The 57,671-nt window shown below is 70.7% G+C and carries 43 protein-coding genes and 2 pseudogenes (1 of these 45 running past the window's edge); 26 read left to right on the top strand and 19 right to left on the bottom strand.

The genetic code is table 11. The annotated features are described in order from the left end of the window. A protein-coding gene (locus tag K344_RS0110880; RefSeq protein WP_028080689.1) for an acyl-CoA dehydrogenase family protein crosses the window boundary here: on the top strand, positions 1-647 show its 3' portion. It extends 463 nt beyond the left edge of the window; the window shows 647 of its 1,110 coding nt (coding positions 464-1,110); the start codon falls outside the window, past its left edge; its stop codon occupies positions 645-647. 121 nt (positions 648-768) lie between these two features. Here the strand turns inward: K344_RS0110880 and K344_RS0110875 are convergent, their stop codons facing one another. Genes K344_RS0110875 through K344_RS0110865 form a run of 3 tightly spaced genes read right to left on the bottom strand, consistent with a single transcriptional unit; the run spans position 769 to position 6,496 of the window. After that, positions 769-1,992, bottom strand: a complete 1,224-nt coding sequence (locus K344_RS0110875; protein WP_028080688.1) for an acyl-CoA dehydrogenase family protein — start codon at positions 1,990-1,992, stop codon at positions 769-771. Positions 1,993-1,998: 6 nt separating this feature from the next. Further along, a complete protein-coding gene (locus K344_RS21280) occupies positions 1,999-4,347 on the bottom strand; it encodes an enoyl-CoA hydratase-related protein (protein ID WP_211234521.1) in 2,349 nt (782 codons plus the stop codon). Then, positions 4,337-6,496: an acetate--CoA ligase family protein gene (locus tag K344_RS0110865; protein WP_084197275.1), complete on the bottom strand. Its 2,160-nt coding sequence runs from the start codon at positions 6,494-6,496 to the stop codon at positions 4,337-4,339. Before K344_RS0110865 ends, K344_RS21280 begins: the two co-directional genes overlap by 11 nt. 146 nt (positions 6,497-6,642) lie before the next feature. Between K344_RS0110865 and K344_RS0110855 the strand changes: the two genes are divergently transcribed. From K344_RS0110855 to K344_RS0110820, 8 genes are all read left to right on the top strand, one after another. Continuing rightward, positions 6,643-8,091, top strand: a complete 1,449-nt coding sequence (locus tag K344_RS0110855) for an aldehyde dehydrogenase family protein (RefSeq protein ID WP_028080686.1) — start codon at positions 6,643-6,645, stop codon at positions 8,089-8,091. A gap of 86 nt (positions 8,092-8,177) precedes the next feature. Continuing rightward, a complete protein-coding gene (locus tag K344_RS21275) occupies positions 8,178-9,365 on the top strand; it encodes an aromatic ring-hydroxylating oxygenase subunit alpha (protein WP_051362131.1) in 1,188 nt (395 codons plus the stop codon). Positions 9,366-9,419: 54 nt separating this feature from the next. Then, positions 9,420-11,024, top strand: coding sequence for a GMC family oxidoreductase (locus K344_RS0110845; RefSeq protein WP_028080685.1), 1,605 nt, complete (start codon positions 9,420-9,422; stop codon positions 11,022-11,024). A gap of 9 nt (positions 11,025-11,033) precedes the next feature. Continuing rightward, entirely contained in the window at positions 11,034-11,465 is a 432-nt protein-coding gene (locus K344_RS0110840) for a Zn-ribbon domain-containing OB-fold protein (RefSeq protein WP_028080684.1), read from the top strand. Next, entirely contained in the window at positions 11,462-12,625 is a 1,164-nt protein-coding gene (locus tag K344_RS0110835) for a thiolase C-terminal domain-containing protein (protein ID WP_028080683.1), read from the top strand. Before K344_RS0110840 ends, K344_RS0110835 begins: the two co-directional genes overlap by 4 nt. Before the next feature lie 25 nt (positions 12,626-12,650). Then, positions 12,651-13,550, top strand: a complete 900-nt coding sequence (locus tag K344_RS0110830; RefSeq protein WP_028080682.1) for a crotonase/enoyl-CoA hydratase family protein — start codon at positions 12,651-12,653, stop codon at positions 13,548-13,550. 75 nt (positions 13,551-13,625) lie between these two features. Continuing rightward, positions 13,626-15,134, top strand: coding sequence for a class I adenylate-forming enzyme family protein (locus K344_RS0110825; protein ID WP_028080681.1), 1,509 nt, complete (start codon positions 13,626-13,628; stop codon positions 15,132-15,134). A gap of 22 nt (positions 15,135-15,156) precedes the next feature. Further along, positions 15,157-16,317 carry an aromatic ring-hydroxylating oxygenase subunit alpha gene (locus K344_RS0110820; RefSeq protein ID WP_028080680.1) on the top strand — a complete coding sequence of 387 codons (1,161 nt, stop codon included), beginning with the start codon at positions 15,157-15,159 and terminating at the stop codon, positions 16,315-16,317. On the opposite strand, the gene K344_RS21270 is transcribed toward K344_RS0110820, so the two are convergent. From K344_RS21270 to K344_RS0110770, 10 genes are read right to left on the bottom strand one after another with little or no spacing between them, the layout of a single operon-like run. Further along, on the bottom strand, positions 16,314-18,143 hold the full coding sequence (locus tag K344_RS21270; protein ID WP_169729287.1) for a non-ribosomal peptide synthetase: 1,830 nt from the start codon (positions 18,141-18,143) through the stop codon (positions 16,314-16,316). The two genes, K344_RS0110820 and K344_RS21270, sit on opposite strands and share 4 nt — an antisense overlap. Next, complete coding sequence (locus K344_RS21265; protein ID WP_051362129.1) at positions 18,140-19,444, bottom strand: lipopolysaccharide biosynthesis protein; 1,305 nt, start codon at positions 19,442-19,444, stop codon at positions 18,140-18,142. The genes K344_RS21270 and K344_RS21265 overlap by 4 nt, the downstream gene beginning before the upstream one ends. Then, positions 19,441-20,622 (bottom strand): glycosyltransferase family 2 protein, encoded by a 1,182-nt coding sequence (locus tag K344_RS0110805; RefSeq protein ID WP_028080679.1) that lies wholly within the window; start codon positions 20,620-20,622, stop codon positions 19,441-19,443. Before K344_RS0110805 ends, K344_RS21265 begins: the two co-directional genes overlap by 4 nt. After that, on the bottom strand, positions 20,622-21,545 hold the full coding sequence (locus K344_RS0110800; RefSeq protein WP_028080678.1) for a glycosyltransferase family 2 protein: 924 nt from the start codon (positions 21,543-21,545) through the stop codon (positions 20,622-20,624). The genes K344_RS0110805 and K344_RS0110800 overlap by 1 nt, the downstream gene beginning before the upstream one ends. Continuing rightward, on the bottom strand, positions 21,542-22,987 hold the full coding sequence (locus tag K344_RS0110795; protein WP_028080677.1) for a haloacid dehalogenase-like hydrolase: 1,446 nt from the start codon (positions 22,985-22,987) through the stop codon (positions 21,542-21,544). The genes K344_RS0110800 and K344_RS0110795 overlap by 4 nt, the downstream gene beginning before the upstream one ends. Continuing rightward, entirely contained in the window at positions 22,984-24,102 is a 1,119-nt protein-coding gene (locus tag K344_RS21260) for an acyltransferase family protein (RefSeq protein WP_051362128.1), read from the bottom strand. The genes K344_RS0110795 and K344_RS21260 overlap by 4 nt, the downstream gene beginning before the upstream one ends. After that, positions 24,099-25,496, bottom strand: coding sequence for an O-antigen ligase family protein (locus K344_RS0110785; RefSeq protein WP_028080676.1), 1,398 nt, complete (start codon positions 25,494-25,496; stop codon positions 24,099-24,101). Before K344_RS0110785 ends, K344_RS21260 begins: the two co-directional genes overlap by 4 nt. 9 nt (positions 25,497-25,505) lie before the next feature. After that, a complete protein-coding gene (locus K344_RS21255; protein WP_043114305.1) occupies positions 25,506-26,237 on the bottom strand; it encodes a CpsD/CapB family tyrosine-protein kinase in 732 nt (243 codons plus the stop codon). Beyond that, positions 26,234-27,658, bottom strand: a complete 1,425-nt coding sequence (locus K344_RS0110775; RefSeq protein ID WP_028080675.1) for a GumC family protein — start codon at positions 27,656-27,658, stop codon at positions 26,234-26,236. The genes K344_RS21255 and K344_RS0110775 overlap by 4 nt, the downstream gene beginning before the upstream one ends. Continuing rightward, entirely contained in the window at positions 27,658-28,527 is an 870-nt protein-coding gene (locus K344_RS0110770) for an SLBB domain-containing protein (protein WP_211234520.1), read from the bottom strand. Before K344_RS0110770 ends, K344_RS0110775 begins: the two co-directional genes overlap by 1 nt. A 140-nt stretch (positions 28,528-28,667) precedes the next feature. On the opposite strand from K344_RS0110770, the gene K344_RS21250 reads away from it, so the two are divergent. From K344_RS21250 to K344_RS23050, 3 genes are all read left to right on the top strand, one after another. Further along, entirely contained in the window at positions 28,668-32,717 is a 4,050-nt protein-coding gene (locus K344_RS21250) for a non-ribosomal peptide synthetase (protein ID WP_043114304.1), read from the top strand. Positions 32,718-32,752: 35 nt separating this feature from the next. Next, positions 32,753-33,478, top strand: coding sequence for a 4'-phosphopantetheinyl transferase family protein (locus K344_RS21245; RefSeq protein WP_157622869.1), 726 nt, complete (start codon positions 32,753-32,755; stop codon positions 33,476-33,478). Positions 33,479-33,992: 514 nt separating this feature from the next. Then, positions 33,993-36,755, top strand: a complete 2,763-nt coding sequence (locus K344_RS23050; RefSeq protein ID WP_051362125.1) for a Calx-beta domain-containing protein — start codon at positions 33,993-33,995, stop codon at positions 36,753-36,755. A gap of 88 nt (positions 36,756-36,843) precedes the next feature. Here K344_RS23050 and K344_RS23045 read toward each other — a convergent pair whose 3' ends face one another. Next, positions 36,844-38,367, bottom strand: a complete 1,524-nt coding sequence (locus K344_RS23045; RefSeq protein WP_051362124.1) for a WecB/TagA/CpsF family glycosyltransferase — start codon at positions 38,365-38,367, stop codon at positions 36,844-36,846. Positions 38,368-38,562: 195 nt separating this feature from the next. On the opposite strand from K344_RS23045, the gene K344_RS0110745 reads away from it, so the two are divergent. Both K344_RS0110745 and K344_RS21230 read left to right on the top strand, forming a co-directional pair. Then, positions 38,563-40,263: an FAD-dependent oxidoreductase gene (locus K344_RS0110745; RefSeq protein WP_028080673.1), complete on the top strand. Its 1,701-nt coding sequence runs from the start codon at positions 38,563-38,565 to the stop codon at positions 40,261-40,263. Next, on the top strand, positions 40,260-41,228 hold the full coding sequence (locus K344_RS21230; protein ID WP_051362123.1) for an NAD-dependent epimerase/dehydratase family protein: 969 nt from the start codon (positions 40,260-40,262) through the stop codon (positions 41,226-41,228). Before K344_RS0110745 ends, K344_RS21230 begins: the two co-directional genes overlap by 4 nt. On the opposite strand, the gene K344_RS0110735 is transcribed toward K344_RS21230, so the two are convergent. The 4 genes from K344_RS0110735 to K344_RS0110720 form a co-directional block, all read right to left on the bottom strand. After that, positions 41,220-42,404 carry an outer membrane beta-barrel protein gene (locus K344_RS0110735; protein ID WP_028080672.1) on the bottom strand — a complete coding sequence of 395 codons (1,185 nt, stop codon included), beginning with the start codon at positions 42,402-42,404 and terminating at the stop codon, positions 41,220-41,222. The two genes, K344_RS21230 and K344_RS0110735, sit on opposite strands and share 9 nt — an antisense overlap. Then, positions 42,394-43,827 (bottom strand): exopolysaccharide biosynthesis polyprenyl glycosylphosphotransferase, encoded by a 1,434-nt coding sequence (locus K344_RS21225; RefSeq protein WP_051362122.1) that lies wholly within the window; start codon positions 43,825-43,827, stop codon positions 42,394-42,396. The genes K344_RS0110735 and K344_RS21225 overlap by 11 nt, the downstream gene beginning before the upstream one ends. A gap of 109 nt (positions 43,828-43,936) precedes the next feature. Continuing rightward, positions 43,937-44,749 carry a CHAD domain-containing protein gene (locus K344_RS0110725; protein WP_043114302.1) on the bottom strand — a complete coding sequence of 271 codons (813 nt, stop codon included), beginning with the start codon at positions 44,747-44,749 and terminating at the stop codon, positions 43,937-43,939. 2 nt (positions 44,750-44,751) lie between these two features. Beyond that, positions 44,752-45,759 carry a universal stress protein gene (locus tag K344_RS0110720; RefSeq protein WP_169729286.1) on the bottom strand — a complete coding sequence of 336 codons (1,008 nt, stop codon included), beginning with the start codon at positions 45,757-45,759 and terminating at the stop codon, positions 44,752-44,754. A gap of 152 nt (positions 45,760-45,911) precedes the next feature. Between K344_RS0110720 and K344_RS25000 the strand changes: the two are divergent. The 8 genes and pseudogenes from K344_RS25000 to K344_RS0110680 all read left to right on the top strand — a co-directional run. Further along, a pseudogene (locus K344_RS25000) lies at positions 45,912-47,267 on the top strand (MBL fold metallo-hydrolase RNA specificity domain-containing protein); the annotation flags it as partial. Then, entirely contained in the window at positions 47,265-48,806 is a 1,542-nt protein-coding gene (locus K344_RS24995) for a thymidine phosphorylase family protein (RefSeq protein WP_084197283.1), read from the top strand. The pseudogene K344_RS25000 and the gene K344_RS24995, both read left to right, overlap by 3 nt. Next, the gene (locus tag K344_RS0110705; protein WP_028080669.1) at positions 48,803-49,747 is read left to right on the top strand and encodes a ribose-phosphate diphosphokinase; all 945 of its coding nucleotides are present in this window, start codon (positions 48,803-48,805) and stop codon (positions 49,745-49,747) included. The genes K344_RS24995 and K344_RS0110705 overlap by 4 nt, the downstream gene beginning before the upstream one ends. Before the next feature lie 31 nt (positions 49,748-49,778). Then, a complete protein-coding gene (locus K344_RS0110700; RefSeq protein ID WP_028080668.1) occupies positions 49,779-50,762 on the top strand; it encodes a zinc-dependent alcohol dehydrogenase family protein in 984 nt (327 codons plus the stop codon). A 103-nt stretch (positions 50,763-50,865) separates the two neighbouring features. Next, on the top strand, positions 50,866-51,834 hold the full coding sequence (locus K344_RS21215) for a universal stress protein (RefSeq protein ID WP_051362121.1): 969 nt from the start codon (positions 50,866-50,868) through the stop codon (positions 51,832-51,834). After that, a complete protein-coding gene (locus K344_RS21210; RefSeq protein WP_051362120.1) occupies positions 51,831-52,748 on the top strand; it encodes a L,D-transpeptidase family protein in 918 nt (305 codons plus the stop codon). Before K344_RS21215 ends, K344_RS21210 begins: the two co-directional genes overlap by 4 nt. A 101-nt stretch (positions 52,749-52,849) precedes the next feature. Next, positions 52,850-53,161 carry an alanine-zipper protein gene (locus K344_RS0110685; protein ID WP_169729285.1) on the top strand — a complete coding sequence of 104 codons (312 nt, stop codon included), beginning with the start codon at positions 52,850-52,852 and terminating at the stop codon, positions 53,159-53,161. A gap of 137 nt (positions 53,162-53,298) precedes the next feature. Then, positions 53,299-53,913: a BON domain-containing protein gene (locus K344_RS0110680; RefSeq protein WP_028080666.1), complete on the top strand. Its 615-nt coding sequence runs from the start codon at positions 53,299-53,301 to the stop codon at positions 53,911-53,913. Positions 53,914-53,938: 25 nt separating this feature from the next. Here K344_RS0110680 and K344_RS0110675 read toward each other — a convergent pair whose 3' ends face one another. Continuing rightward, complete coding sequence (locus K344_RS0110675; protein WP_169729284.1) at positions 53,939-54,475, bottom strand: ion channel; 537 nt, start codon at positions 54,473-54,475, stop codon at positions 53,939-53,941. Positions 54,476-54,560: 85 nt separating this feature from the next. On the opposite strand from K344_RS0110675, the gene K344_RS0110670 reads away from it, so the two are divergent. The 4 genes and pseudogenes from K344_RS0110670 to K344_RS21200 all read left to right on the top strand — a co-directional run. After that, a complete protein-coding gene (locus tag K344_RS0110670; protein WP_028080664.1) occupies positions 54,561-54,992 on the top strand; it encodes an Hsp20/alpha crystallin family protein in 432 nt (143 codons plus the stop codon). Between the two features lie 479 nt (positions 54,993-55,471). Beyond that, entirely contained in the window at positions 55,472-56,623 is a 1,152-nt protein-coding gene (locus tag K344_RS23515) for a cupin domain-containing protein (protein WP_084197266.1), read from the top strand. A gap of 83 nt (positions 56,624-56,706) precedes the next feature. Continuing rightward, positions 56,707-57,327 carry an energy transducer TonB gene (locus K344_RS24825; RefSeq protein ID WP_028080662.1) on the top strand — a complete coding sequence of 207 codons (621 nt, stop codon included), beginning with the start codon at positions 56,707-56,709 and terminating at the stop codon, positions 57,325-57,327. A gap of 105 nt (positions 57,328-57,432) precedes the next feature. Next, a pseudogene (locus tag K344_RS21200) lies at positions 57,433-57,671 on the top strand (MotA/TolQ/ExbB proton channel family protein); the annotation flags it as partial.

Genomic DNA, 57,671 nt, shown 5'->3' with positions numbered 1-57,671 from the left:
CGTGGGCGACGCATTTCATCGCCAGTGCGGCGGTCGAGGGCGCGAAGATCGCCCTGTTCGTCGTGCCGCGTGACACGCGCGGCTTGCAGCTCGTCGTGTATCCGACCTTCGACGGCCGCCGCGCTGCCGATCTGCACTTCGACGCGGTGACACTCGCGAGCGAAGCCTTGCTCGCCGAAGGCGAAGCCGCGCGCACTTCACTTGAACAGATGCTCGATGAAGGTGCCGCTGCGGTGTGCGCCGAAGCGCTCGGCGTGATGACGCGGCTGCAGGCCGACACGCTGGCGTACGTGCGCGAGCGTCGCCAGTTCGGTCAGGCGCTTGCCGAGTCTCAGGTGATTCAGCATCGTCTCGTGGCCATGCATCTGAAGATCGAGCTGGCGCGCGCGGCGCCGGTGATGGCGACGCTGTCGCTGGGCAAGCCGCCGCGCGAGCGCGCGCTCGCCGTCTCGACCGCGAAGATCAGCGTCGCCGAGGCCTGCCGCTTCGTCGGCCAGAACGCCGTGCAGCTGCACGGCGGCATGGGCATGACCGATGAGCTGCCGCTGGGCAGCTACTTCAAGCGCGCGACGGCGATCGAACGTGAATTCGGCGATGTCGACCATCATCTGCGCCGTCACGCGCGCCTGGAGCGCGCGGCGGCTTAGGTTCCTGCACCTGCTTCGTCATTGTGAGCAATGCCGCGGCGGAGCGACGCAGCGCTGTCCGATCCGCTGACGCTGCCGGACGCCTCGCGACGCCCGCCATGGGGGGCGGCGATGAATTCGTTCAAAGCCCCAGCGCTGCCTTGGCGAGAATGTTGTACTGGATCTCGGTCGAGCCGGCGTAGATCGTGGCGGCGCGGTCGTTGAGATAGCGCAGCGGCGCGGCGGCCGCCGCGAGCGGGCCATTCGTCGCATCGGACGCGTGCGGCAGCATCACATCGCCGCCTGGCCGGAAGGCCTGCGGCTGGTAGGCTCGACCGTAGAAACCGGCGGCATCGAGCGCGAGTTCGGTCAGATGCTGGCTCAGCTCGGTGCCGACGATCTTCATGATCGACGCCGCGAGTCCCGGCGAGCCGCCGCCGGCGATCGCCGACAGCGCCTGCAGTTCATAGTGTTCGAGCGTCGTCGCGCGTACGCGCGCGGCGGCCAGGCGCGACGCGAACAGTGGGTCGTCGAGCATGCTGTCGCCGTCCTCGGTACGGACCGACGCGGCGAAACGGCGCAGCTCGTCGAGGCGCAGCTGCGACTCCGGTGCGGAAGCCAGATTGCTGCGTTCGAATTCGAGCTGGAACTTGGCGACTGTCCAGCCGTCGCCGATCTTGCCGAGCACATTGGCCTTCGGCACGCGCACGGCATCGAAGAACACCTGATTCTGGATGTGCTCGCCGGACGACATGACGATTGGCCGCACGCTGATGCCCGGGCTGTGCATGTCGAGCAGAACGAAGGTGATGCCTTGCTGCGGCCTCGATTCGCGCGCGCTGCGCACCAGCGCGAACATCCAGTTCGAGACGTGCGCGTGCGTGGTCCAGATCTTCGAGCCGGTGCAGACGAGATCGTCGCCGTCGTCGATCGCCTGCATCTGCAGGGATGCGAGATCGGAGCCGGACTGTGGTTCGGAGTAACCCTGGCTCCACAGGATGTCGCCGCTCAGCGTGCCGGGCAGGAAGCGCGCGTGCTGTTCCGGTGTGCCGAAACGGATGATCGCCGGGCCGACCATGTGGATGCCAAGCGGCGGCGGCGGTGCGCCGGCGGCCAAGCGCTCGCGCGCGAACAGATAGCGCTGCACGACGCTCCACGCGCAACCACCGTGTTCGCGTGGCCAGCTCGGTGCGCCCCAGCCGCGCGCGGCGAGTTTCTTCTGGAAGGCGATCGAGGCGTGATGGTCCGGATAGACGCTGGTCATCCGCGTGCCGGCGGCGCGCAGCTCGTCGTCGACCGCCTCGGCGAGGAACGCGCGGACTTCATCGCGAAAGGCGAGGTCGGCGGCACTCCAGTCGAGATCCATGCGCGCTTACTCGGCTTTCCAGCGTGGTGCGCGCTTCTGCGCAAACGCCAGCGGGCCTTCGCGGAAGTCCGACGAGCGGAACAGCGCGCGCGCCGCCGGATAGCGCATCTGGTTCCGGTAGGCGTCGGCGAGCGTCGCTTCGTTGTGGCCCTGGCGGACGATTTCCTTCGAAGCGCGGATCGACATCGGGCTGCAGGCGATGATCGCCGCCGCCCAGCGCCGCGCGGCGGCCAGCAGTTCGCCGGCCGGCACCACTTCGTTGACGAAGCCGAGCGACAGGCCTTCCTGCGCCGGTACGCTGCGGCCGGTGAGAATCATGCCCATGGCCTGCTTCAACGGAATCTGCTGTGGCAGGCGCAAGAGGCCGGCTTCGAAGGCGGCGAGGCCGACCTTGGGTTCCGGCAGTGCGAACACTGCGTTGTCGGCGGCGATCAGCAGATCGCAGGCGAGCGCGATCTCGAAGCCGCCGCCCATCGCTGCGCCGTTGACGGCGGCGATCACCGGCTTGTTCAGATCGAAGCGACCTGTGAGGCCGGCGAAGCCCGTCAACGGCGGTGCGAAGCTTTCGCCGCGCGCCATCGCTCTGGCGGTGAACTTCAGATCGTTCCCGGTGCAGAACGCGCGTTCGCCGGCGCCGGTGAGAATCGCTACCCACTGTTCGGGGTCGCGCGCGAAGTCGTCGAAGACTTCGGCGAGTTCGGCATTGGCGGCAGGATGCAGGGCGTTCATCGCTTCCGGGCGGTTCATCGTCACGATCGTCAGCGCGCCGTCGCGCTCGACGGTGCAGTAACGTTTCGGCAGGCTGCGGCGATCGCGCAGCGCGCCGGCTTCCCAGACCGGCAGGCCGAAGGCATCGACGCGCACATGACCCGCCGCGCCGATTGCATTGCGCTCGGTCGACAGCAGCAGCGCCATCGACGGTTCGTCGTCGGCCAGCACCCTGGCCATCAGGCGGCGCTCGTCCGGCGTGCGCAGCACGACGATGCCATGCAGCGGCTCGCCGTCACGTGCGTACAGCACGGTGTAGGTCTCGATGCGCGCGGGGCCCTGGTAATCGTCGACCAGTGCCGGCACCGGACCGCGCAGACGATCGGCTTTCTCTTGCACGGAATAGTCGAGCGCCAGTGCCTGTGACGGCGGCGTGGCACTGATGATCAGTGTGTGATGCTTGTTGACGTAGCCGCCCTGACCGTAGAGCAGGCCGAGCTCCTGCGGCGCGGCGCGCAGCTGGCGTACCATCGCGCACACGGCGTGCGACATGTAGTTGTTGAGCGGGCCACCGAAAAAGGTGAGGCCGCCGGCGACCGTCGGCGTACGCTGCCGCGCATCGAGACCGAGATGGCGCAGCGCCATCTTCGGCACGACCGGGAAGCAGCTGTACAGCTCGAGACGGTCGAAACGCTTCGCGTCGCCGCCGACCAGCGCGACGCTCTGTTCGAGCACCGCTTGCTGCGCGGTGCTGTGCGTGTAGGCATCGCGCTTGAGGTAGTCCGCGGGTTCCTTAGCCGTCGCGCCGCCCCAGATGTGAATGATCCGGTCCTCCGGTACGCCGGCCGCGCGCGCCAGCGCGAGACTGGTGACGATGACGCCGGCCGCCTGATTGACCGACGGATTGGCAACCATCAGTTTCGGATAGGGCCAGTTGATCAAGCGGTTGTTGCCGTCGACGCCAGCGATCGCTTGCGCATCCGGCGCCGTGCGGATCCACGCGTACTCGTTGCCGGCGGCGACCGCCGCGTACTGCGCCCACAGCGCCGCCGATTCCTGTTGTGCCTCGGCCGGCGTCTGGCCCCAGGCGGCCTGCGTCGCCATCTCGTACAGCGGATAGATCTGCGCCGGATCGGTGACGCCGAGTTTCTGCGCAGCCGGACTCAGCTCGAAGCGGCTCGACGGAAACTGCACGGCGGTTTCTTTCGAGGCCGCCGGTGTCCAGTCGAGCTTGACCTTTTCCTTGGCGGCGCGATTGCGCGCGTTCATCGCCTCGCCGCCGACGATGGCGGCGGCCTGCAGCTCGCCGCGCGCAATGCGCACGGCGGCTTCATGGATCAGGCGGATCGGCGTTTCGCCGCCCATGCTGGCGTTGACCTTGCGTGCCGGCGCGATGCCGAGACGCTCGCACAGCAGTGTCACCGGATCGGCGTAGCGCCAGCTGATCAGGCCGATCAGTTCGATCGATTCGACCTTGTGCAGCAGTGCGGCGCCGGCATCGGCCTCCGCCGCGCGCAGCGCACGCTCCATCAGCGCGAGCGGTTCGAGCGCCGCGCTGCTCTGCGCCGGGCGATCGGTGAACTCACCGACGCCGACGATCACGGCGATGCGGTCGGCGGCCAGCCTCGTGTCGGTTTCAGTGCTCACCGGCGTTCTCCCAGACGGTCAGGCCATCGAGCGCCTCGATGCCGCCGTCGAAGGCGAGCAGCGGATTGATTTCCAGCGAGACGAGGTCGGGGCCGAGCGCGAGCGCGGCCTTGCCAATTGCGACGATGACCTTCGCCAGCGACGCGCGATCAACGGCCGGCGCGCCGCGGAAGCCGTCCAGCAGCTTGCCGCCGCGCAGTTCGCCGAGCATGTCGAGCGCGTCGCTTTCGGTGATCGGCAGCAGGCGCAGGCTGGTGTCCTTCAGCACTTCGACGAACACGCCGCCGAGACCGACGGCGATCGACGGACCCCATTGCGGATCGCGCATGGTGCCGACGAACAGCTCGACACCACCGCGCCGCATCGGCGAAACGATAATGCCGTCGATGCGTGCATCGGGCTTCGCCGCCTGCACGCGCTGCATGATCTGCTCGTAGCCGGCGCGCACGGCGTCGTCGCCGCGCAGGTTCAGCAGCACCCCGCCGACCTCGGTCTTGTGCTGGATGTCGGGCGAGGCGATCTTCAGCACGACGGCGGCATCGAGATCGCGGGCGAAGGCCGCGGCGTCGTCGGCCGAGCGCGCGACATGTGCCGGCACGATCGGCACGCCGTGCCGCGCAAGAAAATCGAGGACGGCGCGCTCGCCGTCTGGCCGCTCGCTGCCGGGCTTCAGCGCCATCGGCGGTGCCGGCAGCCGCTCGCGCCAGGCGCCATGCCGCAGCAGATGGCCGAGTGCATGGAGGCCGTGGCGCACGCCGCCGCCGCTGTAGGTGACGCCGAGTTCTTCGGTCAGTGCGCGCGCTTCACCGCTGACGCCGCTGAAGGTGTGACTGAGCATCACGCAGGGTTTTCCGGCGCCGCGAAAGCCTTCGCCGATCTGTGTGATGAAGCGGCGCGCGAAGCCGCGCGCGTCTTCCTTGGCCGGCGCATCGAAAACGAAGCTCAAGGCGGCAATGTCCGGGTCCTGGGCGAGTGCCTTCAGCGAGCGGGCGATCAGTTCCGGCTCGACCATCGCCGCGCCGGTGACGTCGAGCGGATTGTTCGGCGTAGCCAGCGGCGGCAGCACCTCGCGCAGCGCGGCGGCCGTGGCCGGCGCCAGCTCGGGCAGGGCGATGCCTTCCCGATCGGCCTGATCGGTGACGATCTCGCACATGCCGCCCGACATCGCGACGAAGGCCAGGCCCTTGCCGCGCAGCGCGCCAGTGCGCGCGAACAGATCGGTGGTGACGATCAGCTCTTCGAGCGAATGCACGCGCGACAGACCGAGCTTGCGGCACAGCGCATCGAACACGCGATCATTGCCGACCAGCGAGCCGGTATGCGCCTGTGCGGCCTTGGCCGACGCCTCGCTGGCGCCGACCTTGAGCACGACGACCGGCTTGCCGGCGGCGTGCGCGGTGCTGATCGCGCGCTCGAAACGGAGCGGGTCGCGCACCGATTCGAGGAACAGGGCGATGGCCTTGGCCTCCGGCTGGCGGGCGAGATATTCGATGGCATCGGCGACCTGCACATCGGCCTCGTTGCCGGTCGAGATCATGTGCGTGAGGCCGACGCGCTGCTGGTGCGCGAACTGTTCGAGCTGGCTGGCCAGCGCGCCGCTCTGCGAAACCAGCGCGACCTGCGCCTTGCCGCTCGGCCGGCGCAGCTGCGTGGTCCAGATCGGCGTGCCGGCGACGAAGTTGGCGAAGCCGAGACAGTTGGGGCCGAGCATGCGGATGCCGGCCGACTTCGCCTTGTCGGCGATCTGCTGCTGGCGCTGTTTGCCGTCGTGGCCGGTCTCGGCGAAGCCGCCGGAGAGGATCACCACGCCGCCGACGCCGGCGTTCTGCAGATCGTCGAACACCTCGACCATCTTCGATTCCGGAACCATCAGCAGCGCCGCGTCGATCGGTTCGCCGACGGCGGAGCAGGTCGCCGCCGCCTCGCTGCCGAAGATGGTGCCGCCCTTCGGGTTGATCATGTGCACCTTGCCGGAAAAACCGAATCGGCGAAGGTTATCGACCGCAGCGATCGACCAGACCGAACGCTCGGTCGCGCCGACCAGGGCGATCGAGCGCGGATTGAACAGCGCCTCGAGACCCGAGGGCTCGCCGTCCCGGGCTGGTGCGGACCTAGGGCCGTGAGCGTCTGCAAGCGGCGCGGCGGACATGGCGGACAAGGGACTCTCCTGTATCGGCCTCGCGGTGCCCCGACGCCACTGTGCGCCGGGCCGCTTTCCACGGCCGTTGTTTGTCTATTACCATTAGATAATAGGGCGCGGGACGGACAGCGCACAAGACTGACGAGGAGACAGACATGGGCATCAGCAACGCGGAACTGCCGGTCTACCGCATGACCATCGCCGGACAGGCGGTCGACGCGGCGAAGACCATGCCGGTCGTCAATCCGGCCAACGGCGAAGCCTTTGCGCTGGCGCCCGACGCCGGTACCGAGGAACTCGACGCCGCGGTGGCCGCCGCGCAGGCCGCGTATCCGGCCTGGCGTGCGCTGCCGTCGGCGGAGCGCCGCGCGCTGATCGTCAAGGCCGCCGAACGCATCGAGCAGCACGCCAAGGAACTCGGCGCGCTGTTCACCCGCGAGCAGGGCCGGCCGTTCGCCTACGCCAAGCAGGAAATCTACGGTGCCGCGTACTGGCTGCGCGCGATGGCGGCGATCGAGATTCCGGTCGAGATCGCCGAGGACAGCGAGGCGCGGCGCATCGAGGTGTATCACGAGCCGCTCGGCGTGGTCTGCGCGATCGTGCCGTGGAATTTCCCGGTGATGCTGGCGGCCTGGAAGATCGGCCCGGCCCTGGTCGCCGGCAACACCATGGTGCTGAAGCCGTCGCCGTTCACGCCGCTGTGCATGCTGCGCATCGCCGAGCTGTTGCGCGACGTGCTGCCGCCGGGCGTGCTCAACGTGATCTGCGGCGGCGACGCGCTCGGGCCGCTGATGACCGCGCATGCCGGCTTCGCCAAGATCAGCTTCACCGGCTCGACGGCGACCGGCAAGCGCGTGATGGAAGCGGCGGCGCGCGATCTCAAGCGCCTGACGCTGGAACTCGGCGGCAACGACGCGGCGATCGTGCTGCCGGACGTCGATGTCGACGCCGTCGCCGAGGCGTTGTTCTTCGGTGCGTTCTACAACAGCGCGCAGGTCTGCATCGCCACCAAGCGCCTTTACATTCACGACTCGATCTACGACGCCGTGCGTGATCGCCTGCACGCGATCGCGCAGCGCGCCCGGGTCGGCGACGGCATGGACAAGGAAACGCAGTTTGGTCCGCTGCAGAACGCGCCGCAGTACCGCCGCGTCAAGCAGCTGATCGAGGAAACCAAGGCCGCCGGCCATGTCGTGCTCGAAGGCGCCGCGGTGCCGGAGCAGGGCTATTTCCTGCCGCTGACGTTGGTCGACAACCCGCCGGACGATGCGCGCGTGGTCGTCGAGGAAGCGTTCGGTCCGGTGCTGCCGCTGCTGCGCTATCACAGCATCGACGAGGTCATCGCTCGCGCCAACGCCAGCGAATACGGCCTGGCCGGCGCGGTCTGGTCGGCCGACATCGGCCAGGCGATCGAGGTGGCGAAGCGACTCGAAACCGGCACGGTGTGGATCAACCAGAACCTGCAGACGACGCCGCAGGCACCGCTGGCCGGCCACAAGCATTCCGGCGTCGGCGTCGAGAACGGCCTGCCCGGCCTGCTCGAGTTCACCCAGCCGAAGACGCTCTACATTCCCAAAAAAGCAGGCTACAAGCTCGGCTTCTGAGCGGCGCGCCCACGGCCGGAGCGGTCGTTGACGCGGGCGGCCGCGGCGCATAATCTAATAACGTAAGTTAAAAACAGAGCCTTACGATGGCCGACACTTTCACGATTCCAGCGATCAAGGCTTCGGCCGGTCAGTACGAAGCGGCACTGCGTCTGACGCGGCCGGAGATGGCGCACATCGAGCCGTGCACGACCTACGTCGACGCGCGGACCTATCTCGACGATGCGGTGTTCGATCGCGAGCAGACCTCGCTGTTCGGCAAGCTGCCGGTGCCGGTCGCGATCACGCAGGACCTGCCGGGGCCGGGCACCTACAAGAGCATCGAGGTGGCCGGCGTGCCGGTCATCCTGAGCCGCCCCAGGGACGGCGTGGTCAAGGCCTTCCTCAATGCCTGCACGCATCGCGGCACGCGGCTGATCGAGAAGGGCGAGTGCGGTGCCAGCCAGAAGATCAGCTGCCCCTATCACGCCTGGACCTTCAACCTGCAGGGCAAGCTGATCGGCGTGCCTCGCGAGGAGATCTTCGACAGGCTCGAGCGCGACCGCTACCACCTCGTCGAGCTGCCGTGCGCCGAAGCCGGCGGCCTGATCTGGGTCAATCTCGATCGCGGCGCCCGGGTCGATCGCGACAGCATCGGCGCCGAGCTGGTGCACGACTTCGAGTCGATCCGCCTGCCGCAGATGCGCATCTTCAAGACCCAGGAATACGATCTGCAGGCGAACTGGAAGCTTGTCACCGACGCCTTTCTCGAGGGTTACCACGTCACCCGCCTGCACGCGAAGACGCTGGCGCGCTTCTTCGTCGACGCGCCGCAGATGATCGAGCGCATCGGCCGTCATCTGCGCCAGACCTCGGGCAGCCGCCGCGGCTTCTCGGCGGCGGACGTGAAGCAAGACTGGAACGAGCTACGCAAGGCGGTCGTCTACGCGTACATCGCGTTCCCGAACGTCATCGTCGTCACCAGCCCGGTCTATGTCAGCGTCACCATCCTCACGCCGCTCGCCCGCGACCGCACGCTGGCGCGCTACGTGATGCTCGTCGACGAGAACGATCCTTCAGCCGAACTGCTCGGCGTCTACGAGCGCTCGTTCAAGCTGATGGCCGATGCGTTCGGCAACGAGGACTTCAAGGCGGCGGAGCTGAGCCAGGAAGGCTTGCGAACCGGTGCGGTGAAGGCGCTGACGCTCGGTGGCATGGAGCAGGGCGTGCGATATTTTCACGACCTGATCGAGGAGCACAGCGGTGTCGAAGCACCGCGCGGCGGCTGCCGATAGGCCAGCGATCTGGCGTCAGCAAGCGCGGGCAGAGCACCCGCGCGTGAGGAGAGCATGGAGAGTTTCGACTACGTGATCGTCGGGGCCGGTGCGGCGGGTTGCGTGCTGGCGCACCGCCTGTCCGAGGATCCGGCGGTGCGCGTGGCCTTGCTGGAAGCGGGCCCGAGCCAGAAGCATCCGCTGATCGCGATGCCGAAAGGGCTCGGCATCGTGCTGAAGAACCCGAAGTACGTGTGGTCGTTCGTCACCGAGCCGGAAGCGAGCACCGGGGGCAAGTCGGAGCCCTGGGCGCGCGGCAAAGTGCTCGGCGGTTCGACCTCGGTCAACGGCCTGATGTACGTGCGCGGCCAGCCGGCCGATTTCGACGAGATCGCCGCGCAGACCAGCGATGACTGGTCGTGGCAGCACATCGGCGCCGCGTATCGCGCGCTGGAGAACCATCAGCTTGGCGCCGACGCGACCGGCACGCGCGGCGACGCCGGCCCGCTGCGCATCACCTTGTCCGACGAGAAGAGCGCGCTGACCGAGGCGATGGTCAAGGCCGGCGTGCAGATGGGCCTGCCGCTGCGCCGCGATCCCAATGCGCCGGACGGCGGCGAGGGCATCGGCTACGCGGCGCGCAACATTTACGCGGGGCGCCGTCAGGATGCGGCGACCGCGTTCGTCGATCCGGTGCGCTCGCGTCGGAACCTCACCGTCGTCACCGGCGCGCCGGTGCAGCGCATCCGTTTCGAAGGCCGCCGCGCCGTTGCCGCCGAAGTGAACGGCGACGGCGGCCGGCGTGACTATCGTGCCAGCCGCGAGATCATCGTCGCCGGCGGCGCGCTGTCGTCGCCGGCGCTGCTGCAGCGCTCCGGCATCGGTCCGGCCGCGCTGCTGCAGAAGCTCGGCATTGCGCTCGTGCACGACGCGCCGGAGGTCGGCCAGAACCTGATCGAACATCGCGCGATCCTGATGTCGTGGAAGCTGTCGCAGCCACTGTCGCAGAACCCGGACTTCGCCGGCTGGCGCGCGGGCCTGTCGGCACTGAAGTATTTCGTGACGCGGCGCGGCCCGATGGCGGCGGCGACCTATGAGATCGGCGCCTGGCTGAAATCGAGGCCGGAGCTGGCGCGGCCCGATCTGCAGTTCCTGATCGCGCCGTTCTCGCTCGATTTCGAGTCGGATCGCCAGAAGCCCGATCCGTTCCACGGCTTCCACATGGTCGCGTATCCGCTGCGCCCGACCTCGCGCGGCGAGATCAACATCAAGTCGATGAACGTTGCCGAGTCGTCGCGCCTGCGCCCGAACCATCACGCGACCGAGCACGACCGCGAGCTGATGTGCGCGCTGGTGCGCAGCGCGCGTCGCTACGCGGCGCAGCCGGCGCTGCGCGAGATCATCGAGGTCGAGACCTATCCGGGCCCGGACTGCGAGAGCGATGCCGAGATCATCGACGCCTACGACCGCCAGGGCAGCTGCGGTTATCACGCCGTCGGCAGCTGCCGCATGGGTCGCGACGAGCGCTCGGTCGTCGACCCGCAGCTGCGCGTGCGCGGCGTCGAAGGCCTGCGCGTGATGGACACCTCGGTGATGCCGCAGATTCCGTCCGGCAATACCAACGGCCCGACGATGGCGATGGCCTGGCGCGCCGCCGACATCATCCGCCGCGATCGCTGAGAGGCACAGATGAGTGAACCGATGCTGGCAGTGCGTCATACGACCGGGGCCGACGGCCCGTACTGGCGGGCGCTGGCCGCCGGTCGCGTCGAGCTGCCGCGCTGCGCCGGCTGCGGTCGCTGGCACTGGCCGGCCGTGTTCCGTTGCGGGGAATGTGGATCCTGGGATCAGCAGTGGCACGCCGTCGAACCGGAAGGCACGGTGTTCAGCTGGACGCGTACCTGGCATGCCTTCGACGGCAGCGAAAAGATCGGCCTGCCGTTCGTGTCGCTGGTCGTCGAACTGCCGCAATGCGGCGGCCGCCGCCTGCTCGGCCTGCTCGAAGGCGAGGCGGGCGGCTTGCGCATCGGCGCCGCGGTTCGCGCACGCGTCGCCGAAACCGAGATCTGGGGCGAGCGCATTCCGGCGCTGCGCTGGACCTTGAGCGGAGCGTCATCATGACGCGTTTCAACGCCAGGGTCGCCGTCGCCGGTGTCGGCCTGCGCCAGTACAAGCGTGCGCAGGCACCGTTGCCGGAACGCGGCGTGCTCGTGCGCGCGATCGTCGACGCCTGCGAGGACGCCGGTTTCGATCCGGCCGAGGTCGACGGCTTCGTCGCCTACGGCGATGACAAGAACGAGCCGGTGCGCCTGATGTCGGATCTGGGCACGAAGGAGCTGTGCTGGTCGTCGCAGGTCTGGGGCGGCGGTGGTGGTGGCATCGCGGGGGCTTTCGGCCATGCGGCGGCGGCGATATCCAGCGGCCAGGCGAGCGCGGTGATCGTGTTCCGCACCCTGGTGCAGAGCAACAGCGGCCGCCTGTCCGGGGCGGTGATGGCGCATCACCTCAACGATCATCTGCTCGGTGCCGGCCTGATCTCGCCGGCGCAACCCTGCGCGCTGCGTGCGCAGCGCCTGTTCGAACATCACCAGGTGCCGCGCTCGGTCACCGAGGAACTGGTACGCGCCTCGTACTACCACGGCGCGCGCAATCCGAACGCGGTGAGCTACGGCAAGGAACTCGATCTCGACGCCTACCGCACGGCGCGCTGGATCGCCGAGCCGTTCCGCCTGTTCGACTGCTCGCGCGAGAACGACGGCGCCGGCGCGCTGCTGCTGGTGTCCGCCGAGCGCGCGCGCGATCTGAGGAAGAAGCCGGTGCACCTGGTCGGCGTCGCGCAGGGCGCCGGCAAGGGCTGGGGCGATCTGCTCGAGAACGACGACGACTACGCTTCGGCCGGCTTCGCCTCGGTCGCGCGCCGTCTGTGGGCGCAGACCGGCCTGACGCCGGACGACATCGACTGCGCGCAGCTCTACGAAAACTTCAGCGCGCAGGGCATCGCCTCGCTGATCGACCACGGCTTCTGCAACTACGAGAACGTCGCCGAGTTCGTGCGCTTCGAGAACCTGATCGCGCCGGGCGGCACGCTGCCGGTCAATACCGCCGGCGGCAATTTCGCGGAAGGTTTCATCCATGGCATCGGCATGGCCGTCGAAGCGGTACGCCAGCTGCGCGGCGAATCCGCCAACCCGGTGCCGGGCGCGCGGACCTGCCTGCTCGCCGGCGGCCCTGGCGCGCCGACGGTCAGCTCGGCGATCTTCAGCAACGAAGTCATCAACTGAGCCGTCGAGCCAACGGGGCCGCGCCATGAGCGATACCTACCAGTGCATCCGTTACGAAGTCAGCGACGGCATCGCCACACTCACTTACAACCGGCCCGACAAGCTCAACGCCTTCACCGCGCAGATGACGCAGGAGGTCATCGACGCCTTCGACCGCAGCGACGCCGACGACTCGGTGCGCGCCGTCATCGTCACCGGCGCGGGCCGCGCGTTCTCGGCCGGCGCCGATCTGTCCGGCGGCGCCGACACCTTCGCGTCGTTCTCGCTGCAGGGCGAGGACTCGCCGGTGCGAGCCGACGGCAGCTTCGACTACGGCAAGGAATGCGCCCGCGACATCGGCGGCGTCCTGACGCTGCGCATCTTCCGCAGCCTCAAGCCGGTGATCGCGGCGATCAACGGTGTCGCCGCCGGCATGGGCGTCACCGCGACGCTGGCGATGGATTTCCGCCTCGCGGTGCCCGGCGTGAAGTTAGTGCTGCCATTCACGCGGCGCGGCATCGTGCCGGAGTCGGCGTCGGCGTATTTCCTGCCGCGCCTGGTCGGCCTGCCGAAGTCGCTCGAATGGTGTTACAGCGGCAGCCCGTTCCTGTCCGACGAGGCGCACGCGGCCGGACTCGTGCAGACGCTGCATGCGCCGGACGAACTGTTGCCGGCGGCGCGCGCCTTCGTCCGGCACCTGACCGACGGCACGGCGCCGGTGTCGGTCGCGCTGACGCGGCAGATGATCTGGCGCGGCTTCGATGCAGCGCATCCGATGGAAGCGCACCGCGTCGACAGCCGCGGTGTCGTCTGGCGCTCGCGCAGCGCCGACGCGCGCGAAGGCGTGCAGGCGTTCCTCGATAAGCGGCCGGCGCATTACCCGGACCGTGTGTCGACGGATATGCCCGATTTCTTCCCGTGGTGGGACGAGCCGGAATACCGATAGCCGGCAGTGGCAAAGAATCCAGTACCGGCGCGCCGCGGCGTGCCGCTTCAGCAAAAACGATGGAGTGGTTGATCGATGGCTCATACGCTTATCAGTGCGTTGCGGTGGTGGTCGCGCGAGACGCCGGACAACGTCGCGCTGCGCGTCGGCGACGGCGCCGTCACGTTCGCTGAACTCGACCGCTGGACCGCGAAGGTCGCGGCCTGGCTGCGGGCGCAGAACGTAGAGGCCGGCGACCGCGTCGGCAGCATCGCCAGCACTTCGCTCGCGCATTGCGCGCTGCTGATCGGCGCGGTGCGCGCCGGCGCCATCGCCTCGCCGCTGAGCCCGCGCCTGTCGCTGCGCGAGACCGTCGAATTCTGCGAGGACACGCAGCCGCGCCTGCTGCTGACCGATGCCGATCAGGCCGCCAAGCACGAGGGCCTGGCGGCGATCGGCTGCGGCGTGTCGACGCTCGCGGCGGTCGAGGCGCTGCGCGGCGCCGACGCGCCGGTCTTCACCGCCGATGCGGCGCCGGACGACAGCGTCGTCATCATCGCCACCAGCGGCTCGACGGCGAAGCCCAAGGGCGTCGTCTATACGCACCGCTCGATGCTCGCCTACGCGCAGGAATTCTCGATCGAAGAGCCGTTCATCGGCGCCGGCTCGCGCATCCTTGCGCTGCCGCCGCTGTCGACCTCCGGCGGCTTCGTGCAGCTGATGGAATTCATGGTGCTCGGCGCGACCGCGCGCTTCGAATCCGGCTTCGACGCCGAACGCGCGCTGCGTCTGTTGCAGGACGAACGCATCAATGCGTTCCAGGGCGTGCCGCTGTTCTTCGAGCGCATCGCCGCCTGTCCCGGTTTCGCCGACGCCGATCTGTCGGCGCTGCAGTTCACCAGCGTCGGCGGCGCACCGGTGTCGCGCGCCTTGCTCGAGGTGTGGCAGAAGAAGGGCTGCCTGCTGCGCCAGATCTACGGGCAGACCGAGGCCGGCGGCGCGATCAGCATCATGAGCAAGCGGGACGCCGCGCGTTACCCGGAAAAGGCCGGCCGCGGCGGCATGTTCACCGAACTGCGCGTCGTCAATGCCGACGGCCGCGCGCTGCCGCCGAACGAACTCGGGCAGATCCTGATCCGCGGCCCGTCGGTGATGAAGGAGTACTGGAACAATCCGGAGGCGACCGCCAAGACGCTGGTCGACGGCTGGCTGCATACCGGCGATCTCGGCCGCATCGACGAGCAGGGCTATCTCACCTTCGTCGATCGCATGAAGGACATCATCATCTCCGGCGGCCTCAACATCTCCGCGGCCGAGGTCGAACGCGTGGTCGCCAGCTTCGAGGGTGTGTTCGAAGTCGCGGTGATCGGCGCCGCCGATGCGAAATTCGGCGAGACGCCGATGGCCATCATTCATTCGACGCTGCCGCTGCAGGTCGAGCAGATCGTCGCGCACTGCAACCGGAATCTCGCCGACTACAAGGTGCCGCGCTACATCGTCGTCGAGACCGAACCGCTGCCGCGGCTGGCGACCGGCAAGATCGCCAAGCCGGCGCTGCGCGCGCGCTTCGCCGAACTGCTGCCGACGCTGCCGCGCGTCCGCTAGTCGCAGGCCATCGGAGGCCGTCATGTATTTCACGCCCGAACGCAACGAACGGCTGGCGCGCAAGCTGTTCCGCCACATCGCCGAAACGAGCACCGATCGCGTCGACGAGATTTTCGAGTACGACCTGTCGATCTACAGCTGTGCGGACACCGCGAAGCGCGAGTGCACGCAGATCTTCGAGAAGGCGCCGATGATGGCGGCGCACGCGAACCAGATCGCGACGCCGGGCTCGTTCATCACCGTGCAGCTCAACCGCAGCAACGTCATCGTCACGCGCAAGGCGGACGGCACGGTCGGCGCGTACCTGAACGTCTGCCGTCATCGCGGCTCGCGTCTGGTCGGCGCCGCGGCCGGCCAGCGCAACCGTTTCACCTGTCCCTACCACGGCTGGACGTATACCAACGACGGCAAGCTGCGCGGCATCGGCTTCGCCGATTCGTTCGGCATGAAGCCGAACGACGAGAAGAATCTGGTGGCCCTGCCGGTCGAGGAGCGTCACGGCTTCATCTGGATCGTCGAGAACCCGAACGGCAGCATCGACGTGAAAGCGCATCTCGGCGAGGGCATGGACCAGGCGCTCGGCGAATACGGCCTCGACAAGTGGTTCTTCTACAAGGCCCACGTCTTCGACTTTCCGCAGAACTGGAAAGTGATGATGGACGGCCTGATCGACGGCTATCACGTGCAGTTCCTGCACGGCGCGACCATCAGCCCGTACTTCTATCCGAACATGATGGGCATCGAGGTGTTCGGCCACAACGCGCTGTGGGGCAACCCGCGGCGCAAGATGCAGGAACTGGCCGATCATCCGCCGGAGCGGGCGCCGCCGCTCGACCGCTACGCGATCATCGGCAACCTGTTCGTGCCGAACGCGGTGATGGTCATGCATCCGCATCACATCGAGTTCTGGACGGTCTACCAGAACCCGGACAACACCGGCGCCTGTCGCGTGCACCTGCGCTATCTGACGCCGAAGGGCGAACACGACGCGCGCGGCATCGAGATCCTCGACAAGAACTGGAAGATCGCCACCGACGCGATCATCAACGAAGACGTGCCCGTGGGTAACGGCATCCAGGCTTCGGCCGCCATGCCGCACGCCGGCAAGGTCTGCCTCGGCCGCAACGAGGTGACCAACCAGCTGTTCCACCGCGCCTACCGCGCGTACATGGACGCCGCTTAGGGCCTCGTCGGGCCGTGGCGCAGGCGCGCGGCGGCGATCGCGGCGCGGCGCTGCGCCTCGCGTCCGGACACCGCGCCGCGCGCCTCGCGCGCCGCGTCGCCGCGAATCCACGCCGCCTGCTGGCGGATCTTCGTGTGGCGGAACAGATCGACGAGCGCCGCGTCGGGCTTGAGCGTGGCGCGCATCGCCGCGTGCAGATCGAGCAGCTGCAGCGAGCTGCCGCCGAGATCGAAGAAGTTGTCGTCGAGGCCGACGCGGTCGCGGCCGAGGGCCTGGCACCAGAGCCGCGCCAGCGCCGCTTCCACGCCGTCGCCGACGGCTGCCGGCATCGCGCCGGCGGCGGCGGTCTGTTCGGCGAGGCGGCGACGATCGATCTTGCCGGTCGGCGTCAGCGGCAGCGCCGGCAGCGATGTGATCGTCGCCGGCAGCATGAACGCCGGCAGCTGCGCGGCGAGCGCCGCGCGCAGGGCCTGCGGCTCGGCGTCGCTGCCGCAGACGAAGGCTTCGAGGCGGCGCTGGGCGCCGCCGAGATCGCGGGCGATCACCGCCGCCGCGCTGACGCCGCAGCGCTGCAGCGCGTCCTCGACGGCGTCGAGCTCGACGCGCTTGCCGTTGATCTTCACCTGGCGGTCGATGCGGCCGATGAACTCGATCGCGCCGTCGCCGCGCCGGCGCACGCGATCGCCGCTGCGATACAGCAGGCGTCCGCCACCGCGCGGATCGGCGACGAAGCGCGCGGCGCTCAGCGCCGGCTGGTGCAGATAGCCGAGCGCGACGCCGAGGCCACCGGCGTAGAGCTCGCCGCTGTCGCCGTCGGCGACCGGCTGGCCGGCTTCGTCGAGGATCAGTACCTCGGTGTGCGCGATCGGCCGGCCGATCGGGATCGAACCGCCGTCCTCGACCGCGGTGATGCGCTGGCAGCAGGTGAAGGTGGTGTTCTCGGTCGGCCCGTAGCCGTTGATCAGTGCGCACCGCGGCAGCGCGGCGAGCACGCGGCGCACATGCGTCGGCGACAGCACGTCGCCGCCGGCGAGCAGCTGGCGCAGCGGCGCCAGGCCGTCGAGGCGGCGTTCGACCATCAGGTGGAACAGGCCGGCGGTCAGCCACAGCGTGGTCACGCCATGCGCGCGAATGGTGTCGGCGAGCGCGTCGAGCGAGGCGGCGTCCGGATCGGCGATCGCCAGCGTCGCGCCGTTGAGCAGCGCGCCCCAGATCTCGAAGGTGGAGGCGTCGAAGGCGAGCGGCGCCCATTGCAAGAAGACCTGATCGGCGCCGAAGTCGGCATAGTCGGTTTCGCGCACCAGGCGCACGATGCCGCGGTGCGGAACCACCACGCCTTTCGGCGCGCCGGTCGAGCCCGAGGTGTACATCACGTAGGCCGGATCGTCGACGCCGATGTCGACCTCGCGGGGACGTTCCTTGCCGGCCGCCAGCGCCGCGAGCGACAGCGCGTCGCCGTCCCAGAACGGCGCCTCGCGATCGGCGTCGTCGAGCAGCATCGCCGCCGGCCGCGCCTCCTCGTAGATGCGCCGCAGCAGCGGCGCCGGGTAGCTGCGGTCGAACGGCAGATAGGCGGCGCCGCAGCGCAGGATGGCGAGCAGCGCGGCGATGGTGTCGACCGAACGTCGCGCGCACAGGCCGACGATCGCGCCGCGGCCGACGCCGTGGCGCTGCAGGGCGGCGGCGATCGCCGCCGAGCGCGCTTCCAGTCCGGCGTAGTCGAGGCCCTGCGCGCCGCGCAGGGCGATGCGCCGTGGCTGCTCGCGCACACGATCGAGGAACACCGCGACGACGTTCTGACGCAGGGCTTCGGGTCGTTCGTTCACGTCGTCATCTCCATGCCCGGCAGCGGCGCGACGCGCGCCGGCCGGCATTCGCGCCAGCACAGGAACAGCACGGCGGCCAGGCTGCACAGCTCGCCGAGCAGCACGCCGCCGACCGCGCCCGGCGCGCCGTAGCGCGGTGTGGCGAGCAGCACGGTGCCGACGGCGGCGATCGCCGCGCCGCCGGTCGCCAGCGTCAGCGCGCGCAGGCGCTGCCGCGCGACGACCAGATAGATCAGCGGCTCGCGCACGGCGGCGGCGACGACCGCGAGCATCCACAGCAGCAGCAGCGTGTCGCGTTGCGCGAAGGACTTGCGCAGCACCACGTCGAACAGCCAGTCGCGCAGCAGCCACAGCGCGCCGGCGTAGAGCAGCGCGAGCAGGGCGATGAGCCCCGCCATCAGCGCGAGCCGGCGCAGCGTGCGCCGCGCGCCGTCGCGCTGCAGCGAGTCGACGGTCAGCGGCAGCAGCGTCGAGCCGATGCCGGTGCTGAGCAGATTGACCGGCATCAGCGCCAGGCGCGTGCCGGCGATCGCGCCGACGGTGCCGACGTCGGCCAGCGCGGCGACCAGGTAGTTGTAGCCTTGGTTGAAGGTCCAGTGGATCGCCGCGCCGCCGGCCGACCAGAGGCCGAGCGGCGCCAGCTGGCGCAGCACGCCGCGGCTCGCGTCGTCGCCGGCGGCGTCGCGGCGCAGGGCGCGCGCGCCGTAACTTCCCGACAGCAGGGCGGCCGCGCCGAGGGCGAGGGTCGCCATCAAGGCGGCGCCGGGCAGGCGGCACGACAGCAGGATGCCGAGCACGAGCACGGCGGCATACAGCATGTCGCCGCACAGGATCGGCCAGGCGCGGCGATGGAACTGCAGCAGCAGGCGGTGGAAATTGCGATACAGGGCGGCCGCCGACGCCAGCAGCGCGGCGGCGCTGAGCGCCGCCAGTCCCGGCGACGCACGCGTGGCCAGGGCGGCGAGCGCGAGCAGCGGCGCGCCGATCAGCAGGACCTGCAGGATCAGCCGGCGCTGCTCGCGCCAGGCGCCGGCGGCCAGCGCCCGCCTGGCCGCCGCCGGCAGTTCGGCGAGGCGCTGCACCAGCGGCGGTCCGACGAAGGCCGCCTGCAGCGCGCCGAGCAGAGCGACCGCCGAGCCGACCAGGACGTAGCCGCCGTACTGCTCGGCATGCGCGTAGCGCAGCAGCAGCACGCCGGCGGCGAGGTTGGCGGCCGACAGCAGCGCCTGGCCGACGACGGCGCCGCCGAGCAGCTGCGCCAGGCGATAGAAGGCACGGCGTGCGTTCAGGCGCGCGCTCATGGATGGTGCCGCGAAGTCGGCACCCATTCGCGCAGGCTGCGCGACAGCAGCACGCGCAGCTTCCAGAGCAGGAACAGCGGCGCGCGCGCCAGATCGAAGACGCCGCGCCAGCCGATGTCGCTGAGCGCCCAGCCGCGCAGCACGTAGAGCAGCAGCACCAGGCAGGACAGCAGGGCGGCGAGCGGCGCTGGCCACAGCGCCGCGTCGTAGCGCCAGGCCGTGATCGCCAGCGCGCTGAAGGCGAGCACGTGCAGGCACAGATAGGACAGCGGCGGCACCCAGAGCTCGCAGAGCAGATCGAAGCCGAGGCGCGACGGCCGGCGCCGCAGCGCGCGCAACAGCTGCGGCGTGAAGCGCCGCTGCAGGGCGAAGCGGCCCTGTTCCCAGCGCTGGCGCTGGCGCAGCGCGACCGCGGCGCTCGACGTCATCTCGGCGTCGGCGCGCGCCTCGTGCGCGTAGTGCACGCGGTGGCCGGCGAGGCCGAGCGTCAGCCCGTATTCGAGATCCTCGGTCAGCGAGAAGGCGTCGAACGGCACCGCGCGCAGCAGCGCGTGCGTCACGCACCAGCCGTTGCCACGCAGCCCGCAGGACAGCGCCAGACGTTCGCGCGCCCGCGAGCGCAGCACGTGGAACGAGCCGTGCGCGATCTCGATCAGCCGCGTGCGCCACGAGGCCAGCGGATTGAGCACGCCGTAGTGCGCCTGCAGCGCCTCGGCGCCGCGCTCGATGCGCGTGGCGAAGGCTTCGAGCAGGTTCGGCGACACCTCGGAATCGGCATCGACGACCACCACCGCGTCGGCCCAGCCATCGGCGGCGCTGTGCGCGAAGGCGAAGGCCAGGGCGCGGCCCTTGCCGCGCCGCTCGGCGTCGCGGCGCTCGAGCACGACGGCACCGGCGGCACGCGCCAGCGCCGCCGTCGCATCGCGGCAGTTGTCGGCGACCACGACGCGGCGGAACTGCGTCGCCGGCCAGTCGAGCCGCGCCAGGCTGGCGAGCGTGCGGCCGATGACCAGCGCCTCGTCATGCGCCGGCACGATGACGTCGAAGCGCAGCGTGCGCGACGACGGCGGCGGCGCCGGCAACGGCGCCGACAGCAGGCTCAGGACGGCGAGATAGGCGCAGGCGACGACGGCGGGCGCGCCGACGAAGAGCAGCAGCAGGACGAGCACACTGTCCATCAGGCGTACTCGCGGTAGTGCAGGCCCAGCAACTGCGTCAGCTTGCCGAAGTTGGCGGAGGCGGCTAGCAGCCAGCGCGCCGCGCGGTGCCGGCCGAACGGCACGCTGACGATGGTCAGCGCGCCGGCGGCGAGCAGCTGCGCGGCGGCGCGCACGGTGAAAGCAAGGCGGCGGCGCGGCGTCGCCGGGCCGTAGCGGCCGGCCAGCGTGTGGCGCGCGAAGTCCTGGCCGCCGCGCAGGGCGCGGCGCAGCAGCCAGCGCAGCGACAGGCGCGCGTCGTCGACCGGCTCCTGCACCGTGGCCTCGTCGCACCAGACGATGCGCGCGCCGTCCCGCACGAGGCGCGACAGCAGATCGCCGTCCTCGCCGCCGGTCAGGCCGTAGGCGGGATCGAACGGTCCGTGCAGGCCGCGCAGCGCGGTGGCGGAAAGCAGCGCATTGCCGAGCCGCAGGCGATTGGGCGGCACCGGCGTGCCACTGCGGAAGCGCGCCCACTCGTAGAAGCGGCCGCGCAGGATCCAGCCCGGCGCGTGCGCCGGCAGCTGCGGCTCGACCGGGCCGAGCACGCCGTCGGCGCGATAGCGCGCGGCGGCATCGACCAGGCGCGCCAGCCACTGCGGTCCGGCCCGCTCGTCGTCGTCGATCAGCGCCAGCCAGTCGCCGCGGGCCAGGCGCACGCTGAGATTGCGCGCCAGCGAGATGTTCTTCTCCGACTGCGTCGCGTACTGCAGCACGTAGGGCAGGCCGCGGCCGCGCGCGCGGTCGATGGCCGGACGCGCGCTCTGGCCGGCGTCGTTGTCGACGACCACGACCTGCGCCGGCGGCCGCGTCTGCGCGGCGAGATCGTCGAGCAGCAGGGCGAGCTTCGCCGGCCGGCGATAGGTGGCGATGCAGACGCTGACCGACGGCTGTTCGACGCTCATGGCGCGTGCTCGATGCGCCGCGCGGCGCCGAGCACGGCGCCCAGCTCGCCGCGCGCGCGGAACAGGTTCCAGACGAGCAGCGCCGCGGCGCTGAGGTTGCAGAGCACGACCGGGCCGTCGACCAGGGTCAGCATCAGCATCAGCACGACGTAGAACACCAGGCGCAGGAGATGGAAAGGCACTTCCGGCCAGCTCGAGCGGCCGTTGCGGTAGACGACGTAGGGCATCCAGCGCGCCAGCACGTGCGCGCCGAGCGCGATCGCGCCGCCGAGGCAGACCGGCACGATGACCGCGAAGGCGACACTGCGCGCCGCCTGCAGGCCCGGGTAGAGCCAGACGCGCGTCGCCTTGTCGACACGGTTGTAGAAGCGGAACCACAGATGCGTCGCCAGCAGCATCGCCGCCCAGGCCAGGGCGTCGCGCATGCCGGGCGGCGCCGGCCAGCGCAGCAGCCAGATACCGGCGGAGCCGGCGGCCGCCGCCCATAGCCAGGGCTGCACGACCGGGGTCGCGACCGGCGCCTGGTGGAAGGCGGCGCTGAGCTTGGGCTCGCGTTCGTAGCGCGCGGCGATGCGGTCGTTGTCGACGTAGCCGAGTTCGTAGATCGTCCAGAACGACAGCAGCAGCGCGCCGAGGCCGAGCGCATGCGTCAGCGGCGCCGCCGCCAGCGCCAGCGAGGCGAGCAGCCAGAACGCGAAATCCTCCTGCAGGATGCCGCGCAGGATGTAGCGCTCGCCGGGCCGCTTGACCAGCGTCAGGTATTGCCCGGGCAGGTAGACGTGGCTCAGCGCGCGGCGATAGAGCGCGTTCGGCCAGACCACGTGCAGCGGACGCGCGCAGGCTTCCAGCAGGGCGTCATCGTCGGGCGAATCGGTCAGCACCAGGCTGTCGCGCAGCGACTTCTCGCCGAGCGCGGCGACCACGCGCGGCAGCTTGCCGAGGCGACGGTCGTCGAGTTCGAACAGCGAGCAGGCCAGCACCCGGCCGTGGTCGAGGCCGAGCGCCTCGATCAGCGGCGCGACGATCGGCGCGAAGCCGGCGGTGACGACCCAGGCGCGCGGACCGGCCGGCGCCAGCGCCTCGAGCAGGGCGACATTGCGGTGATCGCGGACCAGGCCGGGCACGCGGCGCCACCAGCGCCGCAGGGTCCACGGCAGCAGGGTCAGGATCACGCGCACGCGCCAGACATCGCGCGTGCTTTCGCCGCCGGTCCAGCGCCAGGGCTTGAGCACGTCGAGCAGGCGCAGCAGCAGCAGCGCCAGCAGGCCGGGCCGCGCGCTGTCGAGGAAGTCCTCGGTCGAGTTGCGCAGGTAGAGCGTCTCGTCGAGGTCGATCAGCAGCGCGCCGTGATGCTCGCGCACCGCCGCCAGCGCGGCCGCCGGCGAATGATCGTCGGCGTGCGGGAAACGCGCGCTGTCGGGCAGGCGGGCCGGGCGGCTCATCGCGCTTGCTCCGCCATTGTCGCGCGCGCCGCCGCCGGCGCGGCGCCGCGCCGGCGCCGCCGCGCGCCCTCGGCGAGACGCCGCCGCAAGCCTGCGCAGGGCCGCTCGATCCAGCGCCGCATCGGTTCGGCGACCAGCAGCGACAGGCCGAGGCCGAGCGCCAGCAGCGCGTACCACGGCAGCTGCGGCCACAGGCGCAGCAGCGCATAGATGAGCAGGTGATGGATCAGGTACACGCTGTACGACACCGAGCCCAGGTAGACGGCGACGCGCGTGTTGAGCAGCGGCGTGCGCCGTCCGTGCGCGACGGCGAGCCACAGCAGGCCGGCGGCGGCGGCGCTCTGCACGGTGTAGCGCAAGCTCAGGCGGAACAGCGGATCGCGCCACAGCAGGCTCAGCAGCAGCAGCGCCACGCAGGCGGTGCCGAGCAGCAGATCGCGGCGCGCGTCGCGGCGCGGCGGCGCCAGCCAGGGGTTGGCGGCGAAGGCCAGCGCGGCGCCGGCGAGGATCGCATCGATGCGCGTGTCGGTGGCCATCGAGATGTACGACGCCGTCGCGCCGTGCGTGGCCAGCCAGCCGCGCCACAGCAGCACGGCGCCGCAGGCGGCGAGCAGCAGCGCGGCGGCGCGCGGCGGCGAACAGCGCCGCATCAGGACGAGCGCGAGCGGCGGATAGAGCAGGTAGAAATGCTCTTCGACGGCGAGCGACCAGACCACGCCGATGCCGGCCGGCACGCCGTGGAAGTCCTGCACGATCATGTAGTAGTTGCCGTAGTAGAAGAGCACCGCGAGCAGGCCCTCGCCGGTGTAGCCGTTGCTCGGCACGATGCGCACCAGCAGCGCCGACAGCGCGACGACGACCAGCAGCGGCGGCCCGAGGCGCAGCACGCGACGCAGATAGAAGGCGCGAAGATCGATGCTGCCGCTGCGCGCCTGTTCGATGCGCAGCAGCGTGGTGATCAGATAGCCGCTGAGCACGAAGAACACCGTCACGCCGAGCCCGCCGGGCACCTGGCGCTCGAGGCCGGCGTGCGCGGCGACGACCAGCAGGATCGCCACGGCGCGGATGCCGTCGAGCGAGGGAATCGCAGCGCCGATGCCGTCGCGCGCGTTCATCGCGCGGCTCCCGTCGCCGGCGGCCGCACCGGCAGCAGCAGCGGCTCGCCGAAGTGGCGACGCAGCTGCAGCTCGAGCCGCGCGCGCGCCAGCGACAAGCTGGCCAGCACCATGATGCCGAAGCCGACGCTCAGCGAATTGAACCAGTGCGACTCCGAGAAGTTGCCGAGCGCCTGCTGGATGAACAGCGCCAGCAGCAGCGCCGCCTGCTCGCGATCGCTGCGCAGCAGCTGCAGGCCCTGCATGACGTAGGCGCCGAGGTAGCCGAGCAGGCAGGCCAGACCGAGCGCGCCGAGATCGTTGACGACGTCGAGATAGCCGTTGTGTCCGGAGCCGGGATAGAAGTACATGGTCGGCACGAAGATGTAGGAGGGCGACATCGGCGTCGGGCCGATCCAGTAGGCGCCGTAGCCGCTGCCGAGCAAGGGATGCAGGCGCACGTTGTCGCCGACCAGTTCCCAGATGCGGCTGCGGCCGGTGAAGCTGAGGTCCTTGCCGGTGAGCGCCGCGACCGGCTTGAGCAGGCTGTCGAGCCCCGGCACCAGGCGCAGCACGGCGACCGCGTACAGCACCAGCAGCACGGCGCAGGCGGCGACGATCCACGGCAGGTACGGCCGCCAGGCGGCCGGCGCGCGCATCATCAGCGCCAGCAGCGGCAGGCTGAGCAGCGTCGTCATCAGCGACGTCGAGCTGCGCGACATGACCAGGCAGACCAGGCAGAGCGCGCCGCCGGCGAGGACCGCGCCGCGCCGCGCGCGGCCGCCGAGCAGGGCCTGCGTCCACAGCAGCAGGCCGATGGCGGCGAGCATGCCGAGCGTGTTCTTGTGGTTGGTCAGGCCGCGCCAGGCGCCGTCGACGCCGGCCTCCATGTCGTGATGCACGGCGAGATCGGGACGCAGCAGCGAGAAGACGATCGATCCGGCCATCAGCAGGGTCAGCAGCGGGCGCAGCAGGTCCTCGAAGCGGCGTCGCTGCCAGCCGACCAGCGTGAAGGCGAGGGCGACGGCGATGCAGGTCAGCACGCGGATCAGGCGGCGCAGCGTGAAATCCGGCGCGATGGACCAGGCGACGCTGGCGGCCGCCAGCACCAGGAACGGCAGCAGGAAGACATCGAGCTGCCTGAGCACCAGCCAGGCGAGCGCCGAGCGCCAGGCGATCAGGCTGCCGGCGACGCCGAGCAGCAGCAGCCAGGCGAGGCGGCTCGCGGCGCTGCCCGAGGCCGGCGCGCTGCCGTTCAGCGCGGCATAGTCGAAACCGTCCGGCACGATCATCAGCAGCAGCAACAGCCAGACGAGCAGCGCCAGCAGCGCGCTCCAGCGATCGTCGCGCACCCACGGCGACGCCGCGGCGGGCGAGCGATACGGCGACGGCGAAGGACCGGCCAGCGTCGGCATCGTGCGGGCTCAGAAGTGATTGATGACGGCGCCGAGCACGCGCGCCTGCGTCGCCGCCAGGCGCTTCAGCAGTTCGCGCGCGTCGTGGTACGGCGTCGACTGCGCGCGCGACAGGGTCAGGGCCTGGCCGGCCAGCGTGACGACGGCGAGGCCGTCGCTGAAATCACTCACCGCCGGCGTGTCGAACAGCACGTAGTTGAAGCTCGCGCGCCAGCCTTCGACCAGCGTGGCGAAACGATCGTCGGCGAGCAGTTCGAGCGGATTGGCGGTCGCGCGGCCGGCCGTCAGCAGCGTCAGCGAAGGCAGCGCTTCGACGCCGTGCAGGAGCGGCGGCGTGCCGTCCTGCAGCGCATCGGCGAGGCCGGGACGGCAATCGAGACCGAACAGTTCGTGCTGCACCGGCCGGCGCAGATCGGCATCGACCAGCAGCGTCGGGCGGCCGGTCTTGGCGAAGGCGATCGCCAGTTCCGCGACGAGTTGCGAGCGGCCTTCGCCGGCACGCGGGCTGAGCAGGGCGATGCACAGGCGATCACCGGCGCTGCGCCGCAGCAGCAGTTCCGTGCGCAGCGCGCGCACGCGTTCGCTGCGCGCGTCGAACGGCTGGTGCGCGACGATCAGCTGCGCGGCGGCGCGGCCGCGCCGCGCGGGCAGGCTGTCGCGGCCCGGCTCGACGGACATCGCCGGATCGGGCATCGCGTGCCGCGAATGCAGAAGAACGGAATCCCGGTTGACGATGCTCATGGGCGGCTTCCGGAGGAAGGCAGCGCGGCGAACTCCATGAGCACCGGAATGCCGTGGTCGCGCTCGATGTCGTCGCGGCAGCGCACGCGGCGCCGCAGCAGTTCGAGGACCAGCGACAGGCCGACGCCGAGCGCGGCGCCGAGGCCGACGCCGAGCACGGCGAGCTTGAGCCCGCGCGAACTCGCCGGCCGCAGCGGCTTGCTGGCGCGGCTCTCGATGCCGATGTTGTTGTAGGGGCTCTGCGAGGCGAAGGCGACCTGGTCGTAGCCGTCGAGCGCGCGCTTGTACACGGCCTGCGCCGACGCGACCTCGATCTCGAGCCGCGCCGCCTGATCCTGCAGCTCGCGGATCTGCAGCGTGCGCGTGCGCTGATCGTCGACCGCCTTGCGCAGCTTGGCCTCGAGGCTGCGTGCCGCGTCGAGGTCGGCGGCGGCGCCGCGCGCGTAGCCGCCCACTTCGGCGGCGAGCGTGCGCTTGGCCTCGGCGATCTGCGCGTCGAGCGCGAGGATGTCGGGATGGCGCGGGCCGAGCGTGGTGCGCAGTTCGGCGCGGCGCGTCAGCAGCAGGCCGAGCTGCGTCTTCATCGACTGCACGAGCGTCGAGCTCATCACCGCGGCGCCGGTCTGCACGTCGCCGCGCGCGCGCGTTTCGGCGACGCGGCGCGCATCCTCGGCCTCGCGCAGGCGCTGCTCCAGCGCGTCGAGCGCGGCCATCTCCGGCTGTACGTCGATCAGCGTGTGCGCGTCGCGGAAGGCGCTCAGCGCGCGCTGCGCGGCGTCGGCCTTGTCGCGCAGCTCGGTGAGTTGCCCGGCGTAGCGTGTCGCGTGCGCCGCCGCCGGCTCGGTGAGCCGCGCGTTCTGGTGGCTGACGTAGGTGTCGGCGATGGCGTTGGCGATGCGCGCCGCCTCGTCGGGGCTGTCGGCGCTGTACTGGATGTGGATCAGCTGGCTGCCGGCCGGGCCCTGCCTGACCTCGAGCCGCTTGCGCATGCGCTCCATCACCCAGGACGGCAGATCCTGCGCCGCGCCCTTGAAGCCGGCCGTGTAGTCGCGTTGCCGGGTCAGGCCCAGCGTCTCGATCACCGGCAGCAGCACCGACGGACCCTGCAGGATCTCGACCTGCGTGGCGATGTAGCCGCCGAGCAGGCCGAGCGGAAATTCCTTGCCGCCGAGCGGATCGTTGACCTCGTAGCGGACCAGCAGCGTGGCATCGGCCTCGTAGGTGCGCGGCAGCAGCAGCGCGGCGGCGAGGGCGAGGCCGAGCACGGCGGTGAAGATCACCGCGATGCGGCGGCGATGCGCGCGCAGGATGGCCAGCAGCTGCGCCAGCGACAGGCCGGGGTGCACATAGGTGAGCGGCACCAGCGGCGGCATCGAGGCCACCGACTGCGAGACGTTCAGGGCGGGCAGCTGGTTCGACATCAGAACAGGCGCTCCTTGACGCGGATGACATCGCCGGCCTGCACGCGCTCGTCCGCATTGGCGTCGATGGTCGTGCTGCGGCCGTCCGGCAGCTGCCGCGTGATCTCGACGCGGCGGCTGCTGCCGCGCACGGTCATGCCACCGCCGCGCGAGATCGCCTGGCGCACGGTCATGCCCGGCTCGATGCGATACATGTTGGCGGTGTTGACCTCGCCGTAGATATAGAAGCGCTCGGCGGGCGGCACATAGATGGCGTCGCCGCCGCGCAGCGACAGTTCCAGCGGCGCGCTGGCCGCCGCCGCGCCGCTGCGCAGCGGCACGGCGACGCGGCTGACATTGCCGTCGGCGCCGGTGCGCATGACGTACACGGTGTCGGCGGCGTCCTCGGTGACGCCGCCGGCCTCGGCCAGGGCATCGAAGACGGTGGTGCGCGACTGCAGCGACAGGCGGCCCGGCGAGCGCACCTGGCCGAGCACCGAGATGCGCTGGCTCTGATAGCGATCGAGCACCAGCGTCACCTGCGGATCGACGAGCAGCTGGCGCTCGCGGTAGGCGGCGGCGATGTTGCGCGCGGCCTCGGCCGGCGACAGGCCGGCGGCGCGCACGCGGCCGACCATCGGCACGTCGAGCTCGCCGCCGTCGGAGACATAGAGCGTGGCGTCGAGTTCCGGCCGCCCGGTCACCTGCAGGCGCACGGCATCGCCGGCGCCGAGCTGCAGCAGCTGCGGCTCGGCGCCGCCGGCCGGCAGGCGCGCCACCAGCGTCGGCGCGGCGGGCGCCGGCGCGGCGGCCGGCGGCGCCGACGCGCAGGCGCCGAGCATGAGGGCCAGACCCGTAACGGCGGCTGCGGCGCGAAGGCGCGGACTCATCGATGACCTCGATCGGCGTGGGAGGGTGGACTGCGGGGCGATTGTTGACGGCACGCCGCCGGCCGTCTGTTCGATTTCGAACAGACGGCGCGCCGGTCGCGCTCTAAGGTGCCGGCCGAACGGGAGGTCAGGGCTTCCCGATGGATACCTCACAGATCGCCATGAACGGCAGCGCCACCTCACGCAATGTCGATGCGCCCGACACCGCCGGCCGCGGCGAGCCGGGGCTGTTTCCGTGCTCGCTCGCGCAACGCCGCTTCTGGGCGCTCGACCGCCTGCACGACGGCGTCTACGCCGCCGGCAACGTCGCCGTGCGCTGGCGTCTCGAAGGACAGGTGACGACGGCCGAGCTGGAGCAAGCCTTCCGCCAGATCATCGAGCGCCACGAAGTGCTGCGCGCGCATTTCGTGGAGATCGACGGCGAGCCGCATCAGCGCATCGAGACGCAGGTGCCGCTGCGCATCGCCGACATTGACCTGCGCAACCTCGGCGGGCAGGGCGCGGAGGCCGAGCTGCAGCGGCTGTCGCTGCGCGAGGCGCGCACGCCGTTCGATCTCGCCGGACCACCGCCGCTGCTGCGCGTCGTGCGCGTGCGCCTGGCCGAGAACGTCTCGGTGCTGCTGGTCACCCTGCATCACATCGTCTGCGACGGCTGGTCGATCGGCGTGCTCGCGCAGGAAATGGGCGAGTTGTGCGCCGCGCAGCAGGAACAGCGCGCGGCGGCGCTGCCGGCGCTCGCGCAGTCCTACGGCAGGCATGCCGCGCGGCAGCGGCAATGGCTGGCGGGCGGCGGCGCCGAACGGCTCGGCCGTTACTGGCGCCGGCAGCTGCGCGATCTGCCGCAGTTCGAGCTGCCGCCCGATCATCCGCGACCGCCGGTGCTCAGCAGCAACGCGCACATCGTCTCGCGCCTGCTGCCGCGCGCGCTGAGCGACGCGCTCGCCGCGCACGCGCGCGAGCAGGGCTGCACGCTGTTCATGCTCATGCTGTCGGCATTGCTCGTGCTGCTTCATCGTTACTCCGGCGAAAGCGACATCGTGGTCGGCACCCAGGCCGCCGGACGCGACGAGGCGGCGCTCGAGCCGCTGATCGGCCTGTTCGTCAACACCCTGGTGCTGCGCTGCGACGTTTCCGGCGATCCGTCGTTCGACGCGCTGCTGGGCCGCGTCGCCGATGTCGTGCTCGACGCCTTCGAGCATGGCGCGATGCCGATCGAGGAGCTCATCGAGATCCTGCGGCCGCCGCGCGACCGCAGCCGCAATCCGCTGTTCTCGATCAATTTCGTGATGCAGCGCTCGTTCATCAGCAACCGCCGCTACGGGCAGTTCCAGCTGATCGACATGCCGTCGGTGTCGGCCGGCGCGCTGCACGATCTCAACCTGTTCATGGTCGAGCGGCCGGACGGCTGGCGGCTGTCCTGCGACCACAACACCGATCTGTTCGACAGCGCGACGGTCGAGCGCCTGCTCGCGCATTTCGAACGCCTGCTGGCGGCGATCGTCGCGCAGCCGCGCCAGGCGATCTCGCGCCTGCCGCTGCTCGACGATGCCGAGCGGCACAGGCTCACGGTCGACTGGAACCGCAGCGCCGCCGACTATCCGCTCGAGCGCAACGTCGTCGATCTGTTCGAGGGCGTGGCGGCGTTCCAGCCGCAGGCCGTCGCGGTCGCCTGCGGCACCCGGCAGCTGACGTACGCCGAGCTCGATGCCGGCGCCAACCGGCTCGCCCACGAACTGCGCGCGCGCGGCTTCGGTGACGGACAGCGGATCGCCGTGTTCGTGCGCCGTTCGCCGGATCTGGTCGTCACGCTGCTCGGCATCATCAAGGCCGGCTGCACCTATGTGCCGCTCGATACCGGCAATCCGCCGGAACGGCTCACGGCGATCATCGGCGGCGCCGGCATCGCCGCCATCGTCACGCGCAGCGCCGAGGCGGCGGCGCTGGCGCAGGTCGACGTGCCGATGCTGCTGCTCGACCGCGACGCCGCGCGCATCGCCGCGCAGCGCAGTGCCGCGCCGCCGCGCACGACGGCGCCCGACGACATCGCCTACATCATCTACACCTCCGGCTCGACCGGCGCGCCGAAGGGTGTGATGGTCCCGCAGCGGGCGCTCGCCAACCTGTTGTGGGCGGTACGCGAACGGCCCGGCATCGACCGCCACGACGTCTTCGTGTCGGTGAGCTCGGTGGCCTTCGACATTTCCGGCCTCGAGGTCTTCGCCACGCTGGCGGCGGGCGCGCGTCTGGTGCTTGCCACCGAGCGCGAGGTGGTTGACGGCGACGCGCTGCTCAGCGTCATGCGCCGCCATCGCGCCACCATCATGTTCGCGACACCGGTGACCTGGCAGTTCCTGCTCGCCGCCGGCTGGAACGGCGCGCCGCGGCTGAAGATCATGTGCGGCGGCGAGAAGATGCCGCGCGAGCTGGCCGAGCGCCTGCTGGCGACCGGCAGCGAGCTCTGGCACGTCTACGGACCGACCGAGACGACCATCTACGCCAGCGTGCTGCGCATCGATGCGGCGATGCTGGCGCAGTACGCGACCGTGCCGCTCGGCGGCCCGCTGCCGAACCTGCGCTTCTACGTGCTCGACGCGCACCGCGAGCCGGTGCCGATCGGCGCGCCCGGCGAGCTCTACATCGGCGGCGCGCAGCTGGCGCGCGGCTACGCCGGCCAGCCGGAACTCACCGCGGCACGCTTCGTCGCCGATCCGTTCAGCGACGATCCGCAGGCACGCCTGTACCGCAGCGGCGACATCGTGCGCTGGCGCGAGCGCGAGCGCATGGAGTTCATCGGCCGCGTCGACGCGCAGATCAAGCTGCGCGGTTTCCGCATCGAGCTCGGCGAGGTCGAGTCGGCGCTGCTGCGTCATCGCGCGGTGGCCGAGGTGTTCGCGACGCTCGGCCGCAACGAACGCGGCGACGCCGGCATCTGGGCCTACGTCAGCCTGCGCGATCCGGGCAGCGATGCCGCCGATCTCGTCGAGGAGCTGATGCGCGATGCGCGCGCGCTGCTGCCGCCGTACATGCTGCCGTCGGCGATCACCATCGTCGACGCGCTGCCGCGCAACCAGAACGGCAAGGTCGATCAGCGCGCGCTGCCCGTGCCGGTGCCGCTCGAGGCCGACGACGGTGGCCCGCCGCGCACCGCGACCGAGCAGCGCCTGGCCGCCATCTGGATGGACGTACTCGGCGCCGCGGCGGTCGGCCGCGCCGCGAACTTCTTCGAGCTCGGCGGCCACTCGCTGCTGGCGGCGCGCATGCTGGCGCGCATCGAACACGAGTTCGGCACCCGCATCGCGCTGTCGGCGCTGTTCAACGCGCCGACCATCGCGCAGCTGGCGCCGCTGCTCGATTCGGACGCGACGCGGCATTACGACTTCCGGCCGGTGCTGCGCCTGCGCACCGGCGGCGCGCGCCGGCCGCTGCTGGCGATCAACAACACCGGCATCTATTTCATGCTGTCGCGCAAGCTCGGCAGCGACCAGCCCTTCACCACGCTGCAGATCTTCGATCCCGCCAGCGATCCGCGCGACCTGCCGAGCGGCTTCGCCGAGATCGCCGCCGCCTACGTCGCGCTGATCCGCAGCGAACAGGCGCAGGGGCCGTACCGGCTGCTCGGCTGGTGCGTGGCCGGCGCGCTGGCGTTCGAGATCGCCTGCCAGCTGCAGGCCGCCGGCGAGACGGTCGAGCAGCTGGTGATCATCGACGGCTACGTGCCGGGCTACGTGCAGCGCATGCCTTGGCTGCGCCGCCGGCTGGCCGACACGTCGCATCGCCTGCAGCTGATCGCGCTGGACATCGCCGATCTGCTGCGCGGCCGCCTGAGCCTGCGCCGGTTCATCGCCAATCGCGGCTTCGCCAAGCGCATGCAGGCTTGGGTCAGCGGTCGCGCGAAGCGCGATCTGCTCGCGCGCCGCCGGCTGTCGCCGGAAGACTACGACCTGTGGCTGCTCGAACATCTGCGTACCGCCTACGAAGCCTACGCGCCGGGCCGCTTCGACGGCCGTATCCAGCTGCTGCGGTCGCGCCGTCAGCCGGACCGCTGGCCGCTCGATCAGGACATGGGCTGGAGCGCGTTCGCCAGCCGCGGCGCCGAAGTCACGGTCATCGACGGCGATCACTTCTCGATGTTCCAGGAGCCCGGCGTGCAGCAGATGGCGGAGACGATCGGCCGCCGTCCGCCGCCGTGAGCGGCGCCGGGTCGCGGCGCGCCACGCGCGACGCGATGGACGCCGACGGCGCCGCGGCGCCGGAACGTTTCGACGGCGCCATGCCGGCCCTGGTGCGGCATTCGTCGCTGCTGGCGGCCTTGTTCGACGCCGGCGTGGCGGTCGCCGAGTATCGCGCGCGCGGCGATGCCGCCTGGCTGCTGCCGTCCGAAGTCCGTCAGCTCGGCGCGGTCAGCGCCAAGCGCCTCGCCGAGTTCGCCGCCGGTCGCGCCTGCGCACGCCTTGCCCTGCAGCAGCTCGGTCTGCCGCGCGTGGCCCTGCCGCCGCTGGCCGACCGCTGTCCGGCCTGGCCGTCGACGGTGGTCGGCAGCATCAGCCACACGACCGGATTCTGCGTGGCGGCCGTCGCGCCGCGCCGCCGGTATCGCAGCATCGGCATCGACGTCGAGCGCATCGACGACGTCGAGCCGGGCATCTGGTCGCACCTTCTCACGCCGGCCGAGATGCAGGCGCTGCAGGCGCTGCCGGCCGCGCGGCGGCAGCGCTTCGCGGCGCTCGCCTTCAGCGCCAAGGAAGCCTTCTACAAGGCGCAGTACACGCTGACCCGGCAATGGCTCGAGTTCCATGACGTGGAGATCGACAGCGTCGAGCCGATCGACGACGCGCGCGGCCATCTGCGCCTGCGCGCGCGGCGCGCGCTGCCGGGCGTCCCCTCCTGCTGGCCCGCACGTTACCTCGTGCACGAGCGCTGGCTGTTCACCGGCGTTGCGCTGAGCGTCTGAGCCCGCGCACGGCGCCTGTGTCCGGTTTCGGACCGATGGTGGTCAAGCCGCATTCATCAATGCGGCGATAAGGTCGGTCGGTCAGCGCATCACAGCCGGTCGATCCCGGCATGCAGGGCGGCAGGGAGCCGCCGCAAGCCCGCATCGTTTTTCCTCGAGTCGCATGGCCATGCGAAGCGGGAGCGGCTGCGTCCGCGTCTGAGCAGGGCGAAATCCATTCGAAAAGAGGTGTGCGGCGCGTCCGTCCGGCGTGCCGCGGCGAGCGGTTTTGCGCTGTGTTGGCGAGCAAACACAGACGAACGGCGGCGGTCGCCGGTGTCAGCGGCGGCCGCGCCGCTCATCCACGCCGCCCAGGTAGAAATTATCTACCTCCTGTTGTGTGTGAGCGCACAGACGCTTCCGCTTTGACGACCTTGGTCGCGTGGTTTTCGGCGCTCCGTGCGGTGCGAAGAACTTTTTGATTCATCTATTCAGCAAGAGGTCCTCAATGAAGACGAGCCTTAAAATCCGGGCGTTGGGCGCGCTCATTGTGGCGGCGGTCTGCGGCGCGCTTGCGCCGGCGGCCGACGCCGCCGGCTATTACGCGCAACAGGGCAAGATCTACGACGCCAATGGCCAGCAGGTGCCGATCCGCGGCATCAGCCATTACGGCTTCAACGCCAACATCCTGCAGCCGCAGTATCTGTGGTCGATGGGCTGGAAGGAGCAGATCGCGCAGATCAAGGCGCTCGGCTTCAACGCCGTGCGCCTGCCGTACGTGCCGGACACGCTGTACGTGACGACGCCGGTCGACCAGCTCAGCTACGTCGATCCGGGCAAGAATCCGGATCTGATCGGCAAGACGCCGCTGCAGGTGATGGACATGTGGATGGCCGAGGCCGATCGCCAGGGCCTCTACGTGATGCTCGACTTCCACAGCGTGTCGAACGACCGCCAGTATCCGACCTGGTTCGTCGACAACAGCGCCGACTTCGGCCTGATCTACAACAGCTCGGCCTATACCGTCGACAACTGGATCCGCGATCTCAAGTTCGTCGCCGCGCGCTACGCCAACCTGCAGCACTTCTTCGCCATCGACATCTACAACGAGCCGAACGGCATCGTGCGCTGGAGCGTCGGCGACGCCAACATGACGCAGACCAAGAACTACTGGAAGGATGCCGCCGAGAAGGCTGCCGCCGGCGTGCTCGCGGCGAATCCGAACCTGATGATCTTCGTGCAGGGCATCAACGGCAACTGGGACGGCGTCGAGAACAGCAACATCCCGATGAACTACGGCGAGGACTTCCAGCCGCAGCGCTACCAGCCGCTCAACATCGCGGCCGACAAGCTGGTGCTGAGCCCGCATACCTACGGTCCGGACGTCTACGTGAAGTCGACGTTCAGCGCCTCCAACTTCCCGGCCAATCTGGCGGCCGACTGGGAGACGCTGTTCGGCCAGTTCTATCCGGCGCATCCGGTCATTCCCGGCGAGTGGGGCGGCCGCTACGGCGTCGGCGGTGATCCGCGCGACGTGGCCTGGCAGAACGCCTTCGTCGACTACATGATCGGCAAGGGCATGCGCGACAGTTTCTACTGGTGCTACACGCCGAACAGCGGCGACACCGGCGGCATCCTCGACGACAACCTGCAGGTGCGCACCGACAAGATGGCGCTGCTGCAGAAGCTGTGGGGCAGCAGCGGCACGAGCGCGGCGTCGATCGCGCTGGCGTCGAGCGCCTACACGGTCAGCCAGAGCGCCGGCTCGGTGAGCCTGTCGGTCAACCGCAGCGGCGGCAGCGGCGCGGTGTCGGTGAGCTACGCGACGGCCGGCGGCACCGCGGTGTCCGGCACCGACTTCACGCCGAAGAGCGGCACGCTGAACTGGGCCGCCGGCGACACGGCGGCCAAGACCATCTCCATTCCGGTCAGCAACGCGACGCCGTTCAGCGGCAGCAAGACCTTCACGGTGTCGCTGTCCGGCGCCAGCAGCGGCGCTTCGCTGGCCACGCCGAACGTTGCTTCGGTGACGATCAACGGTTCGGCGGCGGCGGCTTCGGCCGGTACGCTGGCGCTCGGCGCGTCGAGCTACACGGTCGCGCAGAGCGGTGGCGCGCTGACGATCAGCGTCGCGCGCAGCGGCGGTTCGAGCGGTGCGGTCAGCGTGAAATACGCGACGAGCAACGGCACGGCGACGGCGGGCAGCGACTACACGGCGGCCAGCGGCACGCTGAGCTGGGCCTCGGGCGATACCGCGAGCAAGAGCTTCAGCGTCGCGGTCAGCAACACCACGCCGTTCAGCGGCAGCAGGACGTTCAACATCACGCTGTCCGGCATCGCCGGCGGCGCGACGCTCGGCACGGCCAGCGCCACGGCGACGATCAACGGCTCGGGCAGCAGCGGCTCGACGTCGACGACCAGCTACGCGCAGCCGTACATCGCCAGCTTCGCGCCGGCCTCGGGTCCGGCCGGCACGGCGGTGACCGTCAGCGGCACGGGCTTCACCGGCCTGAGCGGCGTGAAGATCGGCAGCACGGCGGCGACGTTCCAGGTGGTCGGCGACACGCAGCTGAAGATCACCGTGCCGAGCGGGGCGAGCAGCGGCCAGATCGCGCTGAGCAATCCGAAGTACGCGGCCTGGTCGGGCAGCGCCTTTACCGTCACCACCGGCAGCAGCTCGACCGGCTCGACGACGGCGCCGACTTCACCGGGCACGCTGGCCTTCTCGTCGTCGGCGTACACGGCTTCGCAGTCGTCCGGCATGGCGACGCTCAGTGTCGCCCGCGGCACCGGCAGCAGCGGCGCGGTCAGTATCAAGTACGCGACAGTCAACGGTACGGCCGTCGCCGGCACCGACTACACGGCGACCAGCGGCACGCTGAACTGGGCGGCGGGCGACGCGACGGCGAAGACCATCAGCGTGCCGCTGAGCACGGCCAAGGCCTTCGCCGGCAGCAAGGCGTTCTCGCTGAATCTGAGCACCGTCAGCGGCGGCGCGACGATCGGCACGCCGGCCACGGCGAGCGTCACCATCAACGGCGCGGCGACCAGCTACACGCAGCCGTACATCGCCACGTTCTCGCCGACCTCGGGTCCGGCCGGCACCGTGGTCACCCTGACGGGCAACGGCTACAGCGGTCTGTCGAAGGTGACGATCGGATCGTCATCGGCGTCCTTCAAGGTCGTCAGCGACACGCAGCTGCAGGTCACGATCCCGGCCGGCGCCAGCACGGGCCAGATCGCTCTGTTCAACCCGAAGTACGCGGCATGGACGCCGACGTCGTTCGTCGTCAAGTGAACGCCTGAACGGCGCGCACTGCGACGCGGGGGGAGGCGCGGGGCCGGGAGCAATCCCGGCCCTTCGTCTTTTGCGCGTCTGCGCGCATTCAGTCATGCAGGCGCAGCTGCACGTCGGTGCGGCTCAGCAGATTGAACACGCGCGGTCCGCGCACCAGGTAGCGGCTCGCCATGCGTCGCGGCGACTGGCCGAGGCGATGCAGCCATTCGAGTCCGGCGCGCTGCATCCAGGCCGGCGCGCGGCGCTCGCGACCGGTGAGGAAGTCGATCGACGCGCCGATGCACAGCGTCATGCCGCGCGCCTTGTCGCGCTCGCGCAAGGCGTTGGCGATCACTTCCTGCTGCGGCGAGCCGATGGCCAGCAGGCAGAAGCGGAACGGGCTGTGCGCTTCGATGAACTGCAGGCACGTCTCGACGGCGGCGGCGTCGTTGATGAAGCCCATCGGCGGGTTGTGGTGGACGAGGCCGCGCAGGCCGTAGCGGCGGCGCAGCTGTTCGGCCTGCTCGGCCGATGCGCCGACCAGCACGATGTTGTCGTCGGCGCGGATCACGTCCTCGAACAGCCGCCGCGTCAGGTCGCTGCCGGCGCAGACCGGCAGGCGCACGCCGCGCGTCAGCTGCAGCAGGTGGGCAAGGAAGCGGCTGTCGAGCAGGATGTAGCCGGCATTGGCATACAGGCGCCGGAAGCTGGTCTGGTCGTGCAGGCGGATCAGATGATCGACGTTCGGCGTGACGACGTAGGTGTAGCGCTGCTCGCCGAAGCCGGCGGCGATCTCGAGAAAGTCCTTGAGGTCGTAGTCGTCGAGCTTGCAGGCCGTGTGATGCGCGTCGGCCAGCACGCGCGCCTTCAGCGAGCTGCCGAGACGCAGCTCGCGGGCGCCGGCACTGTCGTCCTCCGGACACAGGGCGACGGTCTCGGACAGGCCCTGCAGTGTGCCGAGCAGCTGCTCGATGCGCTCGTGCGCGGCGCCGGGCAGGGCGAGCAGCACGGCGTCGACCGGCCCGCCGCGCGCGAGGCGCGCGAAATCGGCGAGGTCGCCGCGCGGCGCGAACTCGGCGTCCGGCGTGCGCCGGCCGCGATCGTCGAACACGCCGACGATGTCGACGCGATCGGCCTCGAAGCGGCGCAGCTGGCGGATCAGGCGGTCGGCCTGCGGACCGGCACCGTAGACCGCCACCGTGCGGCGCCGGCGCAGGCGACGCAGCGACAGGCGCGTGATGACGAGGCCGGCGCCGGACAGCGCCAGCCAGATCGGCAGCCAGCCCTCGGGCCGTTCGGCGTAGCTCAGCCCGGCGAGCGCGGCCAGGGCGATGAACAGCGCGATGCGCGTCAGATCCTGGCGCAGCGTCGCCGTCTGCGCGCGGCGCGACATGAGGACGGCGCCGAACAGCGCGGCCGGCAGCGACCAGCGTTCCCAGGCCGGCCAGCCGGCGGCGAGGAAGATCAGCGAGGGATGCAGCGCGGCGGCGGCGAGGGTGGCGGCGCGCGCGGCGGCGAGCAGCACGAGCAGATCGAACAGCGGCTGCAGGCGCAGCAGCGCGTCGCGCCAGTGCCACGGCGCCGTCGCCGCCAGCGCCGGCGGCGAGAACTGAAAAGTGTCGGATGCGCCCATGTCGTCGCTCCTCGCAACCGCCGCTCGTGCGGCATCATTTGCAAGCATGCTAGGGACGTCGGCGCTGCGGTTCTGTTCGGCAGCGAACGCAACGCGGCCGGCCGCCGCGCCGCCGCGCATGTGTTCGGCGTCGTACAGACCCCGCCGCCGGCGGCGACCGATAGTGCGGGCCGGATCATTCGTCCGGGGGCCATCATGTTCATCGACGCGCGCGGGTTTGCCGACGACGCGCGGCTGCAGGCACAGGTCTGCATCGTCGGCGGCGGCGCCGCCGGTATCGCCCTGGCGCTGCGCCTCGGCCAGCGCGGCATCGATGTCGTGCTGCTGGAGGCCGGCGGCCGCCGGCACGAGGCACGCACGCAGCGCCTCTACGAGGGCGAGGTCACGGACGCGCGCCTGCATCCGCCGGCCGATCGCTATCGCGAGCGCCGCCTCGGCGGCTCGACCGCGACCTGGGGCGGCCGCTGCGTGCCCTTCGATCCCATCGATTTCGAGGCGCGCGACTACATACCGCACAGCGGCTGGCCGATCAGCTACGAGGAACTCGCGCGCTACTACGACGAGGCCTCGCTGCTCTGCGAGGCCGGCCCGGCGCGCTATCGCGCCGCCGACGCCTTCCCCGACGGCAGCGCGCCGCCGGTCGCCGGCTTCGCGGCGGCGCGCTTCTCCGACGACACGCTGGAGCGCTTCAGCTGCCCGACCGATTTCGGGCAGCGCTATCGCCTGCGCCTCGACGGCGCGGCCCGCACGCGCGTGGTGCTGCACGCCAACGTCACCGCGCTGCGGCTCGACGGCGACGGCAACCGCATCGCCGCCGTGCTGGCGCGCACGCTCGACGGCCGTCGCATCGAGGTGCAGGCCGACTTCGTCGTGCTCGCCGCCGGCGGCCTGGAAACCGCGCGCCTGCTGCTGGCGAGCCATGACCGGCAGCCGGCCGGCATCGGCAACGGTCACGATCTGGTCGGGCGCTACTACATGTGCCACCTCGCCGGCACGATCGGCAACCTGCGCCTCGGGCACGGCGTCGCCGTCGCGCACGGCTACCAGCGCAGCGCCGACGGCGTCTATTGCCGGCGACGCTTCGCCCTGCGCGAGGATGCGCAGCGCACGCTGCGCTGCGGCAACTTCATCGCGCGTCTGCACCATCCGCGCATCGGCGATCCGGCGCACGGCTCGGCGGTGCTGTCGCTGCTGTTCCTCGCCAGGCGGCTGATTCCGTACGAGTACGCCAAGCGCCTGCACGACGGCGACAGCGCGCCGCGCGACTGGCTCGCGCACGCGCGCAACGTGGCCCGCGATCCGTGCGCCGCCTTCGCCTTCGCCTGGCAGATGCTCACGCAGCGCAAGCTGGCGTCGCGCAAGTTCCCGTCGATCATCGTCACGCCGCGCGAGCCCTGCTTCAGCCTCGACTTCCACGCCGAGCAGGTGCCGAACCCGAGCAGCCGCGTGCAGCTGAGCGAGCAACGCGACGAGCTCGGCATGCCGCGCCTGCGCATCGACTGGCGCCACACGCAGGCCGACGTCGACACCGTGCAGCGCGCGCTGGCGGCGTTCGCCGCCGACGTGCGCGACAGCGGCGTCGGCCGCTTCGACTACGCCGCCGAAAGCATCGAGCAGGAGATGCTGCGCTACGGCGCCTACGGCGGCCATCACATCGGCACCGCGCGCATGGCGGCGACGCCGCGCACCGGCGTGGTCGATACCGACCTGCGCGTGCATGGCGTCGGCAATCTGTTCGTCGCCAGCGCCGCCGTGTTCCCGACCTCGAGCCAGGCCAATCCGACGCTGACCATCGTCGCGCTGGCCCTGCGGCTTGGCGATCATTTGCAGCGTCGCCTGGCGCCCGCGCAGGCGGCGTCGCCGGCGGCGCTGTCGATCGAAGAGCTGGCGGCGTGACTTCGCGCGTGCTGGTTCTCGGCGGCGCCGGCTACATCGGCGGCCATGTGCTGCGCGCCTTGTGCGCCGGCGGCTTCGAACAGCCCCTGCTCGGCACGCGCCGCGCCCGCGCCGCGCCGGCCGGCGTGCAGCTGTGCCGCGTCGACGCGCTCGACCGCGCCGCCTTGCGCGCCGCGCTCGACGGCGTCGACGCGGTCGTCAATTGCGTCGCCGGCGCGCCGCGCATGCTGCAGCGGCAGGCCGCGCTGCTCGCCGATGCGGTGCGCGCGCACACGCCGCAGCCGCTCGTCGTGCAGCTCAGTTCGATGGCGGTGTACGGCGATCGCGAGGGCCGCGTCGATGAAGGCGCCGCGCCCGGCAGGCTCAGCGCCTACGGCGCCGCCAAGCGCGAGGCGGAGCGCGAACTGGCGCGCTGCGAGCGCAGCGTGATGCTGCGCGCCGGCTGCGTGTACGGTCCGGACAGCGAGCAATGGACGCTGCGCATCGCCCGCCTGCTGCGCGAGGGGCGGCTCGGCGATCTCGGCGCCGCCGGCGACGGGCGCTGCAATCTCGTGCACGTCGACGACGTCGCCGCCGCCGTGCTGCACGTGCTGCGCCGCGCGCCGCGCGGCGTGGCCTTCAATCTCGCCGCGCCGCAGGCGCCAAGCTGGAACGAATATCTGGTGCGCTTCGCCTGCCTGCTCGACGCCACGCCGGTGCGCCGCATCACGCCGCGCCGCCTCGCCGCCGAGGCCTATCTGCGCGCGCCGCTGCTGAAGGTGCTGCGGCGCGCCGGCGCCGGGCGCGCGGCGGCGACGACGATCACGCCGTCGCTGCTGGCGCTGTTCCGGCAGGACATCGTGCTCGACAGCCAGGCCGCGGAGCGCGAGCTGCGGCAACGCTGGGTGCCGCTCGATCAGGGCCTCGCTGCCTGCGCCGCCGCCCTGCGCGGCGGCGTCGACAAGCCGGGCCTGCTGTCAGCGTGAGGCTTCGCCGCCGAACTGCGCACGCAGTTCGAGGCCGGCCGTCGTCACGTGGTAACGCGCTTCGGCGTCGCTCGAATCGCGCACGAAACGGCGCGCGAACGGTGTGACCGCGAGCCAGCGCCGCATCTGGTAGGGGACGCGCAGGCTGGCTTCGAAGCTGTCGTCGCGGCGCCGCGGTTCGTCGGCGAAGTCGCTGCGCGTCCATTGCGCGCTCAGTTCGGCGCCGACGATCGCATGCCGCCAGATCAACGCGGCGCCGGCGCCGTTGGCGATGCGCGAGCGACCCACGCCGGCATCGCTGTCGATGCTGCGAAAGGCGTCGAGGCGGACGCTGGTCACGCCGCTCAGGGCGTGTTCGACGCCGAGCGAACCGGTCAGCGCCGAGACGTCGTCGCGCGCCGCGCTCTTCTCGTTGCGGCGGCTCGCGCCGAGCGTCGCCTGCAGGCGTGTCAGTCCGCTGATCTCGTAGCGCAGGTCGACGCCGCCGCCGTACTGCGTGAAGCGCTGCGCGTCGCCGATGCCGCTGAAGCGGCCCTGCAGAAGTTCGCTGCCGAGTCCCAGCGACAGCGGCCCTTCGCCGACACGGCGCAGCGTCGCGCGCAGGCCCTGCTCGGTGAGCGCGAAGTCGGGCGCCTCGGCCAGCGGCGATTGCAGGCGCCGCGCGTGCGCGTCGGCATCGAAACGCCAGTCGTCGCCGGGCGCGAGCTGCAGGCTGACGTCGCCGCTGCGCTCGTGCTCGATGGCCAGCAGGTTGGCCTGACGATCGGCGAGCGAGGCCTGGCGGCGCTCGTCGGCTGCCGTCGCGTGCAGCTCGACGACATCGCCGAACGGCAGGCGGTAATCCAGTGCAGCGCGATGCTCCTGGTGATCGAGCTCGCCGAAATGGTCGTAGCGCAGGGCGCGGCCTTCGAGCGTGGCCTTCAGTTCCTGCCGGCCGTAGCGGTAGTCGAGGCCGCTGCCGAGCACAGCGCGCAGCACGCGGTCGCTCAAGCGGTCGTCGCCGCCGCGCGCCAGCGCCTGTGCCGGGCCGGACACGCAGAACACGTTGGAGTCGTAATAGCCGCTCGCCGCCACGTATGGCGTGAAGTCGAAGCCGGCGCGCGCGGCTTGCGGCAGCGTCGCCGCGCAGAGCAGCAGGCCGGCGCGGCCGGCGCGACGCCAGGACTCAATAGGCATTGTGTCCCCGGATCACGATCCACGCCGTGCGCGCCAGTATCTGCAGATCCAGCCACAGCGACCAGTGCTCGACGTACTCAAGGTCGGCTTCGATGCGCCGCCGCAGCTGCTCGGCGGTATGCGTGGCGCCGCGATAGCCGCGCACCTGGGCGAGGCCGGTCAGGCCGGGCTTGACGCGGTGGCGGTGGGCGTAGGTTTCGACGATCTCGCTGCCGAGGCGTTCCTCGGTGCGCATGTCGACGGCGTGCGGACGCGGCCCGACCAGCGACATCTCGCCGCGCAGCACGTTGAACAGCTGCGGCAGCTCGTCGAGGCTGGTGCGGCGCAGGAAGCGGCCGACGCGCGTCACGCGCGGATCGCCGCGCTCGGTCTGCCGCAGCGGCTGCGGCGCGCCCTGCGGATTCCAGCGCATGGTGCGGAACTTGAAGACGTCGAACTCGGCGTTGTTCCAGGCATGGCGCGGCTGGCGGAAGAGGATCGGGCCGGGACTGTCGAGGCGCACGGCGAGCGCGATCAGGGCCAGCAGCGGCGACAGCAGCAGCACCAGCAGGCCGCCGAGCAGATAGTCCTCGGCGGCCTTGGCGATCGCGCCGGCACGGCGGATCGGCCGCTCGGCGATCAGCGTCAGCGGCATGCGGCCGGCCACGTATTCGACCGGCAGCTTCGGCATCGCGAGTTCGATGCCGCAGGGACTCAGCGCCACCGACACGCTCAGCGACTTCAGCTGTCCGAGCAGTTCGAGGATGCGCGTTTCGGCGTGATCGGGCAGGGCGATCAGCACCAGGTCGACGCGGCGCTGGCGGCCGAGCGCGAGCAGATCGGCGACCGAGCCGCTGCGCGCCATGGTCGATGACGGCGGACGCGTGGCGCGATCGTCGAACACGCCGACCAGTTCGACGCTGGCCGGCGCCGAGCGCTGCAGGTAGTGCACGAGACGGTCGGTGGCTTCGCCGGCGCCGACCACGGCGATGCGCTCGACGACCGGCGCGCGGCACATGGCGCTGCGCAAGGCGCCGATGCCGGCGAAGCCGAGCGTCAGCCACAGCAGCAGCCAGAGACGCGGCGTCTCGCTCTGCCAGCCCAGCCCCAGCGCCAGCGTGGCGATCGCGGCAAACAGCAGATACGGCCCGGCCAGATCGCGCAGCACGCGGCGCCGCGGCGCGACGCGCGCCTCGGAGCGCTGGCGCAGCACGAAGGGCGCGAACAGCGTGGTGATCGACGCCATCAGCGCCTCGTGGTCGCTCGGCGCCATGGCGCCCACCAGCGGCCGCAGCAGGAGCAGCGCCAGCCAGGCGGCGCCGACGAGGAGCAGTGTTTCCAGCAGCGGCTGCAGCGTGGTCAGCGCCGCGCGCCAGTTGCCGGACGGCGGCGCGGCGGTCTGCGCCGGCCGGGCCGTCCAGTCGAGTGAAATCTTCTGTCCCATGTGTGCCTCGGTTTGCCGTCTCGAAGAGCCGTCCCGGTTGCTGGCATCTTCGCGCCCGGCGACGGCGGCGTCGGTACGAAACCGAACACAGGCGGCCGCGCCGCGGCGTTCAGCCCCAAGCCGTGGCCACGGCGGCCCAGGCGCAGAGCAGCGCACGCCGCTGCCGGGCGCCGATGCGTGAGCGCCGCGCGGCGGGCGCGGCAAGGCCGGCGTCGCGCGCGAGGCGCGCCGACAGCGGCGCCGCGAGCTCGCGGTCGTGGATGTCGCCGAGCACATCCTGCAGGTGTTCGAGTTCGTGCAGGCCCTGCTCGAAGGCCGGCTCGGCATGCAGCGCACGGAACAGTTCGGCGGTGTAGCGCAGCTTCTTCACGGCCAGGCGCAGGCGATGCAGATCGTCGCTCCGCAGTTGCCCGATGTGACGGCCGCGCCGGCGCAGCTTGCGGCGGCGGCGGCGCAGGGCGTGATCGGCGAGCTCGGCCAGCGACAGGGTCGCGGCGGCGTGCGGCGCCGGCGCGCGGAGCTGCCGGGCGCAGCGGCGCAGATGCTGAGCAAGCGCGCGGCAGCGGCGGCCCTGCACGATGTCGCGCGCCTGCGACGTGCTGCGCCGCAGGCGCGCGCGCGCGGCGCGGCGCAGGCCGGGGTCGACATCCGCCGCCGACGCCTGGCGCTGCACGAAGACGTCCCAGTCGCGCACCTCGGCGAGCTGCCGGCGCAGCCAGCGCAACTCGTGGTCCAGCTGCCGGCGCGCCGTCTTCGGCAGGACGTCGCGGCAGGCGGACAGGGCGACGCGCAGGCGCACGATGCCGACGCGCAGGTGGTGCCAGACTTCGAGATCGTCGCGGCTGGCGGCCGCGTCGATGGCCTGCGCCACCTCGCGCAGGCGCGGCGCGAGCAGACGCGGCAGCGCGGCGGTGGCGCGCATGTTCACGCCGCGGCGGCGGTCGGGACCGTGTCGAAACGCATCGCGTCGAGCAGCGCCGCGAGGTCGTATTGCCGGCGCAGCTGCTCGCCGAAATCCGCCGGCTTGACCAGCAGCACGTCGCAGTCGGCATGACGCAGGATGCCTTCCGCGGCGCTGCCGAGCAGCAGGCGGCTGATGATCGAGTGATACGACGAGCCGATCACCAGCAGATCGATGGCCTGCGCGCGCGCGAAGCGGGCGAGCGCGTCGGCGACGTCGCCGGAGGTCGTGATCCAGTGCTGTCGGTCGGCGGCGATGCCATGCTCGTGCGTGAAGCGGCGGAAGTTGGCCTGCGCGGTGCGGTGCACGTCGGCGTACAGCGCGCGCAGATCGCCGGACACCTCGACGGCGAGCAGCGGCCGCCGGTACGGGAAGGCGTGCACGACATGCAGCTCGGCGCCGGCCAGCGCGGCGACACCGGCGCCGATGCCGGCGATCACTTCGTTGAGCGGGTGCGGCGAGTCGCCGCGATCGAGTCCGACGTCGACCGCGGCGGCGATCCGCCGCGGCAGCATGCCGCTGTCCTGGCGCACGAACATCAGCGCCGACGGGCAGGTGCGCGCGACGCGCCAGTCGGCGGCGCTCAGCGGCATGCGCGTCGCGCCCTTGCGCGGCGGCATCAGGTCCTTGATGACGAGATCGGCCTTGCACGCCCAGGCATAGGCGATCAGCGCCTGGTGCAGCTCCGAGGTCCAGATCACTTCGCAGTCGACGCGCAGGCCAGCGTCGATCAGCGGCGCCGCCTGGCGATCCAGCCAGTGGCGGCGGATTTCCAGGTATTCGTTTCGCGCCAGCTTGCGCACCTTGCCGCCGGCGAGATCGCGGCCGGCGTCGATCATCGGCGCGTACGCGCCCATGAACAGGCGCAGGCGCGCGCCGCTGCGGCGCGCCAGTTCGGCGGCGCGCGGCAGGGCGGCGCCGGGCTGCATGCCAGGATCGACGACGGCGACGATCTGCTGCAAAGGATTCATGGTCGGCTCGCGCGACGGGACGTGCCGGCAGTTCATCATCGGCGGCCGCCGGCCGGCCATGACCTGCGTCAAGCGCCGCGACGCCGCATGACCTGCATCAATGCCGGCGCCGCGGCGCCGGCGCACGCTGCGCGCGACAATCGGAACTTCCCATGCACCTGCAGTTTCTCGGTGGGGCCGGTACCGTCACCGGCTCCAAGTACCTGCTCGAAGGCGCGCGTGCGCGGCTGCTGATCGACTGCGGCCTGTTCCAGGGCTACAAGCCGCTGCGCCTGCGCAACTGGGCGCCGCTGCCGGTCGCGCCGGCCGACATCGACGCGGTGCTGCTCACGCACGCGCACATCGACCACAGCGGCTGGCTGCCGGTGCTGGTCAAGCAGGGCTACCGCGGGCGGATCTTCTGCAGCGCCGCCACCGCCGAGCTGTGCCGCATCCTGCTGCCGGACAGCGGCCGGCTGCAGGAGGAAGAAGCCGACTACGCGAATCGCCATCACTACTCGCGGCACAAGCCGGCGCTGCCGCTGTACACGGAAAGCGAGGCGCTCGACGTGATCGCGCGCCTGGAGCTGCGGCCCTTCGAGCAGACTTTCGCGCCGGCGGCCGGCTTCACGGCGCGGCTGCTGCCGGCCGGGCACATCCTCGGCGCGGCGATGGTGCAGCTCGACAGCGGCGACGGCTCGATCCTGTTCAGCGGCGATCTCGGTCGTCCGCAGGACGCCATCATGCGGCCGCCGGCGCTCATCGAAGGCGTCGACTGGCTGGTGGTCGAATCGACCTACGGCAACCGGCGGCACGCCAGCGACGATCCGCTCGACGCGCTCGCCGCCATCATCACGCGCACCGCGGCGCGCGGCGGCGTGCTGGTCATTCCGTCGTTCGCGGTCGGCCGCGCGCAGGAGCTGCTGTACGCGATCGACCGCCTCAAGCGCGCCGGGCGCATCCAGGCCGATCTGCCGGTCTATCTCAACAGCCCGATGGCGGCCGACGTGACCTCGCTCTATCTGCGCCATCGCGACGAGCATCGCCTCGACGCCGCGGCCTGCGCCGCGCTCGGCAGCACGGCGACCATCGTCAACACGGTCGAGGATTCCAAGCGCCTCAACGAAGGCCACGGTCCGATGGTGATCGTCGCCGGCAGCGGCATGGCGACTGGCGGCCGCGTCGTGCATCACCTCAAGGCCTTCGCGCCGGACCCGGCCAACACGATCCTGCTGGCCGGCTTCCAGGCCGCCGGCACGCGCGGCGCGGCGCTGCTGGAAGGCGCCGAGGCGATCCGCATCCACGGCCAGTACGTGCCGGTGCGCGCCGAGGTGACCAGCATCGGCAATCTGTCGGCGCACGCCGACAGCGAGGAGATCCTCGCCTGGCTCGGCCATTTCCAGCGCGCGCCGCGGCGCTGTTTCGTCACGCACGGCGAGCCGGCCGCCGCCGACGCGCTGCGCCAGAGCATCGAGCGCCGCCTCGGCTGGGCGGTGAGCATTCCCGAGCATCTCGAACGCGTCGAGCTGCGCCGCGATGCGCAGGCGGAACGCCAGCATCTGCCGGCCGAGCGCCTGCGTCTGCGCCGCATCGGCATCGACACCTATCAGGAGCCGGTCGTGTTCATGCGCGCCGATTCGGCGATCTGCCGCTCCGAGGGCTTCGAGTCGCAGTCGCGCGTCAAGCTCAGCGCCGGCGCCCGGCATCTGGTGGCGACGCTGTACACGGTCGACGAAAGCCTGCTCGACAGCGCCCACGTCGGACTCTCGCACGCGGCCTGGGAGGCGCTGCAGGCGCACGACGACGAGGAGGTCGAGATCTCGCATCCCGAACCGATTGAATCGTTCTCGGCCGTGCGCGGCAAGGTCTACGGCACGCCGTTCTCCGCCGACGGCGTCGCGGCGGTCGTGCGCGACATCGCCGCCGGCCGCTATTCCAGCCTCGAACTGGCCGCCTTCGTCACCGCCTGCGGCGGCGCCAGCCTGGGCCGGGACGAGACCATCGCGCTGACGCGCGCCATGCTCGACAGCGGCCAGCGGCTGTCGTGGCCGCAGAAGATCGTGCTCGACAAGCATTGCGTCGGCGGCCTGCCGGGCAATCGCACGACGCCGATCGTGGTCGCCATCGTCGCCGCCTGCGGCCTGACCATTCCGAAGACCTCGTCGCGCGCCATCACCTCGCCGGCCGGCACCGCCGACACCATGGAAACCCTGGCGCCGGTCGCGCTCGACGCGGCGGCGATGCACAAGGTGGTCGAGCGCGAAGGCGGTTGCGTGGTGTGGGGCGGGGCGATGTCGCTGAGCCCGGCCGACGACATCCTGATCCGCGTCGAGAGGCCGCTCGACTTCGACAGCCCCGGCCAGATGGTGGCGTCGATCCTGTCGAAGAAACTGGCGGCCGGCTCCAACGCGCTGCTGGTCGAGATTCCGGTCGGCGCGACCGCCAAGGTGCGTTCCGCCGCGGCGGCGCAGCAGCTGTCGGCGCTGCTGCGCGAAGTGGGCGGCGCCTTCGATCTGACCGTGCAGATCTGCCAGACCGACGGCAGCCAGCCGATCGGCGCCGGCATCGGCCCGGCGCTGGAGGCGCTCGATGTGCTCGCCGTGCTCGGCAACGCGGCGCAGGCGCCGGCCGATCTGCGCGAGCGCGCGCTGCACCTGGCCGGCCTGCTGCTGGAGATGGGCGGCCGCGCGGCGCCGGGCGCCGGCGCGGCGCTGGCGAGCGCGACGCTGGCGAGCGGCGCGGCGTACAAGAAGTTCGCGGCGATCTGCGCCGCGCAGGGCGGCATGCGCGAGCCGCCGACCGCCGCCTACCGCAAGCTGTTCACCAGCCCCGTCGACGGCGTGGTGACCGGCATCGACAACCGGCGCCTGGCGCGCATCGCCAAGCTGGCCGGCGCGCCGCGCGCGGCGGCCGCCGGCGTGCAACTGCATCAGCGCCTCGGCCATCGCGTCGAGCGCGGCCAGCCGCTGTTCACCCTGCACGCCGAATCGCCGGGCGAACTGGTCTACGCGGCGAGCTACGCCGACGCGCATCCGCAGGCCATGCAGGTCGCGGCGGAGCCGGCATGAGCGACGCGCCGATCGTCTACGCCCTGCCGGGCAACGGTCCGCTGGCGCAGGTCGTCGCCGCGCACTGCGACGGCGAGCGCGGCGATCTGTGGATTCACCGCTTTCCCGACGGCGAGACCGGCCTGCGCGCGCTCACCGCGCCGCGCGGCCGCGACACGGTGATCGTCTGCGGCCTCGACGACGCCGACGTGCGCATGGCGACGCTGCACTTCACGGCCGCGACACTGCGCGAGCACGGCGCGCGCCGCATCGTGCTGGTCGCGCCGTATCTGGCCTACATGCGCCAGGACGCGGTCTTCCTGCCGGGCAGCGGCGCGCTGGCGCGGCACTACGCGGCCTGGCTCGGCTCGCTGTTCGACGCGCTCGTCACCGTCGATCCGCACCTGCACCGCATCCATGCCCTGCGCGACATCTTCGCGAAGCCGGCCGAGGCGGTGAGCGCGGCCCCGGCGATCGCCGACTGGCTGGCCGGCGCCGGGCCGCACGCGCCGCTGCTGGTCGGCCCCGACGGCGAGAGCGAGCAATGGGTGGCGGCGATCGCCGCGCGGCTGGGTTGTCCGCATGTCTGCTTCCGCAAGGAGCGGCGCGGCGACGACGACGTGCTGCTGCAGGCGTCGGGACTGGCGGCGCACCGCGGCCGTCACGCGGTCGTCGTCGACGACATCGCCTCGACCGCCGAGACCCTGCGCGGCGCCGTGCAGGCACTGAGCGCCGCCGGCTTCGCCCGGCCGCTGTGCATCGTGGTGCACGCCATCTTCGCCGGACACGCCTACGCGCGGCTGCGCGCCGCCGGCGCCGGCGACGTCATCAGCTGCAACACCATCGCCCATGCGTCGAATCGCATCGACATTCGCGGCGCGGTTGCCGCGGCGACCGCGGCCGTGCTGTGCGGCGACGCAGCCGCGCCGCGCGCGCTGGCCGGACTGACGCGGGAGGCATGACGTGGGCGAGCACGACGAACGCTGCGAGGCGATGGTGCTGGAGGCGCCGGGCACGGCGCTGCGCCTGCGCCACTTGCCGCTGCCCGTCGCAGGCCCCGGCGAGATTCTCGTGCGCGTCAACGCCTGCGCGGTGTGCCGCACCGACCTGCATGTGCTCGACGGCGAACTGCCCGGCCTGCGCTATCCGATCGTGCCCGGCCACCAGATCGTCGGCCGCGTGCTCGCGCACGGCGCCGGCGTCACGCGTCCCGCGATCGGCAGCAAGGTCGGCGTCTGCTGGCTGGCCGGCAGCTGCGGCCACTGCGAGTACTGCCGGCACGGCGAGGAGAATCTCTGCGACGACGCGCGCTTCACGGGCTGGCAGCGCGACGGCGGCTACGCCACGCACTGCATCACCCGCGCCGAGTTCGCCTACACGCTGCCGGAGGACGTCGGCGACATCGAACTGGCGCCGCTGCTGTGCGGCGGCGTGATCGGCTATCGCGCCCTGCGCGCCTGCGGCGCCGCGCGCCGGCTCGGACTGTTCGGCTTCGGCTCGGCGGCGCACATCATCACCCAGGTGGCCCTGCACCAGCAGCGCGAGGTGTATGCCTTCACGCGGCCGGGCGACGCGGCGGCGCAGGCGTTCGCGCGCCGCCTCGGCGCGGCCTGGGCCGGCGCCTCGGACCAGCTGCCGCCGCAGGCACTCGACGCCGCCATCATCTTCGCCAGCGACGGCGCGCTGCTGCCGGCGGCACTGCGCACCCTGCGCAAGGGCGGCCGCCTGGTGTGCGCGGCCATCCACATGAGCGAGATTCCGCACTTCGACTACGCGCGCCTGTGGGGCGAGCGCTCGATCCAGAGCATCGCCAACATGACGCGCGCCGACGCCGTGCAGTTCCTCGCCCTGGCGCCGCGCATTCCGGTGCGCGTGCAGACGCGCGTCTACCCGTTCACGGCCGCCAACCAGGCCCTCGACGATCTGCGCGCGGGGCGCTTCAGCGGCACCGCGGTGCTGAGCATGGCGCCGGCCTGAAGCGGCGTCGCCGACGGCCGCGCGAGGGCTTGACGCCGGTCAAGGCGGCGGCGAGCGCGGCCGCTCAAGCTGATGGCGAGATCTTCCGCCACCGGAGCCCGTCATGAAGTCCTACGAACGCATTCTGCTGATCGCGCGGCGCGACATGCAGCGCTCGCCGGCGCTGCGCGAAGCCGCGCTGCTCGCACGCGAATGCGGCGCGGCGCTGCACATCGCCATTTTCGATCACAGCGCCACGCTCGATGTCGTCGCGCGCGTGCGCGCCGAGGACGCGCAGGGCCTGCGCGAAGCCTTCCTGCGCCAGCGCCGCGACTGGCTGAACGAGCAGGCCGAGGAGCTGCGCGCAAGCGGCGTCACGGTGACCGTCGAAGCCGTGTGGTGCCGCCATCCGCTCGACGAGATTCTCGCGCACGTCGTCGAGAGCAAGGCCGATCTCGTGGTCAAGGACGTCGAGATGCACCACGGCATGCGCCGCGTGCTGATGACGTCGCTGGACTGGCAGCTGGTGCGCGACTGCCCGGCGCCGGTCTTTCTCGTGCACGGCGAGCAGCTGTCGCCGCGACGCATCGTCGTCGCCGCCGACGCCATGAAAGGCGCCGACGATCCGCTCAACCAGAAGATCGTGCACCACGCCGCCAATCTCGCCTATGCCACCGACGCCAAGCTCGACCTGGCGTTCGCCTTCCAGGCCTTCGCGACCGCCGATCTGGTGGCGCCGATGGCGGCACCGGCGCTGACCGGCGAGCTCTACGAGACGCTCTACAAGCTGTACCGCGACGACTTCGACCAGTTCGCCGACGCCAACAGCGTGCCGCAGGACGCCCGCCACTTCCTCATCGGTCCGGCGGCGCCGGCGCTGGCGCGCTTCGTGCGCGAACACGATGTCGACGTGCTGGTGATGGGCACCACGCACTACGGCACGCTGGATCGCCTGCTGCTCGGCAGCACGGCGTCGGCGCTGCTCGACGATCTGCCGTGCAGCGTGCTGGTGGTGAAGTCGGACGCCTTCGCCGCCGCGCTCGCCGCGCAGATCCGCGAACGCCTGCAGGTGCCGGGCCGCCGCGCGGCATGAAGCGCGCGGCGGGCGCCTGCGCGGCCTGCCTGCTGCTCGCTGCGGCGCAGGCCGGCGCCGCGGCGGCGGACGACCTGATCGGCGCGCCTTCGTATGCCGTCGTCGATCCGCGGCAGACGCTGCTCGACATCGCCCGCGACCACGACGTCGGCTACGTCGACATCCGCCTCGCCAATCCCGACGTCGATCCCTGGCTGCCGGACGGCGGGCGCGTCATCGCCATTCCGAGCCAGCATGTGCTGCCGCCCGGCGCGCGGCGCGGCATCGTCATCAACCTGGCGGAGTTGCGCCTGTATTTCTATCCGCCCGGCGGCGAGCCGCTGAGCTTTCCGATCGGCATCGGCCGCGAGGGCGCGGAAACGCCGGTCGGCCACACGCGCATCGACCGCAAGCGCGAGAACCCGAGCTGGGTGCCGACCGCTTCGGAACGCGAGGAAGACCCGGAGCTGCCGCTGTCGGTCGGCCCGGGGCCGCTCAATCCGATGGGCGAGTTCGCGCTCTATCTCGGCTGGGCCGGCTTCGCGATCCACGGCACGCACCAGCCGTACAGCGTCGGCCGTCGCGGCAGCCACGGCTGCATCCGCCTCTATCCCGAGGACATCGCGCGCCTGTATCCGCTGGTCGATGCCGGCACGCCGGTGAGCGTGATCGATCTGCCGTACAAGCTCGGCTGGCGGGCCGGCGAGCTGTACGTCGAAGTGCATCCCGTGCAGCGCGAAGCCGATCGCGTCGAAATGGGCGAGATGCCGTTGCCCGATCCCACGCTCGATCTGGTGGCGCCGATCCTCGAAGCGCTCGGCGCCGAGGCGTACCGCGTCGACTGGCGGCAGGTGGAGCGCGCGCAACGCGAACAGAACGGCATGCCGCTCGCCGTCACCCGCCGCCAGGCGCCGACCTCGATCGGCCGGCAATGAATTGATCGCCGTCAATGTGGCGCCGGGCACGCGCCGCCGACAATCGCCGCAGCGCTTCCCGCGCCGTTCCTTTCGCCAAGACCCTCGCCCAGGAGTTCCCCATGTCCAAGCTGGCTCTCGCTTCCACGACGGCACTGATGCTCGCGCTCGGCGCCTGCACGACGCTCGGCAAGGCCGACCGCGAACTGCTCGACAGCACCGCGCGCAAGGCGGAGGCGGCGCAGCAGCAGGCCGCCGACGCGCAGGCCAAGGCGCAGCGCGCGCTCGATATCGCGCAGACGGCGCAAGCCGACGCCGCGACCGCGCAGGTCGCCGCCGAGGACGCACGCAAGGCGGCGGCCGATTCCAGCGCGGCGGCGCAGACCGCCGCGCAGAAGGCCGATCGCATGTTCCAGAAGTCGCTGCGCAAGTAGTCCCCCCGTTGGTGGAGGCCGGCGGACCCGCGTCGCCGGACCTCCATCTTCCTTTGCCGGGCCGCTCGGTGCCGGTATCGACGGCGGTGTTCGCGGCAATCCGCGCCGCATCGCCCGCACGCATCCGGAGGCTCCGAATGCTCGATCAGGATTTGCAACGCCGCGTCATGGCGGCACTGACCATGACATCCGGCGTCGACGTCGCGCATATCGGCGTCGCCGTGCGCAAGGGCGTCGTCACCCTCAGCGGCCATGTGCGCGCGGCCGCCGAAAAGGCGGCTGCCGAGCGCGCGGTGCGCGGCGTCAGCGGCGTGCGTGCCATCGCCGAGCATCTGCAGGTGCGCCCGGACGAGGCGACGCGAACCGCCGACGACGAGATCGCCGATCGCGCGGTTCGCTTCCTGAACTGGGACCTGCGCCTGCCGGCCGGCGCCGTGCGCGTCACCGTCGAACGCGGCGTGGTCGCGCTGCAAGGCACCGTCGACACCGAATACGAAAGACGCCGCGCCGGGCAGGACATCCGCCGCCTGCACGGCGTGCGCGACGTGGTGAACGGCATCCGCTTGCGCGAGGACGCCTTCGGCACGGCGCCCGACGCGCCGCAGATCCGTTCCTATGCCGGCGGCGACGGTACCGTGGTGCTCGAGGGCCGCGTGCGCACCGCGCGCGAGAAGGAAGACCTCGAGGCGGCGCTGATGAGCGCGCCCGGCGTGCTGCGCGTCGACAACCGCATCGTGGTCGAGGCGGCCTGAAGCCGGGCGCGGCGCCGGCGGCGCTTCAGGCGTCGGTACGCCAGTAGCGCTGCATCTCGAGATAGGTGAACGACGCCGACCAGGTCAGCAGCACGAAGCCGGTCAGCGCTTCGCTGCCGAGCACCAGGCGCAAGGGTCCGCGCGGCGCCAGATCGCCGTAGCCGACCGTCGTGTACGTGGTCGTCGACAGATACACGGCGTCGAGCAGCGGCGCCGACGACACGCCGCCGATTTCGCCGAGCGCCGGGAATGCGACCATCGCGTGAATGCCGATGCCGAACATCCAGATCTCGGCAATGTGCAGGCTGATGATGCAGAAGATCAGCGCGAGGATGCGCAGCCGCGCCGGCAGACGCCAGCGCGGCATGGCGCGATTCAGGCGCTGCAGGCCTTCGTAGTGCGTCGTCACCGCCAGCGTCACCATGAACACGGTGGCGAGCACGGCGAGCCAGTGCGCGGGCGAGGCGATCGCGCTGAGCAGGGTCGGGGTCATCGGCGGCGTGCGGATCGCGGCATGGCGACGACTATGCGCGGGCGCGGCGCGGCGCGCCTTGATGCGCATCAAACGACGCGTGAACTGATCCAGGTCAATGTGCGGCGGCGGCGCCGTGGCGATAGTGAAGCTCCCCATCCACCGGAGACCGCCGATGAGCCTGATCCCCTACGAGGCGCGCAACGCGCTGAATCAGTTTCACAACGACTTCAATCGCATGTTCGCCAATTTCGGCCGCCTGCCGGACGATGTCGCGACCGCCTGGACGCCGGCCGTCGATATCCAGGAACAGCCGACCGAATTCGTCGTGCGCGCCGATCTGCCCGGCATCGAACCGAAGGACATCGAAGTGACGATGCAGCAGGGCATGCTGACCATCTCCGGCAAGCGCGAGTCGGAGAAGAAGGAGGAAAAGAACGGCTACCTGCGCACCGAGCGCTCGTACGGCGAATTCTTCCGTCGCCTGGCGCTTCCGGATTCGGCCGACGCCGACAACATCGCCGCCAAGACCGACAAGGGCGTGCTCGAAATCCACATCCCCAAGCGCGAGGCGACCAAGGCCAGGCGCATCGAAGTGAAGAGCTGAGCAGGCGTCGCCGGCGGTCCCGCAGCCGGGACCGCCGGCGCGGCGTCCGCGTCGCTCGTCGACGCGGCAACGCCGATCCCGCCCTCCGACCGAGCCAGGAATGAGCAGTCGCGATTCAGGGCTGGAACAACGCTCCGCGACTTTGTCGCGGAAGCGCTCGATCAGTTCGCGGACGCTGAGCTGCTCGGTATGCACACGTGGGTGAGATCGCCCTCATCAGGTGATAGCTGAAGATTAAGCAGCCACTGCTCGGCCTGCGCGAGTTGCGAGAACGTCCTGCTGCGGGCGCGCCCATGGACTCTTCCGAACTGCCTTCGGCTGCCTCGGGATCACACTGGGACATGCGACTATTGTCGCCGCTGCTGATCTCAGCCAAGTAGGACGTAGTGCGGCTGTGGCTCGTTGGGAAATCGTGTCGCGGGTAGGGTACAGCCTTGCGGGTGCGTCGTAATTGGGAGGAAAGCTAGCAGCTCGGCCGGATGATCGATCTAGGAATGTCGGATGCAGAGTTTCGGGCGAGCCGACTTGAACGGGGATTTCTTCACCATAAAGCCGCGGTCCTTGCGCCGCATCCTACCTGGCGCGACGTCGATACCCTGCTTCACGCTGTGGACCCGCGCACGCCCTTCGTCCAGCTATTCCAGCATGGACGCGTGCAGGACGGCTCCACTTATCTGGAAGAGGATGCGCGGTCGGTTTTCGGCCGAGTCAGTTTAAGCCGCCGGCGCTTATATCAGGCATTGAGCGGCGGCGCGACTCTTGTGCTGAACCGGCTCGAGAGCTTCATGCCATTTGCTGCGCATGCCTGCCAGAACCTCGGAGAGCGCATGGGCATGCCCGCCACGGCCAATGCGTATCTTTCCTTCTCCCATGCGAACGGGGGAGAGGCTACTTTCGGCGCGCATTGGGATACGCATGACGTTTTTGTGTTGCAACTGCTTGGAAGGAAGCGCTGGCGCGTATATGAGCCCACTTGGCTCCTGCCGCATAGCTCGCAGACAAGCCAGGGATCAAGACATCGCCGTCCTACCGTGCCGGTATTTGAATGCATTCTGGAAGCGGGAGACCTGCTATACCTGCCACGCGGATGGTGGCACGAAGTTGAGGCGTCCGATCAAACGAGCTTTCATCTGTCGGTAGGCTTATACCCTAAATCCGTAGCAGATTACGTCCAGTGGACTGCCATGCAGGTTCTGCCCGCCCTCTACGAGGCACGGAAGAGCTTAGAGCTCTCGACCACGTTCGATCTGCAAATGGCAATCAGGACCCTCGCCGCAGCTTTGGGCGATCCTGCACATCTTGCGGCCTTCAGGCGTGAAAGCGCTGGACATCGATCCGCTCCGTCGCCTCTCGACCTGGAACTGCTGTCTGGCGAAGCGACGCTTCATGAAGACGACAAAGCGCAACTTGTCTCGGGAGTCGTGCATCGGGCGATCGACGGTGAAGTTCATGTAGATGCTCGGCTGCATTTGGATGCAGACAAAAAATTCATTTTATCTGCGCTGGCCAAGAAAGGGCCGCTCTCGATCGGTGCGCTCTGCAGTCTTTTGGGAAAGACGCCGTCTGATGTAGTGCGAAGGGCTTTAATCGAGCTGTTCTTCGATGACGCCATCATTTTGCGACGTCGCTGACCGGAAATTTAACTGGCTCACAAGTAGGGGACTGGTTCATCCCGCCGTCCTAGAGATACGGATACAGCAGGGAGCGATACGCGATGCAACTGGGGCAGGCTCAGCCGGACAACGGCCGCCGCATGGCAGGCATTGTCGGCGTCGTATTTTTTCATGCCTTATTAGTCTGGGGACTCGTATCTGGCCTGGCGCGCAAGGCGATCGAGCTTCTCCCGCCGCCGATCGAGACCAGAATCATCGAAGAGGTGAAGCCGCCGGACGAGCCGCCACCGCCGCCACCGCCGACGCTCGACGTGCCGCCGCCGCCATTCGTGCCTCCACCCGAAATCAACATTTCGACCCCTCCACCGCAACATGCAATCACGGTGCAGAGCACAGAGCCGGCGCCTCAGCCGCAGCCGGCACCAGCGGTCAAGCCGCCACCGTCGGTGGCGCTGAAAGTCGACGGCAAGCGTTGCCGCGCACCGGAATATCCCTCGGTTTCGCAGCGCCTCGGCGAGGCGGGCTCGGTCGTGCTGCAGCTGCTGGTCGGTCCTGACGGTCGCGTCAAGGACAGCAAGATCGCCACCTCCAGTGGCTATCCGCGCCTCGATGAGGCTGCTCGCAAAGGGCTGAGCCTGTGCAGATTCGATCCGGCAATCGATGCCGGTGAGCCTGTCCAGGCTTGGGGCACGATCAAGTACACGTTCCGGCCCGAAGACTGAGCAGCATCGCGAATAAAAAGCGCGCGCCGTCCTGCTGGACAAGGTCATTAAGCGGCGCTGAAGCGCCGTGTGAATTCCGAGCCACCATCCTCTTGGAGATGTGAGATGTCGTTGAAGCAAACATGCAAGGCGCTGGTCGCCGGAAGCCTGCTGGCGCTGGTCGCCAGCCTGCCGGTTCAGGCCCAGAATCAGACGCCGCCGCCGGCGCCGACGACGGAAAGCGCCCCGGCCGAAGCGCCCGCGGACGCCGCGCCTGCCGCCGGCGAAGGGGCGCACACCGAGCAGGTGGACAACCCCTACGGTCTGTCGGCTTTGTGGGCGCAGGGCGACTTTGTGGCGAAGGG

The organism is Solimonas soli DSM 21787, from assembly GCF_000474945.1.
GTDB classification, from domain to species: Bacteria; Pseudomonadota; Gammaproteobacteria; order Nevskiales; family Nevskiaceae; genus Solimonas; species Solimonas soli.
This window is presented reverse-complemented; position numbering and strand designations above follow the sequence as displayed.

Excerpts from the sequence above, each read along its gene's own strand:
- K344_RS21210 (WP_051362120.1), top strand. The coding sequence starts at position 51,831 with ATGAAGCGCGCGGCGGGCGCCTGCGCGGCCTGCCTGCTGCTCGCTGCG.
- K344_RS0110775 (WP_028080675.1), bottom strand. The coding sequence starts at position 27,658 with ATGTCGAACCAGCTGCCCGCCCTGAACGTCTCGCAGTCGGTGGCCTCG.
- K344_RS0110745 (WP_028080673.1), top strand. The coding sequence starts at position 38,563 with ATGTTCATCGACGCGCGCGGGTTTGCCGACGACGCGCGGCTGCAGGCA.
- K344_RS0110845 (WP_028080685.1), top strand. The coding sequence starts at position 9,420 with ATGGAGAGTTTCGACTACGTGATCGTCGGGGCCGGTGCGGCGGGTTGC.
- K344_RS0110785 (WP_028080676.1), bottom strand. The coding sequence starts at position 25,496 with ATGCCGACGCTGGCCGGTCCTTCGCCGTCGCCGTATCGCTCGCCCGCC.
- K344_RS0110795 (WP_028080677.1), bottom strand. The coding sequence starts at position 22,987 with ATGAGCCGCCCGGCCCGCCTGCCCGACAGCGCGCGTTTCCCGCACGCC.
- K344_RS23045 (WP_051362124.1), bottom strand. The coding sequence starts at position 38,367 with ATGGGCGCATCCGACACTTTTCAGTTCTCGCCGCCGGCGCTGGCGGCG.
- K344_RS0110680 (WP_028080666.1), top strand. The coding sequence starts at position 53,299 with ATGCTCGATCAGGATTTGCAACGCCGCGTCATGGCGGCACTGACCATG.
- K344_RS0110800 (WP_028080678.1), bottom strand. The coding sequence starts at position 21,545 with ATGAGCGTCGAACAGCCGTCGGTCAGCGTCTGCATCGCCACCTATCGC.
- K344_RS0110825 (WP_028080681.1), top strand. The coding sequence starts at position 13,626 with ATGGCTCATACGCTTATCAGTGCGTTGCGGTGGTGGTCGCGCGAGACG.
- K344_RS21275 (WP_051362131.1), top strand. The coding sequence starts at position 8,178 with ATGGCCGACACTTTCACGATTCCAGCGATCAAGGCTTCGGCCGGTCAG.
- K344_RS21265 (WP_051362129.1), bottom strand. The coding sequence starts at position 19,444 with ATGAGCGCGCGCCTGAACGCACGCCGTGCCTTCTATCGCCTGGCGCAG.
- K344_RS21225 (WP_051362122.1), bottom strand. The coding sequence starts at position 43,827 with ATGGGACAGAAGATTTCACTCGACTGGACGGCCCGGCCGGCGCAGACC.
- K344_RS0110725 (WP_043114302.1), bottom strand. The coding sequence starts at position 44,749 with ATGCGCGCCACCGCCGCGCTGCCGCGTCTGCTCGCGCCGCGCCTGCGC.
- K344_RS0110705 (WP_028080669.1), top strand. The coding sequence starts at position 48,803 with ATGAGCGACGCGCCGATCGTCTACGCCCTGCCGGGCAACGGTCCGCTG.
- K344_RS24825 (WP_028080662.1), top strand. The coding sequence starts at position 56,707 with ATGCAACTGGGGCAGGCTCAGCCGGACAACGGCCGCCGCATGGCAGGC.
- K344_RS0110675 (WP_169729284.1), bottom strand. The coding sequence starts at position 54,475 with ATGCGCATCAAGGCGCGCCGCGCCGCGCCCGCGCATAGTCGTCGCCAT.
- K344_RS0110835 (WP_028080683.1), top strand. The coding sequence starts at position 11,462 with ATGACGCGTTTCAACGCCAGGGTCGCCGTCGCCGGTGTCGGCCTGCGC.
- K344_RS0110770 (WP_211234520.1), bottom strand. The coding sequence starts at position 28,527 with ATGAGTCCGCGCCTTCGCGCCGCAGCCGCCGTTACGGGTCTGGCCCTC.
- K344_RS0110700 (WP_028080668.1), top strand. The coding sequence starts at position 49,779 with ATGGTGCTGGAGGCGCCGGGCACGGCGCTGCGCCTGCGCCACTTGCCG.
- K344_RS21250 (WP_043114304.1), top strand. The coding sequence starts at position 28,668 with ATGGATACCTCACAGATCGCCATGAACGGCAGCGCCACCTCACGCAAT.
- K344_RS0110685 (WP_169729285.1), top strand. The coding sequence starts at position 52,850 with ATGTCCAAGCTGGCTCTCGCTTCCACGACGGCACTGATGCTCGCGCTC.
- K344_RS0110735 (WP_028080672.1), bottom strand. The coding sequence starts at position 42,404 with ATGCCTATTGAGTCCTGGCGTCGCGCCGGCCGCGCCGGCCTGCTGCTC.
- K344_RS0110830 (WP_028080682.1), top strand. The coding sequence starts at position 12,651 with ATGAGCGATACCTACCAGTGCATCCGTTACGAAGTCAGCGACGGCATC.
- K344_RS0110820 (WP_028080680.1), top strand. The coding sequence starts at position 15,157 with ATGTATTTCACGCCCGAACGCAACGAACGGCTGGCGCGCAAGCTGTTC.
- K344_RS0110855 (WP_028080686.1), top strand. The coding sequence starts at position 6,643 with ATGGGCATCAGCAACGCGGAACTGCCGGTCTACCGCATGACCATCGCC.
- K344_RS21245 (WP_157622869.1), top strand. The coding sequence starts at position 32,753 with ATGGACGCCGACGGCGCCGCGGCGCCGGAACGTTTCGACGGCGCCATG.
- K344_RS0110875 (WP_028080688.1), bottom strand. The coding sequence starts at position 1,992 with ATGGATCTCGACTGGAGTGCCGCCGACCTCGCCTTTCGCGATGAAGTC.
- K344_RS0110865 (WP_084197275.1), bottom strand. The coding sequence starts at position 6,496 with ATGTCCGCCGCGCCGCTTGCAGACGCTCACGGCCCTAGGTCCGCACCA.
- K344_RS23515 (WP_084197266.1), top strand. The coding sequence starts at position 55,472 with ATGATCGATCTAGGAATGTCGGATGCAGAGTTTCGGGCGAGCCGACTT.
- K344_RS0110720 (WP_169729286.1), bottom strand. The coding sequence starts at position 45,759 with ATGAATCCTTTGCAGCAGATCGTCGCCGTCGTCGATCCTGGCATGCAG.
- K344_RS0110805 (WP_028080679.1), bottom strand. The coding sequence starts at position 20,622 with ATGGACAGTGTGCTCGTCCTGCTGCTGCTCTTCGTCGGCGCGCCCGCC.
- K344_RS21260 (WP_051362128.1), bottom strand. The coding sequence starts at position 24,102 with ATGAACGCGCGCGACGGCATCGGCGCTGCGATTCCCTCGCTCGACGGC.
- K344_RS0110670 (WP_028080664.1), top strand. The coding sequence starts at position 54,561 with ATGAGCCTGATCCCCTACGAGGCGCGCAACGCGCTGAATCAGTTTCAC.
- K344_RS21255 (WP_043114305.1), bottom strand. The coding sequence starts at position 26,237 with ATGAGCATCGTCAACCGGGATTCCGTTCTTCTGCATTCGCGGCACGCG.
- K344_RS21215 (WP_051362121.1), top strand. The coding sequence starts at position 50,866 with ATGAAGTCCTACGAACGCATTCTGCTGATCGCGCGGCGCGACATGCAG.
- K344_RS0110840 (WP_028080684.1), top strand. The coding sequence starts at position 11,034 with ATGAGTGAACCGATGCTGGCAGTGCGTCATACGACCGGGGCCGACGGC.